This window comes from Eilatimonas milleporae (assembly GCF_003688555.1).
In the GTDB taxonomy this organism is placed as follows: domain Bacteria; phylum Pseudomonadota; class Alphaproteobacteria; order Sphingomonadales; family Kordiimonadaceae; genus Eilatimonas; species Eilatimonas milleporae.
Map to the genome: position 1 here is coordinate 576,716 of NZ_REFR01000011.1, position 57,671 is coordinate 634,386.

General features: G+C 62.0%; 40 protein-coding genes and 2 CRISPR repeat arrays (2 of these 42 running past the window's edge). Of the genes, 17 read left to right on the forward strand and 23 right to left on the reverse strand.

What is annotated here, in order from left to right:
* On the reverse strand, positions 1-141 hold the 5' portion of the coding sequence (locus BXY39_RS19335; RefSeq protein WP_170163764.1) for a helix-turn-helix domain-containing protein. The gene continues 945 nt to the left of window position 1, outside the view; 141 of the gene's 1,086 nt are visible here — the first part of the coding sequence; its start codon is at positions 139-141; its stop codon lies off the left edge, out of view.
* Between the two features lie 346 nt (positions 142-487).
* Here BXY39_RS19335 and BXY39_RS10680 point away from each other — a divergent pair, with 346 nt between their 5' ends.
* The 5 genes from BXY39_RS10680 (at position 488) to BXY39_RS10700 (ending at position 9,038) form a co-directional block, all read left to right on the forward strand.
* On the forward strand, positions 488-3,838 hold the full coding sequence (locus BXY39_RS10680) for a hypothetical protein (protein ID WP_170163765.1): 3,351 nt from the start codon (positions 488-490) through the stop codon (positions 3,836-3,838).
* A gap of 619 nt (positions 3,839-4,457) precedes the next feature.
* A complete protein-coding gene (locus BXY39_RS10685; protein ID WP_121938815.1) occupies positions 4,458-5,438 on the forward strand; it encodes a GAF domain-containing protein in 981 nt (326 codons plus the stop codon).
* Between the two features lie 282 nt (positions 5,439-5,720).
* Positions 5,721-7,259 (forward strand): aldehyde dehydrogenase, encoded by a 1,539-nt coding sequence (gene adh, locus BXY39_RS10690; protein WP_211332198.1) that lies wholly within the window; start codon positions 5,721-5,723, stop codon positions 7,257-7,259.
* A 97-nt stretch (positions 7,260-7,356) separates the two neighbouring features.
* Positions 7,357-8,385, forward strand: a complete 1,029-nt coding sequence (adhP, locus tag BXY39_RS10695; RefSeq protein ID WP_121938816.1) for an alcohol dehydrogenase AdhP — start codon at positions 7,357-7,359, stop codon at positions 8,383-8,385.
* Between the two features lie 257 nt (positions 8,386-8,642).
* Entirely contained in the window at positions 8,643-9,038 is a 396-nt protein-coding gene (locus tag BXY39_RS10700) for a DUF779 domain-containing protein (protein WP_121938817.1), read from the forward strand.
* A 133-nt stretch (positions 9,039-9,171) separates the two neighbouring features.
* Here BXY39_RS10700 and BXY39_RS10705 read toward each other — a convergent pair whose 3' ends face one another.
* The gene (locus tag BXY39_RS10705; RefSeq protein ID WP_121938818.1) at positions 9,172-10,752 is read right to left on the reverse strand and encodes a serine hydrolase domain-containing protein; all 1,581 of its coding nucleotides are present in this window, start codon (positions 10,750-10,752) and stop codon (positions 9,172-9,174) included.
* A 156-nt stretch (positions 10,753-10,908) separates the two neighbouring features.
* Between BXY39_RS10705 and BXY39_RS10710 the strand changes: the two genes are divergently transcribed.
* Positions 10,909-11,454, forward strand: coding sequence for an Lrp/AsnC family transcriptional regulator (locus BXY39_RS10710; protein ID WP_170163766.1), 546 nt, complete (start codon positions 10,909-10,911; stop codon positions 11,452-11,454).
* Between the two features lie 41 nt (positions 11,455-11,495).
* Here BXY39_RS10710 and BXY39_RS10715 read toward each other — a convergent pair whose 3' ends face one another.
* Both BXY39_RS10715 and BXY39_RS10720 read right to left on the reverse strand, forming a co-directional pair.
* Positions 11,496-12,710, reverse strand: coding sequence for a serine hydrolase domain-containing protein (locus BXY39_RS10715; protein ID WP_170163767.1), 1,215 nt, complete (start codon positions 12,708-12,710; stop codon positions 11,496-11,498).
* Positions 12,711-13,127: 417 nt separating this feature from the next.
* Positions 13,128-14,588, reverse strand: a complete 1,461-nt coding sequence (locus tag BXY39_RS10720; RefSeq protein WP_121938821.1) for an MATE family efflux transporter — start codon at positions 14,586-14,588, stop codon at positions 13,128-13,130.
* 84 nt (positions 14,589-14,672) lie between these two features.
* On the opposite strand from BXY39_RS10720, the gene BXY39_RS10725 reads away from it, so the two are divergent.
* The 7 genes from BXY39_RS10725 to BXY39_RS10755 all read left to right on the forward strand — a co-directional run bounded on the left by BXY39_RS10725 (position 14,673) and on the right by BXY39_RS10755 (position 25,303).
* A complete protein-coding gene (locus BXY39_RS10725; RefSeq protein ID WP_211332199.1) occupies positions 14,673-15,530 on the forward strand; it encodes a LysR family transcriptional regulator in 858 nt (285 codons plus the stop codon).
* 101 nt (positions 15,531-15,631) lie between these two features.
* The gene (locus tag BXY39_RS19490; protein WP_121938823.1) at positions 15,632-16,522 is read left to right on the forward strand and encodes an NmrA/HSCARG family protein; all 891 of its coding nucleotides are present in this window, start codon (positions 15,632-15,634) and stop codon (positions 16,520-16,522) included.
* 44 nt (positions 16,523-16,566) lie between these two features.
* Positions 16,567-17,136 carry an SgcJ/EcaC family oxidoreductase gene (locus BXY39_RS10735; protein ID WP_211332200.1) on the forward strand — a complete coding sequence of 190 codons (570 nt, stop codon included), beginning with the start codon at positions 16,567-16,569 and terminating at the stop codon, positions 17,134-17,136.
* 254 nt (positions 17,137-17,390) lie between these two features.
* A complete protein-coding gene (gene zorA, locus BXY39_RS10740) occupies positions 17,391-19,502 on the forward strand; it encodes an anti-phage ZorAB system protein ZorA (protein ID WP_121938825.1) in 2,112 nt (703 codons plus the stop codon).
* Positions 19,499-20,308 (forward strand): OmpA/MotB family protein, encoded by an 810-nt coding sequence (locus BXY39_RS10745; protein WP_121938826.1) that lies wholly within the window; start codon positions 19,499-19,501, stop codon positions 20,306-20,308. The genes zorA and BXY39_RS10745 overlap by 4 nt, the downstream gene beginning before the upstream one ends.
* Positions 20,305-21,711, forward strand: coding sequence for an EH signature domain-containing protein (locus tag BXY39_RS10750; RefSeq protein ID WP_121938827.1), 1,407 nt, complete (start codon positions 20,305-20,307; stop codon positions 21,709-21,711). Before BXY39_RS10745 ends, BXY39_RS10750 begins: the two co-directional genes overlap by 4 nt.
* A gap of 1 nt (position 21,712) precedes the next feature.
* A complete protein-coding gene (locus BXY39_RS10755) occupies positions 21,713-25,303 on the forward strand; it encodes a DEAD/DEAH box helicase (RefSeq protein ID WP_121938828.1) in 3,591 nt (1,196 codons plus the stop codon).
* A 414-nt stretch (positions 25,304-25,717) separates the two neighbouring features.
* Here BXY39_RS10755 and BXY39_RS10760 read toward each other — a convergent pair whose 3' ends face one another.
* From BXY39_RS10760 to BXY39_RS10785, 6 genes are all read right to left on the reverse strand, one after another.
* A complete protein-coding gene (locus BXY39_RS10760; RefSeq protein WP_170163768.1) occupies positions 25,718-27,346 on the reverse strand; it encodes a PepSY-associated TM helix domain-containing protein in 1,629 nt (542 codons plus the stop codon).
* Positions 27,347-27,360: 14 nt separating this feature from the next.
* Positions 27,361-27,693, reverse strand: a complete 333-nt coding sequence (locus BXY39_RS10765) for a hypothetical protein (RefSeq protein WP_121938830.1) — start codon at positions 27,691-27,693, stop codon at positions 27,361-27,363.
* Complete coding sequence (locus BXY39_RS10770; protein WP_147453545.1) at positions 27,693-30,125, reverse strand: TonB-dependent siderophore receptor; 2,433 nt, start codon at positions 30,123-30,125, stop codon at positions 27,693-27,695. Before BXY39_RS10770 ends, BXY39_RS10765 begins: the two co-directional genes overlap by 1 nt.
* Before the next feature lie 91 nt (positions 30,126-30,216).
* Complete coding sequence (locus tag BXY39_RS10775; protein ID WP_121938832.1) at positions 30,217-31,470, reverse strand: FecR family protein; 1,254 nt, start codon at positions 31,468-31,470, stop codon at positions 30,217-30,219.
* The gene (locus BXY39_RS10780) at positions 31,467-32,087 is read right to left on the reverse strand and encodes an RNA polymerase sigma factor (RefSeq protein ID WP_170163769.1); all 621 of its coding nucleotides are present in this window, start codon (positions 32,085-32,087) and stop codon (positions 31,467-31,469) included. Before BXY39_RS10780 ends, BXY39_RS10775 begins: the two co-directional genes overlap by 4 nt.
* A 413-nt stretch (positions 32,088-32,500) precedes the next feature.
* The gene (locus tag BXY39_RS10785; RefSeq protein ID WP_121938834.1) at positions 32,501-32,845 is read right to left on the reverse strand and encodes a DUF3325 domain-containing protein; all 345 of its coding nucleotides are present in this window, start codon (positions 32,843-32,845) and stop codon (positions 32,501-32,503) included.
* 581 nt (positions 32,846-33,426) lie between these two features.
* Between BXY39_RS10785 and BXY39_RS10790 the strand changes: the two genes are divergently transcribed.
* On the forward strand, positions 33,427-34,254 hold the full coding sequence (locus tag BXY39_RS10790) for a hypothetical protein (RefSeq protein WP_121938835.1): 828 nt from the start codon (positions 33,427-33,429) through the stop codon (positions 34,252-34,254).
* A 389-nt stretch (positions 34,255-34,643) separates the two neighbouring features.
* Positions 34,644-35,137: a CRISPR direct-repeat array (repeat unit 31 nt; unit sequence GTTTCAATCCACGCCCCCGTGTGGGGGCGAC).
* Between the two features lie 184 nt (positions 35,138-35,321).
* On the opposite strand, the gene cas2 is transcribed toward BXY39_RS10790, so the two are convergent.
* From cas2 to BXY39_RS10825, 7 genes are all read right to left on the reverse strand, one after another.
* Positions 35,322-35,612, reverse strand: coding sequence for a CRISPR-associated endonuclease Cas2 (gene cas2 / locus BXY39_RS10795; RefSeq protein WP_121938836.1), 291 nt, complete (start codon positions 35,610-35,612; stop codon positions 35,322-35,324).
* 232 nt (positions 35,613-35,844) lie between these two features.
* Positions 35,845-36,885 (reverse strand): type I-C CRISPR-associated endonuclease Cas1c, encoded by a 1,041-nt coding sequence (gene cas1c, locus BXY39_RS10800; protein WP_121938837.1) that lies wholly within the window; start codon positions 36,883-36,885, stop codon positions 35,845-35,847.
* A complete protein-coding gene (gene cas4, locus BXY39_RS10805; RefSeq protein ID WP_121938838.1) occupies positions 36,885-37,511 on the reverse strand; it encodes a CRISPR-associated protein Cas4 in 627 nt (208 codons plus the stop codon). The genes cas1c and cas4 overlap by 1 nt, the downstream gene beginning before the upstream one ends.
* A gap of 9 nt (positions 37,512-37,520) precedes the next feature.
* A complete protein-coding gene (gene cas7c / locus BXY39_RS10810) occupies positions 37,521-38,414 on the reverse strand; it encodes a type I-C CRISPR-associated protein Cas7/Csd2 (RefSeq protein ID WP_121938839.1) in 894 nt (297 codons plus the stop codon).
* Between the two features lie 3 nt (positions 38,415-38,417).
* Positions 38,418-40,229 (reverse strand): type I-C CRISPR-associated protein Cas8c/Csd1, encoded by a 1,812-nt coding sequence (gene cas8c / locus BXY39_RS10815; RefSeq protein ID WP_121938840.1) that lies wholly within the window; start codon positions 40,227-40,229, stop codon positions 38,418-38,420.
* Positions 40,226-40,888, reverse strand: a complete 663-nt coding sequence (gene cas5c, locus BXY39_RS10820; RefSeq protein ID WP_121938841.1) for a type I-C CRISPR-associated protein Cas5c — start codon at positions 40,886-40,888, stop codon at positions 40,226-40,228. Before cas5c ends, cas8c begins: the two co-directional genes overlap by 4 nt.
* Before the next feature lie 186 nt (positions 40,889-41,074).
* The gene (locus BXY39_RS10825) at positions 41,075-43,489 is read right to left on the reverse strand and encodes a CRISPR-associated endonuclease Cas3'' (RefSeq protein WP_211332201.1); all 2,415 of its coding nucleotides are present in this window, start codon (positions 43,487-43,489) and stop codon (positions 41,075-41,077) included.
* A 359-nt stretch (positions 43,490-43,848) separates the two neighbouring features.
* A CRISPR array of direct repeats spans positions 43,849-45,523; the repeat unit is 31 nt; unit sequence GTTTCAATCCACGCCCCCGTGTGGGGGCGAC.
* 315 nt (positions 45,524-45,838) lie between these two features.
* Here BXY39_RS10825 and BXY39_RS10830 point away from each other — a divergent pair.
* Both BXY39_RS10830 and BXY39_RS10835 read left to right on the forward strand, forming a co-directional pair.
* Positions 45,839-46,507, forward strand: coding sequence for a transposase (locus BXY39_RS10830; protein ID WP_121938843.1), 669 nt, complete (start codon positions 45,839-45,841; stop codon positions 46,505-46,507).
* Positions 46,508-46,697: 190 nt separating this feature from the next.
* Positions 46,698-47,096, forward strand: a complete 399-nt coding sequence (locus BXY39_RS10835) for a YbaN family protein (protein ID WP_121938844.1) — start codon at positions 46,698-46,700, stop codon at positions 47,094-47,096.
* A 387-nt stretch (positions 47,097-47,483) separates the two neighbouring features.
* On the opposite strand, the gene BXY39_RS10840 is transcribed toward BXY39_RS10835, so the two are convergent.
* Positions 47,484-49,379, reverse strand: coding sequence for an FAD-dependent oxidoreductase (locus BXY39_RS10840; protein ID WP_121938845.1), 1,896 nt, complete (start codon positions 49,377-49,379; stop codon positions 47,484-47,486).
* Between the two features lie 758 nt (positions 49,380-50,137).
* Here BXY39_RS10840 and BXY39_RS10845 point away from each other — a divergent pair.
* Positions 50,138-52,561 carry a TonB-dependent receptor gene (locus BXY39_RS10845; RefSeq protein WP_170163770.1) on the forward strand — a complete coding sequence of 808 codons (2,424 nt, stop codon included), beginning with the start codon at positions 50,138-50,140 and terminating at the stop codon, positions 52,559-52,561.
* A gap of 276 nt (positions 52,562-52,837) precedes the next feature.
* Here BXY39_RS10845 and BXY39_RS10850 read toward each other — a convergent pair whose 3' ends face one another.
* From BXY39_RS10850 to BXY39_RS10870, 5 genes are all read right to left on the reverse strand, one after another.
* Positions 52,838-54,571, reverse strand: coding sequence for an ATP-binding protein (locus BXY39_RS10850; protein WP_147453546.1), 1,734 nt, complete (start codon positions 54,569-54,571; stop codon positions 52,838-52,840).
* Between the two features lie 44 nt (positions 54,572-54,615).
* The gene (locus BXY39_RS10855; RefSeq protein ID WP_121938848.1) at positions 54,616-55,752 is read right to left on the reverse strand and encodes a DNA cytosine methyltransferase; all 1,137 of its coding nucleotides are present in this window, start codon (positions 55,750-55,752) and stop codon (positions 54,616-54,618) included.
* Positions 55,753-55,888: 136 nt separating this feature from the next.
* The gene (locus BXY39_RS10860) at positions 55,889-56,092 is read right to left on the reverse strand and encodes a DUF6471 domain-containing protein (protein ID WP_121938849.1); all 204 of its coding nucleotides are present in this window, start codon (positions 56,090-56,092) and stop codon (positions 55,889-55,891) included.
* Positions 56,093-56,258: 166 nt separating this feature from the next.
* A complete protein-coding gene (locus BXY39_RS10865) occupies positions 56,259-56,681 on the reverse strand; it encodes a very short patch repair endonuclease (protein WP_121938850.1) in 423 nt (140 codons plus the stop codon).
* Positions 56,682-57,547: 866 nt separating this feature from the next.
* On the reverse strand, positions 57,548-57,671 hold the end of the coding sequence (locus tag BXY39_RS10870; protein WP_121939010.1) for a muconate/chloromuconate family cycloisomerase. It continues 1,136 nt past the right edge of the window; only the last 124 of its 1,260 coding nucleotides appear in the window; its start codon lies beyond the right edge, outside the window; the stop codon is at positions 57,548-57,550.

The following is a 57,671-nucleotide window of genomic DNA, read 5'->3' on the forward strand; positions in this document are numbered from 1 at the left end:
GACGGCGAACTGGTCCTGCGCGGCGAACGTGCGGGTGTCGAACCCGTTCGTCATCACCGGCACGGGCGTATAGGGCTGCTCCAGCAGCTGGATCACATTGTCCGTGTCCGACCAGTCTTCCGCCCTGATAGTGCGCTTCATGCCGCCCAGTCCCCGGTCCCGCGCATGTTTTAGAGACGGAGCATCACATGTTTGAGACCCCACATCACACGCGCCCTCAACTATTACATTAAAGACAATGTCTCTGTAAGTCATTGGCAAAAAAGGGAAAGTTTGGGTGAAAAAGCTCACCCTCCGGTTGCGTTCAGCCATCCCGGCCAAAGGCTCGAACCGACAGGGGCAATGATGATGACCACACCCCATGCCCCAAACCCCATGCCGCGCGCGCTGACAAGGCAGCGCGGCGAACACGATCACACGGCAGGCAGGGCCGGCGCAGGACTGACCTTGAACCGACCCACCTCCAGGGCCAACGGGAGCGCGTATCATGACGACACGGACTGTGATGAACACCAATGATGGCGGGGCCGGATCGCTCAGACAGGTCATTGAAGATGCCTCGGCCGGCGATACGATCACCTTTGACGGCAGCCTTGATGGCGAAACCATCACCCTGGGGGGTAATGTCCTTATCATTAACAAGGACTTGATCATCGATGGCGATCTGGATGACGACAATACGCCGGACATCACCATCAGCGGTGGCAATGCAAACCGTGTCTTCGCCATCCTGGACAGCAATGTTGATGTCACGCTTGACGGTTTGGTGATCACCGACGGAGCCTACGATGTCGGGCCCGGCGGTGGCCTGCTCATCACGCAAGCGACCGTCACGATTACGGACTCCATCATCAGTAATAACGAGACAACCACGGACGGTGGTGGCGTGTACGGCGGCAATGGGGCAAATATCACCATATCCAACAGTACGATCACCGGTAACTCGGGCCAAAATGGCGGTGGCATTAGCATCAACGGCAATAGCACAATCTTGACGATTGATGGTACCACCGTCAGCAACAACGAGGGTAGATTCTCCGGCGGCGGGCTGGAGGTGGACAATGACGCAACAGTGATCATTACCGACAGCAGCTTCACTGGAAACACCGCCTCCAGCGATGTTGTACCACAGTTCGGCGGCGCTGGTATTACGCTGTCCGGGTCCGCCACCCTGGCCAATGTGACCATCAGCGGCAACACCTCGGCCAATGTGGGCGGCGGTCTTATCCTGACCGATGACAGCGCGGCCTCGCTGTATAATGTGACCATCAGCGGCAATGCCGCCGAAAATGGCGGCGGCGGTATCAGTCACCTCAGCACGGGCGCCTTATCCATTCAGAACTCCATCGTGCTCGGCAATGCGTCCACCACCGGCGGTGATGAATTCAGGGACGATAACCTCGGAAACACGACATTCACGGGTACCAATCTTATCGGCGCCGATGCCAGCGCGTTCGATGCCAGTGTCGATGCCGCCGTCATCAATGCCGACCCGACAGCCGTGTTCGCGAACACGGTGGCCAACGGTACGGCGACCGCCGGGGTGCTGGCCGACAATGGCGGACCGGTGCAGACCATCGCGCTGAGCGCCGGCCCGTCCAACCCGGCGCTGGATGTGGGCACCGGGCCGCTGAGCGTGGATTTCGGGGCCGGGCCGGTCGATGTGACCACCGACGCTGTCGGCAATGCCCGCGGTGTCGACCAGACGCTGGTGGACAATGGCGGGCCCGTGGACGCGGGTGCTGTCGAACTACAGACCGTGCTGAACGCCGCGCCGCGCCTGGTCATCGCGGACGGGACCCTGGCCTATACCGAAGGGGACGGTGCGACACAGATCGATGGCAGCGCCACGGTGTCCGACGATAACGGCGATGCGGACTGGGACGGCGGCACGCTGGCCATTCAGATCAGCGGCAACCCGCAAAGCAACGACCGGATCAGCATCGATGACACGGACGGCGACGGCACGGTCATCACCATTTCAGGCACCGACATTCTGGCCAACGGCACCGATGTGGGGGATCTGTCGGCGTCCGGCGGCACGGTCATCGACGGCGCGGTCATGGAGGGCGCGATATTGAGAGTGACCTTTGACGCGGACGCCACCAACGACATTGTGCAGGAGGTGCTGCAATCGGTGCGCTATGACAATGCCTCCGACGCCCCCGGTACCTTTAACCGCACCGTCAGGATCACCGCCACGGACGCAAACAACGGCAGCAGCAGCGACACGCGGACGATTTCCTTTACCGCCGAGAATGACGCACCGGTGTTCACCGGCCTGGACGGCGCCCCCGGCTTTACTCAAGGGCAGACGGCGGTGCAGCTGGACGCCGATGTCACCATTTCCGACGCGGAGCTTGACGCGGCCAACAGGGGCAACGGCAATTATGCCGGTGCCAGCCTGACCATCGCCCGCACCGGCGGCGCGGATGCGGGCGACCGGCTGTCGGTGGTGTCCGGCGGCGATCTGGATGTGACCGGCGGCCCGGCGGGCGGCGGCACCATCGCGGTTGCCGGCAATGTGATTGCCACCATTGCCGACACCGGCAACGGGCAGCTCCGCATCACCTTTACCGATGCCAACGGCACCAACCCGACCACCACCGACCTGGTGAATGAGGTGATGCAGGCGATCCGCTACGCCAATGCCGGCACCAACCCGCCGGCCAGCGTGCGGCTGGACTGGACCTTCAACGACGGCAATTCGGGCGATGCGCAAGGGACGGGCGGTGCCGGTGAGGCCACCGGCGCGGTCACCGTCACGGTGGGCAGCGCCGCTCCGCCACCACCGCCGCCGCCGAACACGCCGCCGACGACGGGCGGCGGGTCGGCCGGCCTGGACGCGGGCGCGGCCTATACCCTGCGGATCGGCGATTTCGGCTTCAGTGACGCCGACGGCGATGCCTTTGTATCCGTCCTCATCGACAGCCTGCCGGAAATCGGCACGCTCACCCTGAACGGCGTCGCCGTCAGCGTCGGCCAGTCGATCCGGGCGTCGGAGATTTCCGCCGGGCGGCTGGTCTATACCTCGGACGGGCGCGGGGCCGATGCCCGCTTCACCTTCCGGGTCAGCGACGGCGAGGACACGTCCGGCGCCGCCCGCTTCGACCTGCTGGTCGCGGATCCCGAGCCGGATGACCCTGGCGATCCCGGCGATCCGGGCAATGGCGGCGGTGAGCCCGGCGACGATCTGGAAGGCACGCCGGCTGCCGACACCCTGATCGGCGGTGACGCGGATGACGTCGTGCGCGGTCAGGAAGGCGACGACAACATTCGCGGTGCCGGCGGTGATGACGAAATCCTCGCCGGGGAACGCGACGACGGCAACGACACCCTGTCGGGCGGCACCGGCAACGATACGCTGGGCGGCGGTGTCGGTGACGACAGTATCGACGGCGGCGATGACGATGACATCCTGTTCGGCCGCGAGGGGCGCGACACGCTGTTGGGCGGCGACGGCAACGACATCATCTTCACCGGTGACGGTGACGATACGGTCAATGGCGGCTTCGGCAACGACACGATCTGGGGCAGCGACGGCGATGACCTGCTGATCGGCGGCGCCGGCAGCGACACCTTCACCTTCGGGCGTTTGGCGGGCAATGACCGGGTGGCCGATTTTGACATCGGCGACGATGCGCTCCATCTGCGCCATGCGGTGCGGGACTTTGAAAGTCTGGACGATGTGGAAGCGGCCGCGCGCCTCAGCGTGGACGGCAACGGCAACCCCAGCCTGGTCATCGATCTGGGGCCGGGCGAGGACGGCACTCCCCAGTCCGTCAGCCTGAGCGGCCTGACCCTCGCCGATCTACAGGATATGACCATCCTGATCTGATACAGACCGACTCAAAGACCATGGGGCAGCGCACAGCGGGTGCCGCTGCCCCTCCCGTATCCGCATTCGCGGGCGGGCGCGCCATCGTATGTGGCAGTCCGCCCCATGACCCGATTGAGGGCAGTGCGCCTGTTGCAACATTGGTGCGCCGCAACGCCTCTCCCCTTGCGGAGGGCCTTCAGGGCCGGCCTTACCTGGTCACTGAGGGGATGGATGCTGTCTCACGCAGGGCACTGCCGCCGATGCACAGGCCGGCGCCGCCGGTCCGTCAACCTGTCCAGCATACGCCAGCGTATCCACCGCCCCGGATCGACTGTCCGCGCACTGGGGATATGTCGCGCCACCGGAAAATTCAGGGACAGTATATGGTTTTTTCTTTCGATTTTTGGTGAAATAAAGTCAATGAAAATAATTGGTTGGAGAGAAAATACGAAAAAAAGAAAACAGGATACTGTCCCCGGTTTTTCTCGTGGGCGATGCCTGTGGGCGATGACTGTGGCCGCCGGCCATGCGGCGTATGATCCGCCGGGGCTGTGCCCCCGGTCCTTTCCCAAAGCCATTGGTTGTGTTTGGCGTGCACGCCCCGGCTGTGCTAGAGTGCCCTTCGGAGGGATTATCAATGAAGTCAAGGCATCCGGTCGACCGTGCCGCCGGCGCGGTGCACGCCGAGCGCGTTCTGCATGCGGCCCGGTCCGCATCCGCCGCCGCCACATCGTCCGTCGCCGCATCCTGGAGCCGGTCGCTGAATTTTCACGGCCTGGCCCCGGACGACCCCCTGCGGCAGGAGCGGATGGACGCGGCCCGCTTCCGCGAGGCGTGCGAGCGTATGGACCGCCTGTTGCCGATTGCCGCCGGTGTCATGGACCGGTTGTTCGCGGCGGTGGGGGACACCGGGTGCAGCGTTGTCTTCAGCGATGCCGACGGCGTCATTCTCGACCGGCGCGGTGCGCCCGGCGATGACGATACCTTTGCCGAATGCGGCCTGTGGACCGGTACGACCTGGAGCGAACGCACTGAGGGCACCAACGGCATCGGCACCTGCCTGATCGAGGAACGCCCCGTCATCGTTTACCGCGACGATCACTTTCACAGCCGCAACACGGCCATGAGCTGCATGGGCGCGCCGGTTTTCGACCATCTGGGGCGTCTGGCGGCGGTGCTGGACATATCCTCGTGCCGCGACGATCTGACCAAGGGCGTCGCCCGGCTGACGGCGCACGCGGTGGCCGACGCCGCGCGGCGCATCGAATCCGACAATTTCCAGGCCGCCTTTCCCGGATGCCGCATCGTCGTCGCCGAAGGCCACGGTCCCGGCGGGGCCATGCTGCTGGCGGTCGACCGTGACGACCTGCTGGTCGGCGCCACGCGCAAGGCGCGCAAAACACTGGGTTTGGACGATGACAGTTTCCGCACGCCGTCGCCGCTCGGCGATGTGATGGACGGGGCGGGGCGCAAAAGCGATCTGGGCGATGCCGAACGGGGGGAAATCCGCCGGGCGCTGGCGCGGGCCGGCGGCAATGCCAGCGCGGCCGCCCGCGACCTGGGCGTCAGCCGCGCGACCCTGTACCGCCACATGGCGCGCCTCGGCGTCAGCCGTTAAAGCCACGACATCCTCCAACCCTGTCAGGCCCTGTGAAATTCCGGCAAGGACCGGGCGGCCGGTGCCGCCCGTGATCGTTTTGGGCGGCGCCTCAACAGCTTTGCGCCAGCCCTTTGTTCCCCCGGCGACAGCGTCCGGCACGAATCCCCGCACCGCCTGTCTCAGAACTGAGACACCCGCCGGAACGACCGCCCGCCACGGCGTTGACGCGGCGGGCGTGTGTTTTCACAAAGAAGGTCTGTTGCCGTCTTGCGGTGGAAAGCCGCGAGGACGCACCCCAAAATGCAGGAGACAACCGCCATGAATGTCGAGACGCTGGAAAAGCCCATGCACCGCGCGCCTTTCAAGGCCCGCTATGACAATTTCATCAACGGCCGGTGGACACCGCCGAAGGCCGGCCGCTATTTCGACAACATATCGCCGGTGATCGGCAAGCCGGTGTGCGAGGTCGCGCGCTCCGACGCCGACGATATCGAGGCCGCGCTGGACGCCGCGCACGCCGCCAAGGATGCCTGGGGCCGGACGACCGCCGCCGAGCGCGCGACCATTCTGGGGCGCATCGCCGACCGGATGGAGGAAAATCTGGAGCGTCTGGCCGTGGCGGAAAGCTGGGACAACGGCAAGCCGATCCGCGAGACCATGGCGGCGGACCTGCCGCTGGCCGTCGACCATTTCCGCTATTTCGCCGGCTGTATCCGCGCCCAGGAAGGCGGCGTCAGCGAAATCGACCACGACACCGTGGCCTATCATTTCCACGAACCGCTCGGCGTTGTCGGGCAGATCATCCCGTGGAATTTCCCGTTGCTGATGGCGGTGTGGAAACTGGCCCCGGCGCTGGCCGCCGGCAATTGCGTGGTGCTGAAGCCGGCGGAACAGACGCCGGCCTCCGTCCTGCTGTTCGCCGAACTGGTCGGCGACCTGCTGCCGCCGGGGGTTCTGAACATCGTCAACGGTTTCGGCATCGAGGCGGGCAAGCCCCTGGCCTCGAGCCCGCGCATCGCCAAGATCGCCTTCACCGGCGAGACGACGACGGGCCGCCTGATCATGCAGTATGCGTCCGAAAACCTGATCCCGGTGACGCTGGAACTGGGCGGCAAATCGCCGAACATCTTTTTCGAGGATGTGGCCCGCGAGGATGACGATTTCCTCGACAAGGCGATCGAGGGCTTTGTCATGTTCGCCCTCAACCAGGGGGAGGTCTGCACCTGTCCGTCCCGCGCCCTGATCCATGAACGCCTGTATGACCGTTTCATGGAACGGGCGCTTGAGCGCGTCGCGGCGATCAAACAGGGGCATCCGCTGTCGCCGACCACCATGCTGGGCGCCCAGTCGTCGGCCGAACAGAAGGAAAAAATCCTTTCCTACATCGATATCGGCCGTCAGGAAGGCGCCGAAATCCTCGCCGGCGGCGCGGCGGCCGATCCGGGCGGCGAGCTGTCGACGGGCTATTACGTTCAGCCGACGGTGCTGAAGGGCCACAACAAAATGCGGGTGTTCCAGGAGGAGATTTTCGGCCCCGTCGTGTCCGTCACCACCTTCCGCGACGATGACGAGGCGCTGTCGATCGCCAATGACACGCTGTACGGTCTCGGCGCCGGGGTGTGGAGCCGCGACGCCAACACCTGTTACCGTTTCGGCCGGGCGATCAAGGCCGGGCGGGTGTGGACCAACTGCTATCACGCCTATCCCGCGCACGCGGCCTTCGGCGGCTACAAACAGTCGGGCATCGGCCGCGAAAACCACAAGATGATGCTGTCCCATTATCAGCAGACCAAGAACATGCTGGTCAGCTACAGCCCGCAACGGCTCGGCTTTTTCTGATCCGGCATCCGGGGGCGGGCCCTGTGTGACAGCGCCCGCCCCCCGGCCCGACCGTTCATACGCACCACCACACCAATCTTTTCAGGAGGGAAATGACATGACCAAGATGATGAAAGCCGCCGTCGTGCGTGCCTTCGGCGACCCGCTGCGCGTCGAGGACGCCCCCATCCCCGAACCGGGCGAAGGGCAGATCCAGGTCAAGATCGAGGCCTGCGGCGTCTGCCACACCGACCTGCACGCGGCCGAAGGCGACTGGCCGGTCAAGCCCGAGCCCCCCTTTATTCCGGGGCATGAGGGTGTCGGTTTCGTCTCGGGTGTCGGCAAGGGCGTCACCCATGTGAAAGAAGGCGACCGGGTCGGCATCCCGTGGCTCTATTCCGCCTGCGGGCACTGCGACCACTGCATGGGCGGCTGGGAAACCCTGTGTGAAAGCCAGCAGAATGCCGGCTATTCCGTCAATGGCGGTTTCGCCGAATACGCCCTGGCCGATCCCGATTATGTCGGCCATCTGCCCGACAATGTCGGCTTTGTCGAGATTGCGCCGGTGCTGTGCGCGGGCGTGACCGTGTACAAGGGGTTGAAGACCACCGACACCAAGCCGGGCGACTGGGTCGTCATTTCGGGCATCGGCGGGCTCGGCCATATGGCGGTGCAATATGCCAAGGCCATGGGGCTGCATGTGGCGGCGGTCGATATTGACGACGACAAGCTGGCGCTGGCCGAACGGCTGGGCGCCACGGTTACCGTCAATGCCAGAAGCACGGACCCGGCCGCCTATCTGCAACAGGAAATCGGCGGCGCCCACGGGGCGCTGGTCACGGCGGTTTCGCCCAAGGCGTTCGAGCAGGCGCTGGGCACGGTGCGCCGGGGCGGCACGATTGCCCTGAACGGCCTGCCGCCGGGCGACTTTCCCCTGCCGATCTTCGAGATGGTGCTGAAAGGGATCACCGTGCGCGGGTCCATCGTCGGCACCCGGCTCGACCTGGCCGAGGCGCTTGCCTTCGCCGGCGAGGGGATGGTCCATGCCACCACCGCGACGGCGAAACTGGACGATATCAACGATATCTTCGCCCGCATGCACAAGGGCGATATCGAGGGCCGCATCGTCCTCGACATGGCGTCCTGACTGGGCATGCTGACTTGGCACGCTGAATGGACATCCTGAACCGGGTGTCCTGAAAACAATGCCCGCGCGGGGACGGACGCGGGTGCGGTGCGGGCACCACGCCCCCACATCCCGCCTCTGCCTCACTTTACCCTTGCGGTTTCGGTTGTTCGGGGCAGAGGCGGGTATCACCGGGGGCGCAGGGCCGTGATGGGGCGATACCCGTGAGGCCGGCGGTTGCGCGCGCATGGCAGACTGACGGACGAGGGAGGACAGTGATGACCGATCAGCCCCCACCCAGGGTGACGGCGACCGACGCGGCGCGGGCGCTGCTCGATGAAATCCGGCGGGATCATCCGGACATTCTGTTTCACCAGTCGGGCGGCTGCTGCGACGGCTCGGCGCCCATGTGCTATCCGGTGGCGGATTTCCGCGTCGGCGCCCATGACGTGCATCTGGGTGCCGTCGCCGGCGTGCCGGTCTATATCTCGGCGCCGCAGTTCGAGGCGTGGCGCCATACCCAGCTGATCATTGACGCCATACCGGGGCGCGGGGGGATGTTTTCCCTCGACAACGGGCGGGAGCGGCGTTTCCTTGCCCGTGCCCGCGTCTTCACCGAGGCCGAGCGCGCTACCCTCGACGCCGCGGAGCCGCCGCCCCGGCCCGAGACCTAGGCCCCGTGGCCGGGCGCGGCCCGCACACGGCGGGCCATGGCGGATTGCGCGGGCCGGCAGGGCGGGCCGGTCGGTTGTACGTTGGGACGGTTCGCGCCTTGGTGCCGCCGGTGTTCCGGTTTCCGTCCCGGCCTTATGGGGCCGTCCGGCCGCCCGGCGCCCCCGCGTGTCCCAGGGTCCTTTCCTGTCTCTGTGCCTTTTCTTGCTCCACAGCCCTTTCAAGCCGGACGGGGAATGAGAAATTGCCGCTGTCGCGCAGGCGCGCGGCGATCCGGTTGGCGGCGACATAGCCCGTCAGGCTGTCCCCGTCCGGGCGGACGATAAAGCCCAGTTCATAATTCTGACGTTTGACGTCGGCGACCGGCAGGGGCACGCCCGTGGCGGTGATGCTGATGAAGCCGTCCGCGATGGTGCGCACCGCCGTCACCGCCGCCGCTGTGCCGCCGACGGTGACACGGGGCCGCGCCGGGTTTTGAAACTCCACGGTCACGGGCAGCCGGCCGTCCTCGCCCAGGTCGGCCGTGCCCGTCCAGCGGGCCCGCATATCCCCGGCGATATGGATGCCGGGATAGGGGATGAAGGCGATCTCCGGCAGAATGGCGGCCACCACCGCTTCGCGCGCCCGTTTCAGCGGCCGCCAGGACATCTCGTTGACCAGGGTCGCCACGACCAGGTCCGCGTCGGGATACAGCCACAGTTCCGCCCGCACGCCGGGGGTGGAGCCGAGATGGTAAATGGTGTCGTGCTCGCGGTTTTCCCCGCGCAGTTCATGGACCCAGCCGAGGGTGTACCATTCCAGATCGTCCGGCTCCGTGGGGGACTGCATCTCCATCATGGTCCGGGCGGCCGATTGCGACAGCAGGTCCGATTTCCCGTCGAGGGCATCGTTGAAAAACCGCCCGAAGGCGACCAGATCGCGCGCCGTCATGAACACCCCGCCGGCGCCGCGCGTGTCCATGTCATAGGCCGGGTAGCGCTCGCCGGCGCGGGTATAGGGGATCGCCGCCCCTTTGGGATGCACCGGCGCGGTGACGACGCCGGCGCTCGTCATGCCGAGGGGGGTGAAAAACGCCGTGCGGAGAAAGGCGTCGTAGGACTGTCCCGACTGGATTTCGATGATCCGTTCCAGTACGGCGTAGCCGACATTGGAATAGCGGTGGGTCGCACCGGGCGGCAGCATCGCCTTGCCGTAGCGGGCGATGGTCTCATCCAGGCTGCGGCGGGTATGGGCCTCGCCCGCGTGGATCAGATTGTAATGCAGGGGCAGGCCGCCGCGATGGGACATCAGCCGGCGCACCGTCACATCGTCGGCCCTGCCGGCATGGGCGACGATTTTCCGCGCGCCCAGATACGCGTTGGCGGGCGCGTCGATATCGATGACGCCGCGGTCGGCCAGCAGCATGGCGGCGACGGCGGTGATCGGTTTCGACACCGACGCCAGCCGGTAGGGCGTGGCCGGTGTCGCCGCGCGGCCGGTTTCCTTGTCGGCGAGGCCGGTGGCGTGCACCCATATGGGGGCGTCCCCCTTTACCGCCGCCACCGAGATCGACGGCACGCCCTCATCGATGACGATGCGGTCGATCCGGTCGCGCACCCGGTCCTCGGCGATGCGGAACGGCATGTCGGCGGCTTGGGCACCGCGCGGGGCGTCGGGTGCGCCGCCGGTCAGGCACAGGGTCCACAGGACGGTGGCGGCAAGGTGACGTGACGGCATACGCAACTCCTCATAAATCCGATCATGGCGACGGCCCGGCCGATGGGGCCGGCGGTTGTAAGAATAGCCGCGTTTTTCGACCGATGGCGCTGAAGTCGCTCGTATTTGCGACGGATTCCGTCATAATAAATGCTTTTATGACGGAATATGCCAAACATGTCTGAGCGTGACCATCCGGGACGTGATCCCCGTGCCGCCGATAACCGTGACCTCGATAACCGTGCCCCCGACAACAGTGACCGCGATAACCGGGGGCTCGACCCTCATGACCGCCGCCTTCTGGCGCTGGTGCAGCGGAACAATCGCCGCAGCCATGACGCCCTGGCGGCGGAGCTGAACCTGTCGGCCAGCGCGGTGCGGCGCCGGTTGAAACGCCTGCGCGACGAAGGGGTGATCGTCGGCGATGTGTCGATTGTCGAGCCGGGCCGGCGGATGGTGACGGTCATCACCTCCATCCGTCTGTTGCGGGAAACCCACGCCGTTTATGAGGCGTTCAAGCGCCGGATGCGGGATTCCAATGCGGTCGCCCAGTGCTACACCGTCTCGGGCGAGGCCGATTTCATCGTCATCGCCCATTTTGACGACCTGAAACGCTATGAGGAGTGGATCGACCGCTACATCCTGACCGACGACGCCGTCCAGCGCTCGGAGACCAACATCGTCTATTCCCGGGTGAAGTATGAGACCGCCGTGTCGGTCTGAGCGGGGTTCATATGTGGGCGGTGCGCGGGCGCGCGCGCCGCTCAGCCGGGGCCGCCCCCCGCCTGCTGCCGGGACCGCAGCAGCGCTTCCTCATAGCGCAGCCAGCCGCGATACTGCCCGGCCAGCGGCGTGCCGGGGGCCAGGGCTTCCAGAATATCGGGCATGGCGCGCAGCGCCGGCAGTTTCGCCGCGTTGAGCAGCACGATCAGCCCGTCGCGCGTGCCGGTGTGAAACGCCGCCTGGCTCAGGGACGAGACATCGGACCCGCCGTGGCTGAGCAGCGCGGCATCGCCGTAGTCCAGGACCTCCCAGCCGAGGCCGTAGCCCTGCGCGGTGGGGCAGCCGTCCGCGCCCGGCGGATCGCAGGCGACGAGGGCGCGGTCCTTCACCGACTGGACCCGGTTCCGGTCCGCCGCGAGGGCGGCGCCGTAGCCGTCCCCGTTCATGACCGAGATCAGGATGGCGGCCAGTCCCTCCACCGTTATCGCCATGTCGCGCGCGGCGCTGTAGGCGCCGTCCTCCGGGCACATGTTGAAAGCGATCAGGCAGTGATAGCGCCAGCGCGTGTCGAAGGCGCCGGTGGTCTCGTCGACGCTGCGTGCCACAGTGTCCAGATTGTCGGCGCGGAAGGCGAAGGCGTCGTTTTCAAGGCCCAAGGGGGCGAAAACCTCCGCCCGCACCAGATCGGGAAAGGGGCGGTCCAGCTTTGCCGCGACGAACCGCGCCAGATAGTCGAACCCCTCGCCGGAATAGCCGTACGCTGTCCCCGGATCGTTCAGGAAGCGCAGGCGCCCGTCGGCGGTCTGGTTGCGCCAGTTGGGAAAGCCGGTGGTGTGGGTCAGCGCCATGCGCGGCGTCAGCGCCATGACGCGCGGGTTGCCGCGCAGGTCCGGGTCGACCCAGTGGGCGCCCATGGGTTCGTCCAGCGACAGGGCGCCCCTGTCCGCCAGCCGCAGGACGGTTTCCGCCGCGACCACCTTGGTGATCGAGCCGATATCGAACTGGGTCGTGCGCGACGCCGCCACGTCCGGCGCCTGAAGGCCGTAATAGCCGGCCCAGACCAGCGCGCCGTCCTCGATCAGGCCGACGCCGGCGGTCATGATGCCATGCTCGGCCACAAGGGCGCCGACCGCCCGGTCCAGGGCCGCGTGGCGTGGGTCCGGCGGTGGCGCGGGTGCCGGGTCGCAGGCCGCGAGCGCAAGGGCAACAAGGGCCGGCGGACAGATCGACAGACAGGGATGTCCAAAATACCGCATCGGATGTCGCATCTGTGTTGAGAGGGCTGTATGGCCGCCGACAGTATCCCACATCCGCCCGGATTCTCCTATCCGGGACACGCATGCCGCGCCCGTGATGCCGCTGCCGACACGGGCGGACCGGACACGCGCCGCACACAGTGTCGCCGCCACCCCCCGCTGGGCACCGTATACGGCAACAGCCGGCCCGAATTAAATCAGGGACAGTATATAGTTTTTTCTGCGCGGAAAATTTCATTCAACATACTGAAATATATAAGATATTTTAAAAGTATGAGAGATGGAAAAACCATATACTGTCCCCGATTTTTACCGGGCAGGTCATTCAGCATTGCCGGGCCGGCGATGCCTGAGCAACATCCTCCGGCTGACATCCTCTGGCCAACATCCTCAGGCAAACGCATGGGGCCAGTCGCATCAGGGTATGGCCCGTGTCCCGGACCAGAAGCGATGTTGCAGGATCAGGGCCGCCGTCAGCACGCCGAGGGCATAGCCCGCCAGCACACCACCGGGTCCGAGGTTGAGGGCAAACCCGGCGAGCGCCGCCAGCGGCAGGGCGAACAGCCAGTAAACGCCGAGCGAGATCAGATTGGGGGTGCGGTTGTCGGTTCGCCCGCGCAGCGCGCCGAGGGCGATGGACTGAAGGCCGTCGGCGAACTGGACGCAAGCCATGGTGACGAACAGGGTCGCCGCCAGCGCCGCGACCGCCGGCTCGGTGCTGAGCGCGCCGGCAAGCGGGCCCCGCAGCATCAGAAGCGGCGCGAACACCAGCGCCGCCCAGGCCAGCATCACCCCGTTGGCCGCCGCCCAGATCGGGCGGTAGCGGTGGCTGTCGCCGGCGCCGACCGCCTGGCCCATGCGCACGGCCACCGCCGCCGTCATGCCCATGGGCACCATATAGAGAACGGCGCCGATGGCATGCACCGCCTGATGGGCCGCCAGCGCCGCCGTGCCGAAGCCCGCCATCATCAGGCCCGTCACGGCATAGGCCCCGCCCTCGCCGAGACTGCCGAGCGCGACGGCCCAGCCCTGGCGCACATGGTGGGCGGCACCGCGCCATGAGCCCGCGACCGCGAAAAGTCCGGCGGCCCCTGTGTCAGCGCGGCGGTAGCGCGCCATCATCGGCGCGCGCCGCCAGTGCCGCACCAGCAGCGTCAAGGCCAGCGTCTTGGCGATCAGGCTGGCGAGCCCCGCACCCGCCAGGCCCAGCCCGGCACCGTGGATCAACAGGCCGTTCAGCGGAATGTTGAGGGCCACGCCCGCCAGCGCCGCCCAGACCCCGGCCCAGGGGCGGCCGACGGCGTTGTACAGCCCGCGCAAAACCCCGAACAGCGCATAGGGCACGGTCATCGCCGCCATGGCCGCCCAGTAGGGCAGCAGCAGGTCGCGCACGGCGGCATCCCCGCTCAACAGCGAAAAGGCCGGAAAGGCCAGCAGCATCAGTGCCGCCACGCCCAGGGACGCGGCGGCCGCCAGACGCAGGCCCGTGCCCACCGCGCCCGCCAGCCGGGTCAGGTCGCCGGCGCCGTGGGCCTGTGCCACGGCGACCATGGTCACGGACAGCAGCCCGAACAGCCCGGAATGAACAAGGATCAGCGCACTGGTGGCCAGTCCGGCGGCGGCCAGTGCATCGGTGCCGAGAGGCGCGATCATCAGCGTATCGACCACCCCCATCAGCGTGCCCGACACCAGGCCGACAATGACCGGCACGGCCAGCCGCAAAATGGCCGGCACCTCGGCGAGAAGGTCGCGGCGGAATCCTGTCCGGTTTTGGCGCCCTGTCCGGTGTTGCCCTCCTGTATGGTTTTGCCCTCCTGTATGGTTTCGATGGGGCGTGTGGTCTGGACTGACGGCGCGGCTTTGATGTGTGGCGGGCATGGCGGCTCTCCGGATCGGGGGTGGTACCGTTTGCGGTTTGAAATCCCGTGACCGGTTATCTATTGTTGTGAAATTGCTTTCCAGATGAGGAAACGCGCAGTTTGTGCGCATTATTGCGACATGCAGAATTGGGATGAGATCAGAACCGCCGCTTTTGTCGCCCGACTGGGCACCATCAGCGCGGCGGCAGACGCCCTGGGCGTGCACCGGGCGACGGTGACCCGTCATATCGACGCGCTGGAAGGGGCGCTGGGCGCCAAGCTGTTCCAGCGACACGCCCGCGGCTTTTCCCCGACCGAGCTGGGCGGCGCGCTTCTGCGCATCGCGGATGCGACCGACGCGCAGTTCGGCGAACTGGTGCGTCTGGCGCGCGGCGGCATGGCGGATATGACCGGGGTGCTGACGGTGACGTCTGTCGATGTGCTGGTGCCGCTGATCCTGCCGGTGGTGGCGGCGTTTCAGGCGCGTCATCCGCGCGTCAAAGTCCATCTGGTCAGCAGCGACCGGGTGCTGAAACTGGAATATGGCGAGGCCGACGTGGCCTTCCGCATCGGGCCGAAACCCCGGCATCCCGACAATGTGGTTCTGCCGGCGGGGCGTATTCCGGTGGGGCTGTACGGGCCGGGGCCGGATGCGGACCGCTTTGCCGGGCCCGGCGCCCACACCCCGCCCACGCCCTATTTCGCCTGGGCGGCTGAAAACATCCCGGCGGACCGGGTGTGTCTGACCAGCGACAGCATCGCGGCGCTGTGGCAGGCGGTGCGGTCCGGCACGGTGGCGGGGTTCATGCCCGCCGCCATGGCCGCCGGCACCGGCCTTGTCGAACTTGCGCCGCCCCGCGACGACTGGGATGAGCCGGTCTGGGCGGTGACCCATGTGGACCTGCACCGGTCGGCCCGGGTGCAGGCGTTCATCCGGGCGGTGAAGGACCATCCTGTCTGACAAGATGCTGCAAAAATGCGCATACAGTGCGCGAAACGCGGCCTTCTTTGCGAATTTGAGACGTCTATTTTCTGCCTGTCACCCAAGCAGGAGATACGATCATGTCCGAACCGAAAATTTACGACCGTCCCGTCGCCGTCACCGGCGCCACTGGCAAACAGGGCGGCGCCGTCGCCCGCCGCCTTCTGGCCCGTGGCCACCGGGTCCGCGCCCTGACACGCCGTCCCGACAGCCCCGCGGCACAAGCCCTGGCGGACCGGGGCGCCGAGATCGCCGAGGCCGATCTGGAAAACCCCGCATCGCTGAAACCGGCACTGGCCGGGGCGGCCGCGCTTTTTTCCGTGCAGGATTTTCTGGAAGCCGGCGTCGCGGCGGAGGAACGCCAGGGCCTTGCCCTGACGGACGCCGCTGCCGCCGCCGCTGACATCGGCCACATCGTCTACAGCGGTGCCTCGACCATGGACCGCAACACCGGGGTGCCGCACCTGGACAGCAAATGGCGGGTTGAGACCCGCCTGCGCGCCGCCGACACGCCGTGGACGGTGTTCCGCCCGGCGGCCTTCATGGACAACTGGGAATGGGACCGCGCCGCCATTCTGGAAAGCGGGATCGTGCGCTACCCCATCCGGCCCGACACGCTGTACCGGCAGGTTGCCGTCAGCGATATCGCCGTCATGGCGGTGACGGCCCTGGAACATCCCGAAACCTGGGCGGGTCAGATCATGCCGCTGACCGGCGATGCCGCGACCATGACGGAGATCACAACTACCCTGGCCCGTGTCATTGGCCGTCCGCTCAGCTTCGTGCGGATGACCTGGGACGAATGCGTCGCCGAACAGGGCGAGGAACTGATGCTGATGTACAAATATTTCGACACTTTCGGCATGGACGGGGTGCCGGACTATATGCGCCGCTTTCACCCCGGCGCGATGACGTTCGAGGCCTATCTGCGTGCCGCCGGGTGGGGCGATGCGCGCCAGAGCGCGGCCTAGCGCGGCCTAGCGCGGCCTGGCCGCCCCGATTGCCGGACAGACTGGTGAGCAGACCGGTGGACAGACCGACAGACCGAGCGACAGGCGGGCCGGCCGACAGACTGGCCGGCACACAGGCAGGCCGGCCGGCCGTGTTTGAGAGCGCGGAGGCCGTCGCCCGTGCCTTTTTCGCGCGCTGGAATGACGGCGACGCGGACGGACTGGCCGTCCTGTTCGCCAAAGACGCCGATTTCGTCAATGTCGTCGGCCTGTGGTGGCGCGGCCGCGCCGCCATCCGCCGGGCGCATGCCTATGGCTTTCGCCATATTTTCCATGCCTCGCGGATCGAGATCACCGAATTGAGTGTCCGCAGCCTCGGCCCCGGGGTGTATATGGTCCACACCGTCTCGACCCTGGACGGCCAGATCGCCCAGGCCGTCCCGACCAATCAGATTGACCAGACCGGCCCGGACGGCGAACCGGCGGCGCGGCGGGTGGCGGTGATGTCCATGTTGATACGCCGCCGCGCCGCGGGCTTTGAAATCGTCAGCTGCCACGTCACCGACCGGGTGGAAGGCGCCGACACATATATCCGGACCGGCGCAGGGCTCGCGCCGGTCCGCTACCGCCCATGACGGAATGGGCGAGAACGGATGGGCGCTTTTTGTTCCAACCTACGTCCCTATGTAAGGGTATTTTCAAATTCCGTGCTTCTTAGAGTTGGAAGCATGCCCCGCCAATACCTTCAGTGCTGAGATCTTTCCTGACTGATATTTCCTTTAGACATACGGGATTGTTTATGTAGCATGACCGAGCAACGCAACTAAGTAGCGAAAATATCTTCGGCCTATATTCAGCAAATGTTGAATCTGGGGGTTGTGGGTGGAGCATGGATGATATGGCAATCTTGGGGGTAATGCTCGAAGGCTTAGGGTTAATGCTGGAAGGTGCTCTTGAAGTCCTTTTCATTCAATTCGTAAGAAATGAACACTTCGCGTCAGGAGTCGCCTTCACACTTATTATCGCTGCTTTCATATTGGCAATCATTGAATTGATTAGGTCGGTTATACCTGCTTGGTTTGTCATCAATACCAGGACAAAAACCCTTGATCGTTTGTTCATGCATAATGAAACATTTGAAGGTCGCCGCCAGAGTTTTGCTGAAAACTATATAACGGATATCGATCCCGCTTTGTCGGGTACTACTCAAAACAGGTTTTTTCATGTGGTGCTACGGGAGCCCGAAAGACGACTTCAACTGGCATGGTCGGAATTCAAGGAAACCTTTGTTGATGAAAAAAATACCCCGATACAGAACACTGTGCGCCCGCAGGAGTTTTTCCTTGGGATCATCAAGCCGCCCAGCCTTGTTAAATCTCTGGGCGGCTTATTTGTCAGTATCGGGCTCCTTTTTACATTCATTGGTATTGTTGCCGTCTTGACGGCAGCCAGTTGCAGTTTGTCGGCAGCAGAGGGTGACGCTGTGTCGGGCATATGCATGCGTCTCGCCGGGTCCTCGCTTCATGACGCCGATGCGATGGGCGGTGGTCTGGCGATGCAAAACGAATTGCAGGGCGTTCTGACCGGTGCCGCATCAAAGTTTTATACATCCATCGGTGGTCTTTTGGGGTCAATACTGCTGCGTATTGCTGCAAGTTCTTATGGCTGGCTGCTCAATCGCGGCTTGACACGTTTGGCATCGCGTCTTGAGGAAGGCGTTGTCTATGCACCGGATCAAAAGCTCCTTGTAGATCAGTTGAGTGAATTGCAGGAGCAATCAACGCAATTAAAGAAATTCAACACTGATCTGGCTGTCGCTGTGGGTGAACGTTTTGAGCGTGCCGTACAGCCCATGGCTACTGAGCTAGGGGCAATCAAGGCATCACTGGATACGGCTAATGACCGGCAGTTGAAAGCGTTGCAAGAAGGTATGGGCGACGCGATCGACACAATGGCCGGTGGAGAGATCAACAAGCTTGGCGCTACGCTGAATACCCTGAGCCAGGAGCTCGCCGGGCTTTCAGGGAAACTTCAGGAAGGGGGGAACAGGGCAGCGGAACAAATGGCCAAGGCGGCCGAAAGGCTTGATGGCGTCGCAGCTGAGATGGATGAGCGTTTTGCCGGTATTGCCAAGCGACTGGACGGTGCCGGTTCTTCGGTTCAGGAACATTTGGATACGGCTGCCAACGCTTTGTCCACTTCGACAGCTGGCGCCATTGCCCAAATGGAAGCGTCCTCTTCGCGAAGTTCGCAAGCATTGACCAATGCTGCCCAGACCATGGAAAAGCTATCGGCCACGGTGTCCGATGACGCAGCCAGCGCTATGCGCGATGCTATGAAAATGGCAACAGATGAGACCAGAATGGTTGCGCAGAGTATAGGCGAGGATATGGCACAAACGCTGAAAACCGCAGGGGGGGCCTGGCGCGATACGCTCGGCGATACTGTCGAGCAAATTACCGCTCTTAATCATTCTGTCGCCCAGTCCGTATCATCGGTCAGCGGTTTCAATGACTCTCTGGATCAGATCAGCCAGAAAAGCCAGCAATCCGTCACATCATTGACTGGCGTGGCCGACAGTATTCGTGCGGCGGTCGACCCATTGTCCAGCGTGATCGATGCTTTGCAAGGCGTTGTAAGCCAGGTGAGGCTCGGTCTTGCTGATTTTTCGTCAACAGTTGAAAAGGCAATGGAACAAGGCCGGGCACTCGCGGAAGCGATGGCCGAAACGCAAGAAGCCTCGACCGAAGCTTGGGAAGACTATGCAAAGCGTTTCGGTGAGGTTGACGAAAGCCTGGGCAAAGTATTGGAGGACTTGGCTGCGGCCTACCAGTCCAGCGCAGAGCGTATGCAACGCTTCGTTGGAGAAATAGACCAGGGGCTTGCCACTGGTGTGAGAGACCTGAGCGGGGCACTAGGGCCATTATCCAACCTTGCAGAACAGCTTGAAGACCTGACCAGTGACCTCAAACAAAACAGATCAGAGGCCGTCAACGCATGAGACGGACAACTTCCCACTTCGATGAACACGCCGAGGATGAATCCGACTTCATCTCAATGACGGATATGATGGTCGGCCTTTTGTTGATTTTCATCATTTTGCTTATGTATTACGCTCTGCAGGCTGTTGCCGTCATCGGCAGCGCCGATGCGGAAAACGATGCGCGCAGCCAATTGCTGACCATCATACAGGAACGCCTGCAGGAGCGGGGTGTCACGGTTTTTATAAGTGAAGACGGCAGTGTCGTCCGTTTGCCGGAAGGCCAACTGCGTTTTGATACAAACGATCACCGGATCAAACCGCAGTTCGAGCCGGGATTGGTGACGATTGCATCGGTTTTTGCCGATTTTGTACCCTGTTTTGGCTATGTGAAAGGGTTTGATCGACAAACATGCGAAGACTTTGATAATCCTTACAATGTTTGGATCGAATCCATCTTCATAGAAGGTCACACGGATTGTGAGGGTTTGCCTCAAAGAAACTGGTCTTTGTCATCCTTGCGCGCCACTGCGGTGTTTGATTTTTTATCCTTGCACCAACCATCCCTTGGAGAGGTGCGCTCGCGCCCGCCTGAGAAAGGCGGTCAAAAAACCCTTGGCATTGTTGGCTTTGCCGACCGCCGGCCAGCACAGGATTTCGGAGCACGGGACCCAAGATGCGATGAGTTTAGCGAGGCACAAAAAACACAGAACCGACGGATCGACTTTCGTTTCGTGATGGGCTCACCCTTGCGCGAGCGCAAGCGGAATATCGATTTGGTAGTACGTGAACCAGCGCAAAAATTGCGGGAGGCTCTGTATCCATGATGCCTCCAAATGGTCTAAATGTAGTCATTGATCGCCTGAAGACTGTTGGTGCTGCTTTATCCCGGTTTGATCTGCAGACCTGTGCGGTCAAAGACGCTGTTGCGGATTTGGGTACAGTGATCGCGGAAGGCGGCACGCCACAGCCGGAAGACCTGGAGGCCAGGGCAACACGGCTCATTGCTGCCTTCAAAACGGACAAAGGTTTTTCTGTTCTGTCTCGGCCAGATATTCGTAACGCCTTTAGTGCTCTCTTTAACGGTACGCCAAACCCCGCCGAGATCTCCGGATTGACAGACGACCTGATCGAAAGGGCTCGCGTCCTTTTATCAGCCTCTATCGTACGAGCGATGGTATCGACATATTTGCAGAATTTCAGTCACCGTAGCCCTGCAATTCAGAGCCTTCGGTCTGCCTTGGCGGATATTCCGGAACGATACCGACCCCATGGTCTGGACCCGTTGTTTGATTCAAGGTTTTTTGCGCAGGACGGACCGGAGCGGGCCGCGCGGATGCTGAGAGAATCTCATATATCCCCGCAGGACAGACTCCGCGAATTGGGGTTGAACAGTGTTTTCCAGTCATCGCCTTTTACCGGCGCTGTATTCGAAAGCTACTGTCGGGACATTTCCATCACCGGCGGGCGTGCTGAATTGGCGCTTGATCGCTTATTGAACTGGGCTTGGGTGGATGGCCAAGAGGCTTTTCCAAGACAAAGGCCTGCTTTGGCGGGGGCTTTGTTTGCTCCGTATACCGATGTGCCAGCGGATCCATCCATCAAGCGAAAACTTCTGGATTTTGTCTTGAAGGCCTGGGGCGATCCACGTTTCAGGTCAGCCCGGGGCGCCTGGCACTTCATTGATCCTGTAATCATAAACACTGTTCAGCGATGGTTGACAGAAGCGTCGGTAGATCAGTTTCTGGACATTGTCGACCAGGATGCACAAGAGCATATGTGGCAATATAGACGGGTCTTCTGGACCGCGTATCTGCGGAAAGGATACATATCTGGAGCCTGGGTGGTTTTCGGTAGGGACGGGGTGAGCAGAGCACACAAATCCTTCACGGAAACCAATGATAAAAGCTTTAAAAATCACGCCCGGTTTCATCCGCGCAGCCAGCCGCAAGACAGGCGCCAGTCCGTACTGCTGATGGACTTTGGCAGTTTGGTCGTCGCTGAATGGAGCCACAATGGATCCCTGCGTGTCTGGCGTAAGTCCGATCAGGCCGCACCGGAATTATATAAACCCGAATACCAAGCAAGTTTGCTGCGCCAGGCACAATGGCAGAAACCGCATCAGGGTGCTGATCGCTATAGATGGCAGCAATGGGCAGCCAATCTGATCCGGGAAGAAACCGGAATCAGACTTACCCAAATTGAGTATACATTGGGTCAGTACAAATAATATGGCACTGAAGATCAGCCACGCTCTGCTGGAGGATACGGTCCGGATAACAGCCAGATCCGGTATTGTCCGACTGCGTACGGTCCCCTTTTCAGATTGGCGAAAACCCGCGACCGTTCCGCAGAGAGCGGCCATTGAAACCCTGTCGGTCTGGCTTGACGACGAAACCGAGGGGCCGGATGGCCGCCTTCTGGCAACCCTGAGTGAAAATCGATGTGAAATATGTCTTGCCCCTTTTGCGGTGGCGGCCCTTGATGAACAAACGGCGCGTATCCTCACATTGCCCCCGTCGACCCCGCTTGGTCTGCAATTGAAGACAGTCGGTTCTCTGCCGGATATACACTTTCACATCGACCATGCCTGGATCGGCAGTGGACGGGGTAGTGTGCGTGCCATACGGCAGGGCGCCATTATACGTACAGGGCAAGGGGCCGGCCGGCTGCCAGCGGACCTGTTTGGTCTGATAAGCGCGGCTGAAACCTTGGCCGACCCCGTCAAAGACAGGGATGAGCGGTACCGTCTTTACGCTCAGCTTCAGAATGCGTTGCCTGCTGATATCCGCGCCAATATAGCCACCGATGGATATCTGTCTGATGTTTGCGTTTATCATGCTGCCGCCTTTTCCCTGCGTGTGGGGGTTCATCGTGATGACCTGTATTTCGCGCCCGTGCTGTTCGGACGTGAAATACAGGATGCCCAGGCTGAGGGCATCCCGATCCATGAGGGTGAAGATGCCTTACTCACACCGGTTTTATCCGACATTTTTGAAGAGCGTTTTATGGCCACATCGGCGGCGCGATCCGCCTATCCGTTACAGGATGGATCCTTTGTGATAATCGACAAGGCTCTTCGGCCCGTTCTCGACATCGTTCACCAAACGCTGGAGGAAAGCCGGGAGATCAAGCGGCGCTTTCTCAGTAAACCCAGGCAGTTTTTGCGCGAGAGGTTGCCCGAAGGTGCAGAGGCGGTTGTTGAGTCCCTATTTATCGAGACCGAGCAGTTTTCTGATCGGGTAACGGGCGTGGATATCTGGTGCCAGCCGGTCATGGCCTGGATCAAGACGGAGCCGAATTCGTGGATTCCTGAAGCGTTTGGGGTTCAGATTGGCGATAAAAGGCTGCAGTTGACCCCGGAGGAAGCCGCAGACGCTCTCAAAAAGCTGCAGTCAGCAAAAAGGGACGGCCTGGAAACGATCGAGGTCGGTGGTACGCCCCTGCCAGTAACCGAGCAAGCCATTGACGAGCTTGAGAAGCTGGCTGCGTTAAATGAAGCGGTAGCGGCGGTGCAGCCGGCTGAACAGAATTCGTCATCGGAAGCAGCGCGTACACCGCCCGCCCACCTGGCGGATAAACTGTTTCTGACAGTTCGCGAAAATCTCGAAGATGTTGCTTATGCGCCCCTTTTCAATCGGCAGAAATCCTTGCCGGATCGTGACAGCATCAAGCCGATCGCCGGACTGCGATCGAAGCTGAAACGGCATCAGCTCGATGGTCTCCAATGGTTGGTCGCCAACAAGCATTTAGGGGTGCCGGGCGTTCTGCTGGCTGACGATATGGGGTTGGGCAAAACCCTGCAGGCACTGGCATTCATAGCCTGTCTTCGGGGGGCGCCAAGTTTTGAACGACCTGTGCTGATTGTGGCGCCCACCGGGTTACTGCGAAACTGGCAACAGGAAATGGAACGGCATTTCCTGCCGGGACAGTTCGGCGATATTGTTACCGCTTATGGACAGGGGCTACAGGCCCTGAGGCGTCATGTCGGTAGGGGCAGCGATATTGCGACCGGGGAAGACCAGCTTAATGCTGATGAATGGGCACGGCATTGTGTACTGCTCACGACTTATGAAACCATGCGTGACTATCACTTCAGCTTCGCGCGCACCCGCTTTGCGGCCATTGTTTTCGATGAAGTCCAAAAACTGAAAAATCCCAAGAGCCAAGTCACCCGCGCCGCGCGTAGTCTCCATGCCGACTTCAAGATCGGTATGACAGGTACGCCCATTGAAAATCATTTGCAGGACTTGTGGTCGATTATGGATGTACTCTGGCCTGGGTTGCTCGGTGCCAGCAAGTCATTTGCAAAAGACTATCCTGTAGAAGATGAACAGAAGCTCAAGGCATTACATGCCAAGTTGTTTCGGGCTGATACCGGCATGGTGCCGCCTGCGTTGCGGCGGTTGAAGTGTGACGAACTCGATGGGCTGCCGGAGAAAATAGAACACCGCCAGCGTGTGCCAATGCCCCTTGGTCAAGGGGCCCGTTACATGTCGATTCTTAGGCGCGCAAGGGCTCTGAAAAACAGCCTTTCTCCCGGTGATGGTATGCTGAGTATTCTACACGATCTCCGCATGGCCTCTCTGCATCCGAGGTCTCCGCTGGAGGCCGGTGATGATCTTTCCGCCTATGCCGCCGAGAGTGCCCGCTTCTCCAAAACCCTCGACATACTCGACACCATTCGCGCTGCCGGTGAAAAGGTACTGATTTTTCTTGAAAGCCGCGAGATGCAGCCCATTCTGGCGCGGCTCATACGTGACCGTTATGGATTTGAGGCGCTACCGCCGCGAATTCATGGTGACATCAAAGGTCCAAAACGGCAGGAGATTGTTGATCAGTTTCAGCAGCAGGCATCAGGTTTCGCCGTGTTGATTCTGTCACCAAAAGCGGGGGGGGTGGGGCTGACATTGACCGCTGCGAACCATGTTATCCACCTGTCGCGCTGGTGGAACCCGGCCATTGAAGATCAGAGCACGGACCGTGTTTACAGGATCGGGCAAACCAAACCGGTCCATGTCTACTATCCACTTGCCGTACACCCACTGCCAGACATCGCTCCGAGTAGCTTTGATATAAAGCTGGACGCCCTGTTGACACGCAAACGCATACTTTCCAATGCGATGCTTATACCGCCCGAACGACGGCAGCAGGATGCCAGGACCCTTTTTGAAGATATCACCACGATCGACGAAACAGACGTCCCGCAGATCTATGATCAAGACGTTTCCGCAAAATCCGGTCCTCGGCAAAAGCAGAATTCTGCCGCAGCTTCAGAAACACCAATCCCGCCCGTTTCTACACCCTTTTCACCGTCAACACATGGTGCAGACGGTGTTCTTGGTCAAAAAACCTTTACGGAAGGGACAAAGCCGGATTTCGGCTGGATGTTCGACCGTCTGAACGGATGGCGTGTCCAGCATGCTTATCTGGAAGACCCTTATTGCCTAAGTAGGGATAGAAATATAGATTATACTATTAAATTTTTTGTTGAGTTAATGAGGCGCTGTAATGGAATCGAAAATATATTGATACAATTTAATGATAATAAATTAGATAATAAAAAAACACCGCAGTCTGTAATTAATTACACAAAAAATGCTCTAAAAAAACAAACGATCGATCTCGGGTGTCAAGCAGAGATTTTTATATATAAAAGAAGACCAACATATAAAAAAGATTTTCATGATAGGTATTTGACATTAAAATTTTCTGAAAAAGAAAAGAGGTCAATACAGTATTCATTATCAGGAGGGGTTGATCGGCTTCTTGCAGAAAGATTTAAATGTCAGATTACAATTTCTGAAATGGCAAATATATAACAATAAATATAATATATTTTTATAAATAAGGATGGTATACGAAATTAGAATTCGTGATTTTTACTTTTGATAATATTGGATCAAACTATTCTGCTAAGGTGGCTCTGATCATTCTCCCGTGCAGTAGCGAAAGTCTTATTTCCTCGGGAATTGTGTTGTAGGGGGCTGATCACTCCGCCTTACCCGCGCCATACCAGCAGCGACAAGGTGTGTAGGACAGAAGACCAGTCCTACTTTAATCAGGGACAGTATATGGTTTTTTGACGCGCTGATATTGAGAATTATCCCATATTTTTCATGGAGTTGCCGGAGAAAATATATTTCTGAAAAACAGGATACTGTCCCCGGTTTTTGTGCTCCGGGCTGTTCCAGCCAGCCACAGGTTTTTTCATCAGACCATACGGTTGGTCAGAGCTATTCGGCCGGTGCGGTACCGGGGGACTGTGCCGTGGTGACCTTTGGTGCCGGCAGAGGGGCCGGTGCGCGCCCCAGACGCCGGGCGGCGGCCAGGGCAACAGCGGCAACGGTCAGCAGCATCAGGTCCAGCCCCGCCACCGGCCAGTATCCGCGCGCGATGGTGGCCGCGAGATGGTCGCCCGTGGTGATCCCGTTGAGCAGGGCGGCGCTGAACGCCAGCCCGGCCAGCAGACAGGTCTGTTCGCGCCACGCCGCTTGACCGCGCAGGACGGCATGGACGAAGGTCCCGGCCCAGACCAGGAAAAACACCCAGATTTCCAACTCGGACCTGTCCTGACCCAGAAGGGCGGCCCCTTTCGGCAACAGGCGGTTGGCGACCAGAAAAGCGCCTGTCGCCGCCATAAGGCCGGTGACCGCGCCGACGGCCACGGCCCGGACCGCGCGGACCTTCACCGGCGCGCCGACGCCCTTGCGCACGCGCGCCCGGATCCAGAACAGAAGCCCGGTGGCGATCATGACACAGCCGGACAGACCCGCCGCGAAATAGAGCCAGCGCAGCGGCCAGTGGCCGAACTGCACGAAATGCGCCCCCTCGATCCAGGCGAACACCCGTTTGACCGGCGGTGCCGAATAGTCGCTCAAAACCCTGCCGGTGGCGCCGTCCATGACCATGATGTGTTCGCTCAGCGTTACCCGCCGCCTGGGAAACGTGTTGCGCAGATACACGCTGGCCCCGGCGTCGCCGTAATTCAGGATGCGGATCACATCGGCCTGCACCGGGGTACCGGCGCGGGCCGACCATGTGCGCTCGGCATGGCCGATCATGGCATCGACCGAGCCGAGCGTGCCCGGTTCCCCCGTCACCGCGACCGGATAGGCGCCGAACAGCTCACGCGCCATCAGCGTGTCATCGCCGCCGAACGGCTGCTGGATGGCCCAGGGAAAATAGATGGTGAAGAAAATCAGCAGGCCGGAAAAGCTGATCAAAATATAAAAGGGCAGACCGATCAGCGAGGTCAGATTGTGCAGGTCGAGCGTGGACCGGCGCGGATTTTTACGCGGCCGGAAGATGAAAAATTCAGCGATGATCTTCCGGTGTATGAACAGGCCGGACACCAGCAGCACAAGCATGGACATGCCGGCGAAACCGACGATCCAGTAGCCGAGATCGTACCATGTGATGTGCAGCCCGTAGTGAAAGGGAAAGATGAACCCGGTGCCTGCAAGGCTGTCCGTTAAATCCAGGGGGGCGCCGGTGCGCGGGTCCAGATGGGCCGCGTGGAATGTGCCGTCTGTGTCCTGATAATAGAATTTGACCGTCGGTTCCCGTTCATCGGGCGCCAGGAAGTTGAGGTAAGCCGCCGCGCCGCCGGCGACGGAAAGGGCCGGCCGGATCAACGCGTCATAGGACACCGGTGTCCCGGTCGGCACGATGCGGGTTTCCGGTATCATCCACCGGTCGATTTCCTTGTCGAAGACGGACAGAGACCCCATCCAGAAGATGGCGAACAGAAGGGCGCCGACCAGCACGCCGGCCCATGTGTGCAGCCACCCCATGCGGTCCCGGAAGCCTGGCCCGATTGCCAGTGGTACTGTCGCCCGTGGTCCCATGGTCCGTGGTCCCATGGTCCGTGGTCCCGTCATAACAGCACACTCCCCAGGGTTGTCGCGGCGGCCAGAAGGATAACCCCGGCACAGGCGCGCCGCCAGCGGGCGCTGCCGAACACCCAGATGACCAGACCGGTATAGAGTGGCAGGCCCAGCAGCACCGCGGCCGAAACCGCCTCCGCCGCCGGCATGCCGAGCCGGGCGGCACCCTCGCCCGTGAGGGCGATGCAGCCGTTTGTCGCCGCATATCCGACGAAGATGGCGGTGATGCAGCGGCACACGGTTTCAAGACCGCGCCGGCCGGATACGGACGCCGGTGTGGATGCACGCGACCGGGCGGTCCCGTTGTCCCCTGCGGACGGCATCAGAACTCCGTCGCCAGCGAGAAAAAGGCGGCGCGCGGCGATCCGAACAGGAACTGGCCGAAGGCCGTGCCCTCGATGAAATTCTCATCGGCCACGTTGCGCACATTGAGACGCGCGGTCAGGCGCTGGCCGCCGGCCTCGAAAGCATAGCGCAGGCCCAGATCGATGCGGACATAGTCGTCGACGACAAAGGTGTTGGCCTCGTCGGCGAAGCGTTCACCGGTGTAGAACACACCGCCATTGAGCGCGAGCCCCTCGATAAAGGGCGTCCGGTAATCGACGAACAGGCTGTACTGATGTTCCGGCACGCCGCCCGGACGGTTGCCGTCAATGGCGGCATTGTTCGGATTGCGGATGACGGGGTCGAGATACAGGCCGCCGGCGATGATCCGCAGAGTGTCCGTCAGGTCGCCGGACAGCGAAACCTCGACCCCCCTGTGGTCCTGATCGCCGATATAGTCGAAGACATTGTTTTCGTCGAAGGTGGCCAGCGGCTGGCTGATATCGAAATAGGCCGCCGTCAGAATGGCGCCTTCGAACAGTTCCGCCTTGAGGCCGATTTCAAATTGTTCGGTTTCGGCCGGATCGAGAAAGGAGTCGCTGTCGAGGCCGAAATTCGCCGCGGTGCCCGGAATCTGGACACCGGTGGTGATCCCCTGCGAGTAGCTGGCATACAGCGTCACCTGCTCGACCGGATTGTAGAGGATGCCGAAATTGGGGACGATGATGCTGTCTTCATAGGTGGTCTCCAGCGTCTGGTCGGCGTTGAAGCGGTCGCGGTTTTCCTGGCGCGACCAGCGGGCGGCGGCCAGAATCCTCAGGCTGTCGGTCAGGGTGATCAGGTCGGAAATGAAAATGGCTTCCTGATTGAAATAGAGCGCATCGACGGTCGGGCCCGCCGTCACGTCCGGAAGCGGCAGATCGACGGGGGTGAAGATATTCGATGTGCCCGCCGCCAGACAGCAGTCGCCGGCGAGCGAGAAGCGCAAGGGGTTGCGGCTGAGCGCGCCGCCGAAGGCGATGTCATGGGTGATGCCGGCGGTGTCCAGGGTGCCGGTGACGAACGCCTCCGCCGACAGCGGATCGCGCACCTGGGAGGGGTCGAAAAAGGTGCGCAGGTCCATGCTGCCGTCGGCCTGCAACGACCCCTCGAGGATGTTGACCGCCTGCTGGTCGCGGACCAGCCGCATTTTCTGGATGCGCCCGGTGAAGGTCCAGGTGTCGGACAGGTCATAGCGGACGCCGAAGGAGCCGACGAAATTCGATGTCGGATAGGTCCCCCAGTCCTGACCGATGAAGGTGGACGGGTCGAACCGCTCCAGAAGGTCGCGGCGCTGTTCCGGGCTCAGCGACGGGTCGAAGGAATTGGCGGTGATGGCCGGCTGCTGTTCCAGTTCGCGGTACTGGTATTCGCCCTCAAGGTCGATGCGCAGGCGCTCGGTCGGCGTCCATTCGAAAAAGGCGCTGAACATGTGGCGGGGACCGTCGACACCCTCGACAAAGGCGGACTCGCGCGCGGTCACCGCATTCAGCCGGAAGCCGATCTCGTCATTGACCTTGCCGCCCAGATCCACATGGATGCCGTAGGAGCCGTTGCTGTCGCCGAAGGCCTGGGCGAAGCGATATGTCTCCTCCGTCGGGCGTTTCAGGGCATAGTTGACGACACCGCCCGGCGGGGTGAAGCCGTAGCGCACCGAGGTCGGCCCCTTGACGATTTCGACCGCCGCCTTGTTTTCAAACGGGCTTTGCACCTGATTTTGGAAAATCAGGTTTTCCCGGCGATAGCTTGACGAATTGTTCAGATTGTATCCGCGGATGTTGACCGTGTCGTTGAAACCGGGCGGCGTGCTGACGATCGTCGACGGATCGTTGCGGGCGATATCGCCAAGCCCGCGAACCTGCTGGTCGATCAGCACTTCCTGTGGGATCACGGTGACGGAAAACGGCGTGTCGAAAATGCTCTGCTCGCCGAAGGTGCCGCCCGACTGCACGGTCGAGGTATAGCCGCTTTCGCGGGTGCCGACCACGACGATCAGCTCGATATCGCGGGTGTTCTTCGGGGCATCGTCACCGCCCCGGCCGGGCGCCGGTGCCGCGGTGCCGCCCCCGGTGACGACGAAGACCCCGCTTTGCGACCGCCGGGCGACAAGGCCGGTGCCGGCCAGCAGCCGGCCGAGCGCCTGATCCACCGTCATCCGCCCCGACAGGGCGGGGGCGTCTTTGCCGGCGGTCAGCGTTTCCGAGGCGATGACGGTGACGCCGAACCGGCGGCCGACCCTGACCAGCGCCGTGTCAAGCGGTTGCGCCGCGATTTCCAGCGGCTGCGTTTCAGGCGATTGCGCCGCAAGGGCCCCGGACGGCAGGGTGAGCGCGGCCATCCATGCGGCGCAGGCCATACTTCGGACGAATGCGGATGTGGAAACGGATTTCATGATCAGGCTGCCCTTTTTGCTGTGAACGAGAATGCTTATCACTAGCACTCATGGAAAGGACGCCTGTGTGTGCGGAACTGACACATTTAATTTATTTTTTCGGATGGTCCGGCGTTTTCGAGGCCGCCGCCGGCCGGGTCGGGGACGGAGTCGATGACTGGCCCGATGACTGGCCCGATGACTGGCCCGATGACTGGCCCGATGATTGGCCCGGTGATTGGCCCGGTGATTGGGCGCTTACAATCATCCGGGTTCCGTCACGTTCTTCCACCCTGACCGGCAGGGCGGTTTCCAGCCCGGACAGCAGGCCGTCGATATTGTCCACCCGGAAGGTACCGGACAGTTTGAGGTGGCGCACGGACGGGTCGACGGCCACCGGCCGGGCCGCATAGCGGTTTATGTCGGCGGTGATTTCGGACAGGGTCGCGCGGATATAGACAAGCTCGCCGCGCCGCCACGCACCCATATCCTCCGCCGCGACAGTATGCGCGCTGCCGAGGCCGTCGCGCTGCGAGGCGCGCACGGCCTGTCCGGCCGTCAGGCGGGCGCGGGCGATCAGGTCCGTCGTGCCGCGCCGCCATGCGTCCCCGTGGGGCCGTTCCGTCCCCATGGCGGCGACGAGGGGGTGCGACACCTCGACCATGCCTTCCTCAACCGCGACATGAAGGGTGTTGCCCTTGCGTTGCAGGTCGAAGGCCGTGCCGATCACCCGCACCTCGGCGGCGCCGGCGCCGATGACGAACGGCCGTGCCGGGTCGGTGACGACGCTGAGAAAGGCGGCGCCTGCGACCAGCCGGGCCCTGCGGTCCGTCGCCGTCACGGTGGCCTCGAATATCGATCCGGCGCCCAGTGTCACCTGTGTGCCGTCGGCCAGAACCACGGTATCGGTGACACCGCGCGGGGTCTCGAAGACGACCGGCGCGGCATCGCGGTAAGGCGCCGGCGCGGAAGGCCCGCGCAGCAGCGGGACGGACATGATCGCGGCGACCAGCAGCAGCGACACCGCAACCGCCGCACGGCGGCCGCGCGCCAGCCGCCCCACAACTCCGGTCGTCAGGCCGGTGGTCAGGCCAGTCTTCAGCCTGGCGGTCAATCCCGCAACAAGCCCCGATGCCAGGTCCTGCGCCCGTTCAATACCCATGGGGCGGTCCAGCTCAGCCCCGTAGTCGATATGGCCCAGCGTGTCCCACAGGGCTTCGGCCTCGGCGAAGGCGTCGCCATGGCGCGGGTCCGCCGTGAGCCAGCGGTCGAATTCGGCCTGTTCGCGGGGGCTGAGGCCGCCGTCGTCGATGCGCACGCGCCAATTGTGCGCGGTGTGGCGGATGCTGTCGATGGCGGCCGTCATGGCGATGGCTCCGCGCCCGGAGCGGTCCGGCCCCGCGCGGCGAGGGCGGCGGCGATGGTGGTCGTGGCGATGGTGATATGACGCACGGCCGATGTGCGGCTGACCCCGCACCGCCGGCCGGCTTCCCTGGGCGACAGGCCGTGGACGCGGTTCAGGATGAAAATGCGGCGGCGGCGTTCCGGCATCTGTTTCAGCGTCTCCACGATCAGGGACAGCTGCTGTTTCGCATTGAAGACGCGCTCGGGATCGGCTGTGTCGCAGGGCGTGGCGGCCATGCGCCGTTCAACCTCGGCGCGGTTGCGGGCGCGCATGCCTTCGGCCCGCTTTTCCGTCACGGCGATGTTGCGGGCGCACACCCAGACATATTTTTCCGGATCGCGGATATCCCCCAGATTGCCCCGCTGGCCGAGTTTTTCAAAGGCGCGCTGCGCGATCTCTTCCGGGTCCGGCGGCCCGGCGCCGTAGGCGGCGCGCAGGTCCGCCGCGAGTTTGGCGAAACAGCGGCGGTACAGGCGTGTCAGAAGCCGCCGGTCATCCCCCACACCCTTTTGTCCAGTGCCCTTTTGTCCCGCGTCCTTGTCCCCGGCCTCCTGATCCGCCCTGTCGGGGCTCTCCATGCTCCGCCCATGCCCCGGCGCGGGAAAACCGTCCGCCCCGTGGAGGCCGGCGTCCGGAGTGAAGGCCTCAGACATCGGCACCGCGCGTGAGTGGGAAAACAGGCATATGACTAACGGAATGGTCCGTGGAGACAGTGTTTTTGAGAATGGTTTGCAAAATCTTTCCTATCGGAAAGCACTCAGCGTGGCAATGTTTAATCACAGTGGCTGTAAGTGCCCCGACCCCGAAGCACCCTGACTGCTAAGCACCATGACCCCGAAGCACCATGCCCCCGCCGGTTGCCCTAAGGCACGGCCCGCTTGTGACCTGCGGGACATATGGCAGGGCCCGCAGCGCCCGCGTCATCCGGCGCTTTCGGGCACCGCCACGCGGTGGGCTCAGGGCATGGTGGCGCCCGGACCGGTCTTTGGTATCAAAGGGCCCGGCGGGCAGGGTGGTCGGGAGCGGCGGCGAAGGCGCGGGCAAGGCTGGCAAGCCACAGGGGGCGATAGGTCAGGACCATGGCGATGGTCCCGGCGGCGGCAAACAGAACAAGCGGCCACAGAAGAAGGCCGAAGGACACCCCGTCCCGCAACAGCGTCAAAACCGCCGATGCCCCAAGGCACAGCCACCCGAGACGCCGCAGCGGCCGCACCCTTGGCGCGGCACTGTCCCGGCCGGCGACGATGCTCCATGGCTTCGCCTGGCTGAGCGCCAGACAGGCCAGACCGGCGGCGGCAAGGCCAAGGCTGGCAAGAAGCAGCAGCATCTGTGTCATGATAATCCCCCGTTTGCGGCCGTAAGAGACCGGACATGCGCGCCGCCGGATCCGCTACCGGCAGACCCGGCGCCCCCAGCAGCGTCCCCACCAGTGCCCCCGGTTGCAGCGGCGGCCCCAGTCAGACAAGGACGCTGAACCGAACAGGACGTCCGTGACATGGCCCATGCCATAGCACAGGCCGCGCCACGGCGATACATGCGACCTGCCACAGACGCGTCAGGCCCCGGCGGCACCCAGACGGGCAGAGCGTATTTATCAGGGACAGTATATGGTTTTTCAACAGTCGAATATTGAGAACTATCTAATATTTTTCAAATACTTAAGACACAGGCTGTGCATCTGAAAAACAGGATACTGTCCCCGGTTTTTATCGCTGACGGGCGCGGGGTGCGGGGGCCTGACCGGCCGGGATGCATGAGGCAGTGTCTCTGCCGAACGGCCCCCCTTTTCCCTGCGGCTGTTGAAAAAGAGGGTCCGCTAAAACTTTAAACTGTTTTAAGGCACCTTAATCGTGTGTATTCTCCCCGCCCTGATTTTTGGTGCGCCCGTATCGGTGCCGTGGCGATGGATGATCGACAATGACGAGTGTGGTGACGCGCGGACACGCCGGCGGACTTTTGGCCGGCCTCAAGACCTGGTGGACCGGGCGCCGGACACGCCCGTCTTCTCCTGCCTGCCGGACGGCGGCAGCGGGGCAACCCGCCGCTCTGCCCGTGGCCACGGGACCGTTTGTCGTGCGCCCCGAGATACAGGCACCGTGCGACTTTGAGCCGGTCAGGAAAGTGGAGCTGGTTTTCGAGCAGTTTATCGGCTGCTATTTGAATTTGCGTCTGTTACGGGGCAATCGGCGTTGGGTGCCGATTCAACTGGATGAATGCGAAGATAAAATCGAAACCCTGATCGCCTTTGCGAATGCTTTAAGCGCGGGGCGGTCTGTTTTGTACGGCGTCGATGGAAACTCTAACCCCAGTGGTGTTGAGGTGACCTTCGACAAGACGCGGGAAAATTGCCGGATCGGCGCTTATGCCAAATGCTTCGAATGGGATGAGGAGGCTGAGTGCTACTATAGGGATAACTTCATATACGTGTGGACCGATGCACCCCGGTTCGTGCGGTCCGTCCGGCAGAGTGTCGAGACGCTTCTGGCCGACACCCGCCTGATCCCCAGTTTTGTCGGGGCGTTTTCCGGTGATTTCGATGCAGATGAGTTGGCGTGTCAAAAGGCCGATGAACTGGCCCCGGTGGAATGGGCCCGGCGCTTCCCCGGCGGCCCGGCCTGGGACGCGCTGCCGTATGGCGATCAACGCGGCTTCGAAGAACTGGTTTATGCGGAAATCCGCACCCCCCTGCCGTGGGAGGAGGAGGAAAGGGCGCGCCTGCGGGCCCTGTGTGACTGGACCCGGTAACACCCGGTGACGGGAACAGGCAGGCCGGGTGCGGTGTTGTCATCGCGCCCGGCCGGTCTGCGCGCGCCCCCATTGCTGCGGGCTGATCCCCTGATGACAAGGCTGGATACACAGGGAAAGGGGCCCGGCGGACCGGGCTAGGATCATCCGGTTCCGCGCCCACCCTTGCGCCCACCCCCAATTTAATCGGGGACAGTATATGGTTTTTCAATACTCGGATATTGAAAATTATTTCATATTTTTCAAGTATTTAGTGCACAGACTGTGCATCTGAAAAACAGGATACTGTCCCCAGTTTTCGCGCTCCGGGGCGCGTACGGCGTAGGCGTGGCCGGTCGGCGTACGTTGGGCCGCCCGCACCCGCTTGGAGGACGGCGCCCAGCGTACTTGTTTCAACCCACGCCCCCGTGTGGGGGCGACGGCTGGCCGGCCACTCATGGACCAGAAACACCTCGTTTCAATCCACGCCCCCGTGTGGGGGCGACCCCCGATCACCTGAATCGGCTTGGTGGTCGGATCGGTTTCAATCCACGCCCCCGTGTGGGGGCGACGGGTCAAAAGGCCCGCCCATCCGGGCCGCTTGGTATGTTTCAATCCACGCCCCCGTGTGGGGGCGACCAGGGCGTAGGAATCAAAACCGTGCAGCCAGGTCAGGTTTCAATCCACGCCCCCGTGTGGGGGCGACGTGGCGGTGATCGCCCAGATGCCGGCGCGCCAGGTCGTTTCAATCCACGCCCCCGTGTGGGGGCGACGCGGCGTCGAAAGCATGAGCCGCGTGCCCATGGGGTTTCAATCCACGCCCCCGTGTGGGGGCGACTCGACGATTTGCAGAGGCGCGACCAACTGACGGAAGTTTCAATCCACGCCCCCGTGTGGGGGCGACTGTGGTTTTATAAGACATTGTCAAAGAACGGGAAATACCGAGTGTAGCGCGAACCCCGTGTCAGGGCGACCGGTTTGTGCGGGCGGTGCCCGGTGGTCGCGGTCGCATGGCAGGCTGGGCGCGGCGTTCCGCCGTGCGCGAACCCCCCTGGGATTTGCCGGCAGCTTGGGGATCGCGCGGGGTGTCAGAAAATCAGCGGGGCGTCCGGGTCGCGGGCGGCTTTGGCGCCGACATGTTCGACCCGGCGGCGCCAGTTCTTGCCCAGATAATAGAAGCGCAGGCTGTCTTCCGCCGGGTTCATTTCGTCCATCAGGCTGGCTTTCAGCGCGGTCCACTGAGCCGGTGTCACGTCGCACTCGAAGACGGAAAACTGCACCCGCTGGCCGTAATCCAGGCAGGCCTTGGCAATGCGGCGCAGGCGCCGTCGGCCGGCACCGTCGGCGGTGCGGACGTCATAGCTGATCAAAACCATCATGGCCGGTGTCCCCCGTTATCCGCCGATGTCCCCCAGTGTCTGGCGATGTTCCCCAGTATCTGGCGATGTTCCCCAGTGTTCCCATCATCTGCCGATTTGCCCCGTCCGGTGTCATTGGCATGCGTCCTGTCTCTGGGGCGTCCTGTCCCCAGGATGCGCTGTTTCTGGGGCGCGTTGTCTCTGGGGCGCTCTGTCTCTGGGGCGTGCCGTCCGTGAGACGCCGGGCAGGGCGCTAGCGCCAGACGAACGGCGGATAGGCGTCCAGATCGCCGCGCAGGTGGCGGGCCAGCAATTGCGCCTGAATGTGCCACAACAGGCCGACGGTGACCTTTTCCTCGAGAAAGGGGTGTGTCAGTTCGTCCCGCTTGCGGTCCTGATAGGCGACCAGCACGGTCTTGCGCGTGGCGTCATCCATGCGGCAGGCGCCGTTGTCCATACGGGTGAAGCCGCGCGGCGTCACCTGGCCGCGATTGATCAGGGACAGCGCCAGCCGGTCGGCGAAAAAGGGGCGAAATTCCTCCATCAGGTCGAGGGCGAGGCTCGGCCGGCCGGGCCGGTCGCGGTGCAGAAAGCCGACCGCCGGGTCGAGGCCGACGGCCTCCGCCGCCGCGCGGGCATCCTGCACCAGCAGGGCATAGACAAAGGACAGCAGGGCGTTGACCGGGTCCAGCGGCGGCCGCCGGCTGCGGCCGGAAAAGACGAAATCGTCGCTGTCGCCGCGCACCAGATGATTGAACACACCGAAATAGGTGCGCGCGGCCTCGCCCTCCAGCCCGCGCAGGGTGTCGGCGGATTGCGGCTTTTCCGCCCGGCGGGCGATATCGGCCAGGCGGCCGGCCGCCGTTTTGAGGGCGTCGGTGGCGGCCGCCGGCAGGGTGGCGCGGTGGTCGCGCAAGGTCCGGGCGATCACGGTCCGCTGATTGAGCGTCTTGCCGATGACGATGGACCGCACAAGGCCGGCGCACGCCGCCGCGTCATCCGCCCGGCGATACTGTTCGCGCCGCAACAGGACATTGCCCGAGGCCGGCCCGACCACGCGGGCCAGATAGCGCCCGTGTTCGTTCAGGAAGGACAGGGCCACGCCCTCCTCGCCGCACTGCCCCATGAGGAAAGGGCTGACGCCGACACGGCCGAAACAGACGATGCCGCCCACCGTATGGATGGGCACGCGGCCGGTTTCCCGGCCATCGACCGAGACGACGATGTTGGCCCGATCCTTGCCGAGATAGGCCCCTTGCGTGGTGATATAAAGGGTGTTCAGGTGGCGGCGCATCAGCCGGCCTCGCGCACGCGGTTGGACAGCCAGCGCGCGGCCGACGATCCGCGCGACAGCCGCTGCGGACGGCAGGGGCCGATCAGCGAACAGCTTTTGCAGCGCCCGGCCTTGTACACCGGCGGCGGGGTGCGCCCGGCGGCGACAAGCGTCCGGGTTTCACCGGCAATGCGCCGTGTCAGCGCGCGCAGGGCGTCGTCAAAGGCGATTTCGCTGCGGCGCCGCGTCTTGCCGTAGAACAGCGCGCCCCGTTCCACCGTGGTTTCCAGCATTTCCTCGAGGCACAGGGCCTGGGCGCACAATTGCACCTCATCCGCGCGGTGGGTCTTGGGCCGCCCGCGCTTGTATTCCACCGGATAGGGGGTGTCCCCATGAAACTCCACGCAGTCGGCGATGCCGGCGACGCCGAGGGCGAGGGAGCGCAGCGGCATGGCATGGACGGTGCGCACACCGGCCCGGCGCACCGTGCCGGGCGTGTCGACGCGGTCATGCAGAACCCGGCCCTCGGCGGTGAACAGATTTTCCTCCCACGCCTGTTCCACATGGATCAGCGCGCACTGGCGCGGACAGAAAAGATAATGCTGCAAGGCCGACAGCGGGATCAGGTCGGCTTCGGCATGGGTCATGGCGCCCCCTTAAAGCATCCGGTGCAGTGTGACCCCCTTCGGCACGGCGGCCTCGTCGACGGCGATGACGTAATCGTCGAAGGCGCGCGCGGCGTGGCCGCTGCCGCCGTTCGCTTCGTCTCCATCGGGGCGGCGGGTGACGGTGACGGTGTCGAACAGGCGGTGGGCGGGCGCGTTGCCGAGGGCGCTGTCATGCTCGAACACATAAAGGCCGCGGGCCGCCATTTCGCCGCGCGCGGCCGAGCGGTCATGTTCGAACATATTGATCAGCGCGGCCCAGAACAGGTCCAGGTCGTCGCGGGTGAAGCCGGTTTTTTCCGCCAGCTTGGCGGAGATGAAGCCGTGTGCCCGGTACAGGCCGTAGGGCACGATATGCTTGCGCCCCATGGTGCGGTTGTCGCCCTGCTGTTTTTCCGCCTCCGCCGGGGTGGCCACCGCCATGCGCGTGATCGACAGTTCCACCGGCAGGATCGGCTCGACACTGCGGGCAAACGCCATCTGGACCGGCCCGCGCACCTGGCCGCAATTATATTCCTTCAGTGACATGACCGCGCCGAAGGTGCGGATGTCGAAATAATTGGCGCACATCCAGTCGCGGGCGCGCAGCACGGCGTCTTCCTTGTCCTTTTTGTCCGTGGGCAGGGCCAGGGCGTCATAGGCCTTGCGCTGCTGATGGGTCAAAATGGCCTTTTCCCGCACGTAAATTTCATGGGGCGGGGCGTTGTCATGGGCCATGTCGACGAAATTGCGCACCTTGCGTTTCAGGCAGACGTCCGTGACCAGGCCGTGTCCGGTCTGCGGGTCGGTGCGGGGCAGGTTGCCGGCGTCCGGGTCGCCGTTCGGGTTGCCGTTGGTGACATCGAAGAAATAGACGAATTCATAGCGGTTCGCGATGGCGGACATGGTTTATTCCTCCCCCCGGTCCTTGTCGGCGCTGTCCGCGCCGGCCGGCTTTGACCGGAATTTTTCGTGATAATATCCGATGACGAAACGCCCCTGATCCTCGATGGCCAGCTGGCCGGGAAAGCGGGGCGGCAGACCGTTGAGAATGTCGCCGATTTCCTTTTCGAAATGGACGGCGAGCCCGGTGGTGGTCTTGTCCTTGCGGATGGTGGACAGGTGATGGCCGGCGCCGCGCAGCAGAACCGGGAAAACACCGGCCGGCGTGGCCGAGGCCGCGCCGTAATAGCGGTCGCGGATGGTGGCGTTGATGCCGGGCAGGGCTTTCTGCTGGATCGATTCCAGCACGGCGAACAGCCGGCCCAGACGGTAGCCGGCATTGGTGTTTTCTCGGTCGAGCGCCACGGCGATTTCCTCCCCCCGCCCGGACAGGCGGCTTTCGCGGTTGAGATAGGCCTTGCACAGTCCGGCGCGCAGGCCGTTGATTTTATGATCGGCGCGGATGCGCATGAGAACCGCGCCGATCAGCCCGGCCGGATAGGGCCCGCCCGACAGGATGGCCTGCATGATTTGCCCGGCCACAAGGGGCGGGATGTTTTCCGATTTGCCCTGCGCGGCCAGTTCCCACGCCAGCCGGTGCGGCGCGGGAAAGGCGGTGGCGGGCTCGGGGTGGATCATCAGGTCCCGGTAATGCCGGACGAACCGCCGGGCCAGATCGCCCAGCGTGCTGACATGCCAGAAGCGGAGGGACACGCGCGCCGCGTTGGGCGCCAGCCCCAATATGTAAAACCGCGTGTCCGGATGGGTCAGCTTCAGCCCGGCCATGGCGGCATCGAGCGGGCGGCCCTGTTCGATCCGGGTCAGCACCGCCTCCAGACGTTTTGGCAGGTCGGCGTCGTCTGGCGTATTCGCGTCCCCGTCGCCGCCGGTGCGCGCGGTGTCCGTATCGGGCGATGCCTCGCCCATCAGGGCCCGCAGGGTCGCTTCCTCGTCCGCGCGCGGCATGTCGGCCCAGAAAACGGTGGAGGCATCGCCGACCTGAAAACACTGGCGGCCACGCTGGCGCAGCAGATGGTTCAGCGCGGTGGTATAGGCAAAGGCGGCCCGTTCCGACACCGGCGCATTGTCGCCCTGGCGTTTGCCGTAGGAGGTAAAGGCCTCCAGATTGAACGAGACGATCGAGCCGCCGCTGGACTGGCCGCCGCGCAGATTCTTGATGGCCGGGTGCAGCGTGGCGATGGGCGCGGTCTCGCCCGTGATCAGGCAGGGGGCGGATGCGCCGCCGGTCTGTCGCAGGCGCCGTGTCCAGATGTCCCGCGCCGCCGGGCGGTCGTGCAACAGACAGGCGTCGCCGTCCAGACGGAAGACCATATTGGCGTCCAGCACATCGTCCCGATTGGCGAAGGCATCGCCGTCCCCCGGCGTCCAGCGGTCAAGAAAATGCAACAAGGCCGTCAGCCCGGCATCGTCCGTCTCGCCGATTTCGTCGCGGTGAAAGGTCTTGAAGGCGGCGTGTTCCTCGCCGGTGCGCGGCGACGCCCTGGCCGACAGGCCGAGGACATAGGATGTCTTGTCCCACAGGAAATTGGGCGCGATGCCCGAGGTCCGCTTGACCGGTCGCGGCACGTTGACGGGTCGGAAACGCGGTTTTTTCGCCGGTTCGCTGCGCAGGTCGACGGGGTCGCCCGCAAGGGTGCCGTCCGGCCGCAGTATCAGGCAAAAGCCGATCTTTTCGGTGCTGTAGCCAAAGGACGGCACGCCTGGCGCGCCGTCCGCGACCAGCCGGTCATAATGGCGGGCCAGCGCGGTCAGGATCATGCCTTGACCTCCCGCGCGGCCAGGGGCGGCACGGCGATGACGCCGTCGCGCATGACGGCGCGGAAAAAACGGGGCGTCCGGTCGTCGGCGAAATCGATGTCATGCAGCATCCAGCCCAGATCGCGCTCGCCCGTCAGGCCGGGGTCGGGGGACGGTATGGGACCGTCCAGCGGCGCGAAGCCGGCGGGAAACTCCCGGCAGCCGAAATAGGGCTGGTGGTGGCACTGGCCCCTGGCGACGCGGCGGTTGAAAATGTCCAGATGCTTGCCCGGCGTGTCGCCCGCGCCGGCCTTGTCCGTCAGGGTGAAATGCGCCTCGATCACATAGTCGACGGTGCGCAGCACGGTGGCGGCGCGCTGCTGGCGATCCTCCTCGATATAGGTGAACAGGCGGCTGGAATCATTGGCCTTCGCCGCACTTTTCAACGATGCGGACGAAATTTTCGCGCCCAGTTCGTTGCGGCGCACGGTGTCGAACCGGATGGGGTTCAGCACATGAATGCGGTCGATCACCCAGGCGATGGCCGGTTTCCAGTGAATGGCCTCGATCAGGCCGCGCGCGGCCGACGGGGTCATCACGTCATAGCTGACACGCTCCACCTTCATCTCGGGCCGGGTGAAACAGGCATAGTCCCCGAAAACCCGGACTGCGACCCCCATAACGCATGCCTCCCCGATCCGCTTTCAGTTCTGAAGACGCAATCACGCCATGAAAGCGTGTTTGCGACTTAAGTGTGCATATTTTTATGAAAATTCTAAAATTGCAAGAAGGTTTTCGAGTAAAAATCGCTCTGCTTTTCACGCACTGCGTGTCACCCGCAGGGTGCGGGCATTCAGCCGGCAGACTTAAAAAATCTGCCGTTCCGCCGCCCGGTATGTGGGGTCGCGCCAGTCCAGGCCATACCGGGGGCTGTACAGGTTGGCGAAACTGTCCGCGCCCAGCGCCCAGAACTGGTCGCCCAGCCGGTGTTCGTCCACCGTGGCGATGACCCCGGCCCGTTTCAGCGCGTCAAAGGCGGCGGGCGGCACCTGCACGGTGTAGCGTTGCAGCCGCCGGGCCAGCGGGCCGATTTTCTCCGACCCGTCGGCAAGTGCCGCGATCAGCGCCCGCGCCCTGTCGTCATAGGGGATCAGCACCGGGCGCTGATCGCTGTCGATCATGCGGAAGGCGCGCGCCACGGTGGCGAAGTTGAAATCGAGCCGGTTGTCCCGCAGCGCGAAACTGTCCGGGCCCAGAATACGCCGGGTGTCCAGCCCGTCCTCGGCGCCGACGGTTTCAAGCCAGTAAATCTCGCGGAAATAGTCGCCGATGGCCGTCAGCGACAGCGGGTCGTCGCCGTGGCGCTCCAGCACCCGCCGTCCGGCGTCGGCCTGGCGCTGCAACAGGGGCGGCGGGTTGACCCCGGCGGGGGTGAAGACATGAACCGGACTGTCCCCGGCGGGCCGGCGCCCCTCGCGGTTGCAGCGGCCCGCCGCCTGGGCGATGGAATCCAGCCCGGCCACCGCCCGGTAGACCTGCGGGAAATCCACATCCACGCCCGCCTCGATCAAGGAGGTGGAAATCAGCCGGCACGGCGCCCTCGATGCCAGGCGGGCCTTTATGGCCGCCAGTTTTTCGCTGCGGTGCGCGGCGCACATGCTGGCGCTCAGATGGAAGACGCCGTCCCGGTCTCCATCCGCCCCATCCCGGCTCTCATCCTGGTCTCCATCGTGGTCCCGGTCCCGGTTTCCATCGTGGTCCTGAACCAGTCGCATGGCCAGATCGCGGGCGTGCGCGCGCGTGTTGACGATACACAGCACCTGCCGTGCGCGGACCAGCCGTTCGGCCAGCGCGTCATCGTCCAGGCGGCCGGCCTGTTGCACCGTGACACGCTTGAAATCCCGGTACAGGCGCGGCGGGTCCGGCGCGATTTCGCGGACAGCGGTCAGGGCCGCTTTTTGAAACCCGCTGTCCGCCGTCAGGGCCGGCTGCGTCGCCGTGCACAGCACGACGCTGGCGCCGTAGGCGCGGCTCAATTCCGAAATTGCCGCCAGGCAGGGCCGCAGCAGGGGCAGGGGCAGCATCTGCGCCTCGTCCAGGATGATGACGGACCGGGCCAGATTGTGCAGCTTACGGCAGCGCGACGGACGGTCGGCGAACAGCGATTCAAACAGCTGGACATTGGATGTCACCACGATGGGGGCATCCCAGTTTTCCATCGCCTTGTTCAGTTTGCGCCGGGCCTCGGCCCCGTCATTGCGGCTTTCGGTGAAGGCGCTGTGATGTTCGACAATGGCGTCGCCGAACCCGCCCAGCGCGGCGCGGAAGGTGGCGGCGGTCTGTTCGATGATGCTGGTATAGGGAATGGCGACGATCACCCGGTCCAGCCCGTGGCACCTGGCGTGCGCCAGCGCGAACAGCAGCGAGGCCAGCGTCTTGCCGCCGCCCGTCGGCACGGTCAGGGAAAATAGGCCCGGCCTGTCCCCGGCCGCCGCCCGCGCGGCGTCCTGAATGGCGGCGCGCCGGTCGTTGACCGCGCTGTCCGGCGTGCTGGCCCGCGTTCCAGCCGTCAGCGCGGCCAGATGGACCTCCAGCGCGTCGTGCAGGTCGGCGATGGCGGGAAAGGCGCGGTCGCGCGGCGGCCGCCCCTCGGCCCGGTCGTAGAACGCTTCGGTGTCGAGGAAATCGGCGTCCACCAGACAGGAAAAAATCATCCGCGTGAACAGGGCCAGGGCAAAGGCCGGCCCATTGCCGGCCCCCTGGGCCACGGCCGCCGGCGGCGCCGGCAGGCTGTCCGGCAGGGTGATCTCGTCGCCGTGGGCGCCATAGGGCGCCACCGCCTTGGTCAGGCGGCGGTCCAGCCCGCTGTCCGGCGCCGTGGCCGAGATCCAGTCGGCCAGCCCGGCATGGTGGCCGGCGATGGCATAGGCCGGGATCATCCCCCTCAACCGTCCGTAGGCATGGGTGCAAAGCTGCGCCCCGGCGCTGGAATGGTCGACGCGCGCGCCGCCCTTCAGCCTGTCCTGAAAGGCCCCGGCGTATTTTCCCACATCGTGCAGCAGCCCGGCCACATGGCCATAGTCGGCGGCGCCGAATTTGGCGGCATTCTCCGCCGCCCGCCGCGCCGTGCCGCGCAGATGCGGCGCCAGGCCGTGCCAGTCCGTTTCCGGCCGGCCGTCAAGGGAATGGGCGTAATAGGGCATGGGGGCAAAATCGTCCTCAACCGGGGTGGCGTCGCGGGCGGTGCAACCATACCTACAGCAGCCGGACGTCTTTTCCAACCGCCCCGCGCCCGGCCACCGGGGCGGGAAAACGCGCGGCGCACGCACAAAAAGCCCAAGGAGACAAAAGCCGAAGGAGACAAAAGCCAAGAGGGATAAAAGGCACAGGAGCAAAACGACAGGGGGGGACAAATCCGTCGCCGCACCGCCCCGTTTTATCCAGGGACAGTATCCTATTTTTCAATCGCCGGTATGTTGGAAATAATCTATATATTTTAATAAGATATATCGTTCGGCGAGAGAGTGAAAAACAGGATACTGTCCCCGGTTTTATTGTGGCGGCCGGGGGGTGTCGCGGCGACCCGCGTGCAAAAGCGGACACGCACCCCCGCGACACCAGTCCCATCGGCCATGTCGATCTGTCCAGCCACGCCCCCGTGTGGGGGCGACTTGGGGTGCGCGTCGCCTCGCGGGGGATGGGAGGTTTCAATCCACGCCCCCGTGTGGGGGCGACCGTGCCCGGTACCCGCAAGGGCGCGGGTGCTGTGTTTCAATCCACGCCCCCGTGTGGGGGCGACCGGCGGCGGACCGGGCCGGGGCACGCTGGACGACTGGTTTCAATCCACGCCCCCGTGTGGGGGCGACTTTCAATTTCCTGGGTTTCGCGGCGCATTTCTCCGGTTTCAATCCACGCCCCCGTGTGGGGGCGACCTGAAACGCCGGGGCGAGGCCAGGCGGGTATTCTACCGGTTTCAATCCACGCCCCCGTGTGGGGGCGACCCCCTTCACCGCGCGCATGCGGCGGCTTGGATTTGTTTCAATCCACGCCCCCGTGTGGGGGCGACACGTTTGCAAACCGTGGGTCTTTCAAGGTGATGCCGGTTTCAATCCACGCCCCCGTGTGGGGGCGACTCCAGCAGGCAATTGCGCTCTTTCGATTTATAAAGGTTTCAATCCACGCCCCCGTGTGGGGGCGACCAGAGGGACCGGTCCAGCGCCCTTGCAGCCCAGGTTTCAATCCACGCCCCCGTGTGGGGGCGACGTCAAAAATCCGCTTGGGTCCGACAAGCCGACGGCGTTTCAATCCACGCCCCCGTGTGGGGGCGACACGCGGCCTTTGAGGCTGGCGACCAAAGGTTCTGGTTTCAATCCACGCCCCCGTGTGGGGGCGACGCCTGCGCGCGCTGGATGCGGCGTGGCTAGGGATGTTTCAATCCACGCCCCCGTGTGGGGGCGACCGTCTCGGTGTATGGCGTGCTGGTCGATGGAAAGGGTTTCAATCCACGCCCCCGTGTGGGGGCGACTGTGACCGTACAGCTATCGGCCGGCACGGACGGCGTTTCAATCCACGCCCCCGTGTGGGGGCGACGCGCGTGGCAGTTCCAGTTTTTCGCCGCCGAAATGTTTCAATCCACGCCCCCGTGTGGGGGCGACCCTTGACGACGCCGTGTTGCGCGACATTGGCGAGGTTTCAATCCACGCCCCCGTGTGGGGGCGACGGCAGTGAAATTGACCGGCGCCGGCGCGGTATCGTCGTTTCAATCCACGCCCCCGTGTGGGGGCGACCCCCATGGGAGGGATGGGAGGAGGCGGCTATCTGGTTTCAATCCACGCCCCCGTGTGGGGGCGACCGTGACAGCCGCCACCGCAAGGTGCCGACACCGTCAGTTTCAATCCACGCCCCCGTGTGGGGGCGACCAGATTCAGAACGCCCAAGCTGTGGAGATAATCAAGTTTCAATCCACGCCCCCGTGTGGGGGCGACGTTGCCGCATTTCTCGACTTTCTGCGTCTTGGTGTTTCAATCCACGCCCCCGTGTGGGGGCGACGCGCGCATCGACAAAGACAGCCGGGTCCGTGGACTGGATGTTTCAATCCACGCCCCCGTGTGGGGGCGACAAGGTTTTGAGCGGCAAAGGTGCTGCGTCAATCTGTTTCAATCCACGCCCCCGTGTGGGGGCGACGGCAACTAACAGGGGGCAAAAATGCCAAATCTATGTTTCAATCCACGCCCCCGTGTGGGGGCGACCCGTTCTCGGCAGCTATGCCGTTCACGTTCCGATTGTTTCAATCCACGCCCCCGTGTGGGGGCGACTGTGGTTTTATAAGACATTGTCAAAGAACGGGAAATATCGAGTGTAGCGCGAACCCGGTGTCAGGGCGACCGGTTTGTGCGGGCGGTGCCCGGTGGTCGCGGCCGCACGGCAGGCTGGGCGCGGTGTTGCGGCCTGCGCGAACCCCCCTGGGATTTGCCGACAGCTTGGGGATCGCGCGCAACTCTGTGCCTGCCCTTGTGCCCGGCCCTTTGCGCATCCTGACGCCTGCTCCGACGTCTGCTCCGACGTCTGCTCTTGGGCCCACCCCGAATTTAATCGGGGACAGTATATGGTTTTCCTGCTAGGATTGTGTCATGGCAAGGTTGGCGCGACTGGTGGTGCCGGGGCACCCGCATTATGTCACCCAGCGGGGCAACCGCTGGCAGAAGGTGTTTTTTTCCGAGCAGGATTATGCCGATTATCTGACCCAGCTGACCTTCTGGGCCGGGCGGGCCGGGACGGAGATCTGGTCCTATTGCCTGATGCCCAATCAGGTGCATCTGATCCTGGTGCCGGCGCATCCCGACGGCCTGCGCGCCGCGCTCGGCGAAGCGCATCGCCGCTACACCCGCCTTATCAATGAGCGCGAGGGCTGGCGCGGCCATTTGTGGCAGCAGCGCTTTCGCAGCTTTGTCATGGACGGTGATTATCTGCCGCACGCGGCGCGCCATGTGGCGCTGGCCCCGGTGACGGCGGGCATGGTGCGCCGGGCCGATCATTGGGGCTGGTCGTCGGCGCGGGCGCATCTGGACGGCAAGGATGACGGCATCGTGCGGGTGGCGCCGCTGCTGGAGCGCATCGGCGACTGGCCGGCCTTTCTGCGCGGGCCCATGGACGCGGCGGTCTCCCGCCGGCTGGAAACCCATATGAGCACGGGGCGGCCGCTGGGCTCCGACGCCTTTGTCACCGCGCTGGAGGCACGGTTCCACCGCCCCTTGCGCCCGCGCCCGCCGGGCCGGCCGCGCGCGGTCGCCGTGCCCTGACGGGTGGCGGGGCCTTTCATGACCGCCTTCAGGCCCGACTGTTCGGACTGTTCGGGGTATGCGGGGCCTTGATTTCCCGGCGGTGTCGTTTTGGCGGGCAGCGCCCTTTTGCAATGCCTGATGCAATGTCTGGGGTGGGTATGGGTGAAATCGCTGCGGACGCGGCGATCCATCGTGCTATGTCACGGGTATGAGCGGCAGACCCCCCTTTTCGCCGGCGCGGCCGGTGTGGTTTCTCCTCGGCCTGATGGCGCTGGGCGCGGGCATGGCCGGCGTCGTCCTGCCGCTGGTGCCGACGACGCCCTTCATACTGCTGGCGGCGTTCGCCTTTGCCCGCTCGTCGCCGCGCCTGCATGACTGGCTGCTGGCGCACCGGGTGTTCGGCCCGCTGATCGCCGACTGGCGCGCCCACGGGGCGATCCGCCGGCCGGCCAAGGTGGTGTCGATGGTTTCCATCGTCATCGTCGCCGCCCTGTCGCTGATCATGGGGGTGCCGCTGACGGTGTTCGCCATACAGCTGGTGGCGCTGGGGCTGGTGGCGGCCTTTATCCTGTCGCGGCCAAGCCCGCCGGCGGACGGCGCGGGCTGAGGGCGCACCCCGATCCGGAGGCGACCGGATTAATATGGGGACAGTATCCTGTTTTTTCCGCGCGGCTTCGTTCTGAAAATACCATTGAAAGCAATGGCTTGAGGGGCAATTTCCTGGCACGGAAAACCGTATACTGTCCCCATATTAATCCCTTTTGATGAACGCCCACCGGCATGACCCCTTTTTTACCGGAGACCCGCCCGGCGTACTGGCCTGGTCTGGCGTACTGGCCTGGTCTGGCGCACTGGCCTGGTCCGGTACGCCGGGCGGGGTGGGGGATATCTGGCGGGCCGGGCTGCCCACCCGGCCCGCCCGGCCCACACTGTTTTGGCGGCCGGTGCCGCCCATCGGGAATCGCGGGGGCCCCTGTGTTGGGGCCGATGCGCCTCAGGCGGTGGCGGCTTCGCGGCTGGGCTCGGCCGCCGGCCGGGGGGCGGCGGGGCCAGTTGTGTTTTGCGTATCGGCCTTTTGCGTGCCGGTGGCGGCCTGTTCGTGTCCGAGAATGTGTCCCATGGCCGCCGTCAGGTCGGCGGCGGCGCTGTCGCTGACCGCGTTCGCCCGCCAGGCGACATAGACGTCGGGGCGGACGAGCAGGGCGCCGGTTTCCGAAATTTCGCGCACGCGGGCGAAATCGCCGTGCGGATCCTCGATCCGCTGGCCGGGGCCGATGACATGCACGTCGATGGGCACGCCATGCTTTTGCGTCGCGGCCTTGGCGGCCTCAACCCAGGCGTCGCCGCCGGTGCCGGTCAACAGGGTGAAGCGGCCGCCGCCGCACAGATGCAGCAGCGACACCCGCCGGCCGTCCCGTGCCACCCAGCCATGGGGCAGGCGGGCGCCGGGGCGGCTGCTGGACTGCTGATACAGTTCGGCGTCGCGGGCGAAGCCGGGGTCGTGGGACCCGTCGGCGATGACGGCGGTGGAGGCGTAGCGCTGGTTCATCTCGACCCCGTGGCAGTTATAGACATAGTCGGAGGCGTCAATGGCGTCGCGCAGAGCCGTGCGGCGGGCGGCGGCCTCGGCCGTGGGTTCTTCCAGCGCGTCCATGTTGCGTTTCATCTGGTCCGGGTCCTGGGTATCGAGCAGGCCCAGCGCCTGCAGGATCGGCGGGAAACTGCCCAGGCTTTTGTTGGCGCGCTTGACCGTCTGGGCGGCCACCGGCGCGCGCTCGGCGTCATAGGTGTCGAGCAGGGACGGGTCGGCCTTGCCCTTCAGCACCAGCGCCAGTTTCCAGGCCAGATTGTACGCGTCCTGGATCGACACGTTGGAGCCCAGGCCGTTGGTGGGCGGATGGCGGTGCACCGCGTCGCCCGAGCAGAAAACCCGCCCGTTCGACAGCCGGGTGGCATACATGTCGTTCACCGTCCAGGTCGAGGTGCTGTCGATGGATATGTCGATACTGTCATCGCCGATCAGCTTGTGGACGATGTCGGTGGCCATGGCGTCGGTCAGTTCCGGCGGGCCGGTCTCGATATCGTATCCCCAGATGGCGAGCCAGCGCGTCCACGGCCGCACCATGCGCACCACGCCGATGCCAAGACCCCCGACGCTGGAGCCCGGCTGGATGACCCAGTACAGGACGCTGGGGCGGTGGGCGACATATTTGGACAGGTCGGCGTCGAAGACGATGTTCATCGAGCCGGACACCCCCATCCGCCCTTCCAGCGGCAGGCCGGCATCGTCGACCACCCTGGAATTGGCGCCGTCGGCGCCGACCAGATATTTCGCCCGCACGCTGTAGACGGCGCCCGTCAGCCGGTCGCGCAGACGCACGGTGACGCCGTCCGCGTCCTGGGTGAAGGACAGATATTCGGTGTTGAACCGTACGGAGGCGCCGCGATGCGCGGCCTCGCCCGTCAGGATGGGTTCCAGCAGGTTCTGCGGCAGGTCGCAAATGGTCTCGGGGCTGGCGGTGGCATAGTCCGACAGCCGGTGCGGCTGGGTGCCCCAGGCGCGCAGACGGCCCAGTTCCTTGCCCGCCAGGCTGGTGCAATAGGTGTTTTCGCCCATATAGTCATTGGGCACGGCCAGTTTCAGGGCCTGATCGGCGATGCCGAGGTCGCGCAGAACCTCCAGCGTGCGCTGGTTGGTGATGTGGGCGCGCGGGGTGCGGGCCGTCCAGCCGTATTTGTTGATGACCATGCAGCGCACGCCATGGGTGGCCAGCGCCAGGGCACAGGCGCCGCCGGACGGGCCGGTGCCGACGATCAGCACGTCTGTTTCCGTTACGGGCGTATCACTGCCGGCCGGCGCGGCGTGTGCCTTGGACGTTTTTTCGGACATGGTCACTTTCCCTCATTTCCCTTTCGCACGCGGTGCGATTTTTGGTCCCTTTCGCACGCGGTGCGATTTTTGGTCCCTTTCGCACACGATGCGATTTTTGGTCCCCTCTCGCGGCGCGGTTCTGGTCCCTCGCACGCGGTGCGATTTTTGGCCGCGCACGCGGTGCGGCCCCGACCCCCGGTTTGGGCCGCCGTGCCGTCTCAAGCATTGGTCAACTTTGGTCAACACGGGTCAACTCTGGTCAATTCCAGTCGATATTGGCCATGCTAATGCGCGGTGCCATTGCGGCGCCAATACCTTTTGCGGTATTTGCGATACCGTTCCGGTATTGATGCCGGGTATCGCCGCCCATTATGATGCATGGAATCCCATGGCGAAAGCCCCCCTGCGGTCCCGGTATGGCCCCCATATGGCCCCCCCGTATAGCCCCGCGTATAGCCCCCCGTATGACGCAGGGGTTTTCACCCCATGTGCCACGGCGCTCACCGCCGCTCCCTAACTCCAGGCACGATTTCAGGCACGATTTCAGCAACGGGCCCGCCCAATCGGGCCTGCATCGACGCATGCCTGATTGGTAATACCTGATCCGTATGAAAGAGCCTTGAAAAAGGTATTAGACGGTATTAATGCGAATCCATAGCCTTCTGTACTGCGGCACGAGCAGGCTGAGGGGCCGCCCCGTCACCGCCCACACCGTTACGGATCGCCCGTACCGGTCGTCCGGCGGCCGGGGGGACATGCCGCGAGGGGAGGGAAGCGTGAACACATACAGCACACAGCGGGCCGTCTCGCGCCCAATCGGTTTGCAGGCAGGTGGATTTCGGGCAGGCGAATTTCGGGCAGGTGGATTGCACCCGGCGGAATCGCGGGCGCCCGGTGTCTCTGGTATCTCCGGTATCTCTGGCATTTCCAGCATTGCTCTGGCGGTCGCCCTTGCGGCGGCGGCGCCGTCGGTCCAGGCGCAAACAGACGGGCAGGCTGGTAATCAGGCGGATGCGCAAAGCGGCGACGACTATGTGATCGAACAGATCACCGTCAGCGCCACGCGGCGGGTGGAAAGCATTCAGGACGTGCCGGTCTCGGTGTCCAGCATCAGCGCCGACACCATCCGCGCCACCGGCGTCATCGATCTGGCGGAACTGTCGCGCTATATCCCCAATTTCGAACTGTCGGATGCCAGCATCCTGCCCAATCTCTATGTGCGCGGTATCGGCTCCGGCACCACCCATTCCATCGAACAGTCGGTCGGCCGCTTTATCGACGATGTCTATATCGGCCGCGCGGTGATCAATCTGCACCCCCTGATGGATGTGGCCAATGTCGAGGTGCTGCGCGGGCCGCAGGGCACACTGTTCGGCAAGAACACGCTGGCCGGCGCCATGATCATCAACACCGGCAACCCGACGCGGGACTTTGACGCCGGCATCACCGCCAGCTACAGCGATTTCAGCACCACCGGCGGCATTCTCGGCTTTGAGGGCTTTGTCTCCGGGCCGTTGAGCGACAACCTCAGCGCCCGCGCCGCCTTTATCTACAAGGACCGCGACGGCTATGTGGAAAACCGCGCGCCGGGCCCCGACGGCGGCACGCGCGAGGATTTCGGCGGACGCGTCAAGCTGCGCTGGGACGCGTCCGACTTCACCACCGTCGATGTCAAGGCGGAATACATGACCTATACCGAGGACGGCCAGACCCCGTCCGAGGTGGTCGCCGGCCCGCCGGAGGCGGTGTTCCAGCAGTTCGTGCCCGATTTCACCTTTGACCAGGACTGGGTCAGCCATATCGACTGTACCGCTGAAATCGAGGGCACCACCTTCTGCCCCGACCGCGACCAGGACAGCCTGAACCTGACCCTGAACATCGCCCATCAGTTCGAGGGCGTGGGCGAATTGCGGTCCATCACCGCCTTTCAGGCCTATGACTATGTGCACCGCTTCGTCGCCATTGACGGCGGCGTGGCCGGCGGCGCCTTCCGCGCCACCCGGGACGAGGATTTCGAGGGCTGGACGCAGGAACTGCGCTTCACCTCGGAAGAGTTCGACACGTTCGACTATATCGTCGGCGCTTTTTACGAAAACAGCAGCCTCGTGCGCCTGCAGAATGACGACACCAATGTGCCCGCCTTTCTCGGCGGCGGGCCGCCGGCCAACACGCTGAACGAGGACTGGTCGCAGGACACCGAGACCATCGCCGTGTTCGGCCAGGCGCGCTGGCGTTTCGCCGAGCGCTGGTCCGCCATCATCGGCGGCCGCTGGTCCTATGAGGAAAAGGATTTCGGCTTTTTCAGCCGCACGGTCGCCTATAACGGCGATCCCAATGTGGACCCGATCCTGCCGGGCACGGAAGAGCTGGACTTCACCGCGACCCGCGACGAGGACCGCTTCACCCCGTCCCTGACCCTGCGGTTCGAGGCGACCGACGACCTGATGCTGTTCGCCACCGTGTCGCAAGGGCACAAGACCGGCGGCTTCAGCGACCGCCCGCAGGAGGACCAGGATTTCGACGAGGAAATCAACACATCCTATGAACTGGGCGTCAAGGGCACCTTCCTCGACGGGCGCCTGCAGGCCAATCTGGCGTTTTTCCGCATGGAGCTGGAGGACCTTCAGGTCGCGCGTGCCCTGCCGGGGCCGACCGTGACGTTCGAGGTGCAGAACGCGGCCGAGGCGGTCAGCCAGGGGCTGGAGTTTGACGCCGTCCTGTCGCTGGAGGACGGCTGGACCATCGGCGGCAGCTTCGCCTATACCGACGCGACGTATGAGGATTTCCCGGGGGCTGCCGCCGTCTGCCCCGAGGTCGGCGGCTTTATCGAGGACGGCCTGTGCAATTTCGAGGGCATTCCCCTGATCTTCGCGCCCGAATACAAGGGCACGCTGTTCGTCGAATACAGCACCGGCCCCATCCTTGGCGGGTGGAGTTTGAACACACGCGGCGACGCCAATTATTCCAGCGACTATTATACCGAACTGGCCTATTTCGAGACGTTGCGCCAGGACGATTATTTTCTGTTCAACGCCAGCGCCCGCTTCGTGTCGCCGGATGAACGCTTCGTCATCTCCCTGATCGGCAAGAATTTGACCGAGGAATATGTACTGGCCTGGGGGCTGGAGGCCGGACCCAGCCAGTTCGTCACCCCCAACCCGCCGCGCGAACTGGCGATCCAGCTCAGCTACCGCTACTGACGGCGGTCCCGCCGCGTGTGCGGAAAGGGCCGGTGCGGGAATATGACAACTGAAAGTTGATGATTTGGATTTTCAGGCGAACACAGCACGGAAGACCATACCTTATGGTATTTTTCCTTATCGTGCAGTTTGTTTAGCCTGTAGGTCCGCAATTTCCGCAGTCGAAACTATGTTGACTTCCGATTCCTTCGCGCCGATTGGCTTCTATCCACGCTGGGTCTGTTCTGTTACACTTACCCTTAATCCTGTAATAAAACTTAGTGTGTAAGTCTATTGCTATCGCTCATCAGCGTCGCTCTCATCCAAGTCAACGTCGTCGGGCCGTTCGATTAGGTGCTTAAGGATAGGAAGTATTTCGTCTCGAATCTCTTCCACATTTGGCACACCAATCTTGTGTCGGGGATTGTGGATTGCAGAATCCATACGTCCTTTATGCCCAGCAAAGTCCTGAACGGATCGATCTAAGTGGGTTCCGATATTTTCCCCAAAAATACCACGTGTCTTTAGCAGGTATCCCAAAATGTCTGATAGTTTTGGTTCAAGCTCTCTCCTTTCTTGGGGTGTCATCTTGGGACGCCCGGCAGCGATGCGGTCTTTGTTACGAGCAGCAATAATCGCCTTCTTTAGGACCTTAAGCTGCTTAATTTCAATCAAGTAGTCTTGCGCGGCAATTTCAAAAAGCATGCGCATTAGCGCAAGAGAAGTATAGCGTTTTTTGTTTATAGGGGTTGTTTGCGCTTCGAAAACAAGTGTTCTTAGCTTGGGTTGGCATCTTGATACGTCGATATCAGGGGGCAATACCATCCAGTCTTTTGGAGGCCTTTTAGGTTTTTCTGGCTTTTCGAATTGTTTTTGCTGCTGGTTACGTCGCTCTTTGGCCAAAATATCATCAGTAACAGTTTTATTTTCGAGAGTTTTACCCTCACGCCGGTAACTGTCTGCAATGTTCGCAAAACTCACCCACTTTCGTACCGCGTCTTGCATCATATCAAGAGCAATCTCATAAGTTTCGTGTGTTAATACTAGATCTGTTTTGCTAGTATTAAATGGTAATTCTTCTGTGTCCTCTGAATAAAAGAATACTGAGCCCACAAAACCATTGTACTCATTGTGCCATACATGATCCCAACCAGTTTTTTCTTCCTTATTTCTAAGCGCGATAGCGCGGTCGTTGCAATAAACGCTCCACCCGTATTCACGAGTTAAGCCTTTATTGCTGTGGCCTTTTTTCTTGGGTTCCGCTGAAAATCTGTGATCAGAATGCTGGCCAGCCTTAATGAGTATTTTTGCACCGTTCGTCAGCGTGTCACTATCCTCAATTTTCGGAAATGGCGAATCTGCGCGAACATGTATGAATTTAGCAGTCAATACATCACCATTGATCGATAATAAAAGACCACGATCAAGGAAGTATGCATAAACCTCGGCGGCGACCTCTGCCAAACGATCAACTTTGCTTTTTCTGCTTAAGAATCGGATGGCGTGTTCATTGGGTTGGGTTATCTCCACACGTGTACCAGTTGGGCCATCGTATTTATGTGACGTAGCGGAAATTGTCCAATGGTCTTGATCTTCGACGTATTTGGCTACATCGAGTTCTACAAGACACTCTTCACCTAAGGTCCGTGAATCTACAAGACCTACTCCTCCAATTTTGAAAATCGTTCGATTCAAGCCGACACCGAATAGGCCAATACCACTCGACTTTACGGAAGGCGCGCCGAACTTTAGTGCTCCCTCTTCAATAGTTGCTGATGTCATTCCAGGTCCATTGTCGGCGACGGAAACCATGCGAGCATTGATTATGACTTCAATTTCAAGCCCGCTAAAATCAGTTAGTACTCCATGCTCGCTCTTTGTGGCATCTGGGTCAGCTAATCTCCCAGTATGCCATGCATCGATAGCGTTATCGATTAAGTCGAAGATGCAGGCTTGGACTGAGCTGTCGCGTGTAAAGCTTTTTACTACGCCTGCTTTGGTCGGTTCAGTATCTGGGTATAATTCAGCCATGGCCCCCTCTGATCGCCAATCAATCTTTGAGGGAACTATGGCCACTATGCCGCTTTTTTCAAAGAAAATTTCTGGTTTATTACTTTCAGAATTTTTTGTGAGACAATTGGGGAAACGCTATTTCCAATCATCCTGAAACTATGCCATTTCGCCGGGTGAAAAACGAACCAATCAGGGAAACCCTGCAGACGCGCCGCTTCGCGTACCGTTATTACACGAGGGGCTCTATAGTGAATTGGACGCATTGCTTGGAAGCTACCTTTGTCACTCCCTGTACCCGCCCTGAGAGTAGGGCAGAATTCTAAAGGATGAAGTTTGGGATATCGGCTGACCTTCTCTGTCGTACCGGGGCTTGTAGCTTGAAATCGTTGAGCGACGGCCTCAGAATGTGACGTATCAGAAAATCCACTAACAAGGCCGTTTGCGAGCTGTTTCAACGCTGTAGCCCATCCCAGCCCTTTTTTTGGGGAGCGGCGCATTCTTTTTGCGTATTGTGATAATCGAAAACTCTTATCGCTGCGATAGCCACCCCACACAAATTGCTGCTGATACGGCGAGATTGCAATCGGACTTGATAGGTCTTCAATTGCTTGACCAGCCTTAACTTTCCGGCATGATTTTGGCGGCGCAAAATCCCCAATAGTTAAAGTATCTAGCTCATCTGGTCGGTACCCGACAACAACTACGCGCGTTCTAGTCGTTGGCGCTCCATAATCCGACGCTTTAATGATCATTGGGTCTAGTACAGTATATCGGCGGGCAATTGGCTCTAGCGATGAATACAGGATGTCTACGGTTCGTTCATCTAGTAGACCTTCCACATTTTCCATGATAAAGAATTTCGGATCTAAGTACCCAACCTGTTCGAAAAATTTGGAAATTAGTGTATTTCGAGGGTCTTCATTATCTCTTTTGCCAATTCGGCTAAAACCCTGACATGGGGGGCCGCCAATGACACCGTCTGGGCGTCGATCTTTTAAGAGGAAGCGCCATGCGGATTGCGTTAGCTGACCTACATCGGCCTGGATTGCATGTGTATTTGGGAAATTCAAACGATACGCAGATTGCAGCGTTTCGTCGATGTCGATCGCAGCCAGACTATGAAAGCCCGCGAGTTCTGCACCTAGTCCGAAGCCGCCTGCACCGCAATATAGGTCCACCACAGTAGGTCCACTCGACATAACGCACGCCTCAAGCCATTAAGAGTTAAGGAGATTCTAACGAATCTCGCTAAAATAGAAATATCAAATTGTCAGTTGGTGATGGTCTTTTTCGATCGAAGAGGCAAAACTTTTACGATTAAGCTGATTGAAGGTATCAAAATTGCAATTGCTTGCACTCGATAGCTTCCAGTGCCTTCAGTAGGAATGCAGCACTGAATGTGCCTCTTGCAAGATTTTGAGGGGTTTCGTTAATGTCAATGTCCTCCAAGCGTTCAGCCAGCTCCACATTGTTGATATCGTGGCAAGCAAGCGCTTCTTTTGGCAGGGTCTTAGCCTTAACTTTCCAGTCGGCACGCATTGTAAGGACTCTAAAATTATCTAAATAATTTCAACATATATGATGTTTTGCTATTGATAATGCAGAAATAACAGAAGTTGATCATTATGTATGATGAATTACTTACAAAATAGGAAAAATTATTTACTTTTTCTGTAAATTCATTGTTGCTGAAGTGATCTGAAACCTAAATATAGTTTGAATTTGAAAAAATCTTCTGAAGGTGCAAACGCGCTTTATCAATTGTTTTTGCTTGGCATTGCCATATTACTGCGACTCGCCATCCTGCAGCCTCAAGTGCTTTGGTAATCTGCTCATCACGGGCTACGTTCCTCTCAAACTTATCGCGCCAGAATTCTACATTCGTTTTGGGCATAGTTGCTTTTGAGCAACCTTTATGACGATGCCAATAACAGCCATGAACAAAGATTACTGTACGTCGCTTCGGAAATACCAAATCAGGGGTGCCTGGAAGATCTTTGCGATGAAGCCGGAACCTTAGTCCTAGCCCATGTGCAGCGCGACGCACTATTAGCTCAGGACCAGTGTTTTTAGATCTAACGGCTTGCATTATTGCTCTACGTTTTGCTCTCGTTACGTGATCCGTCAATATTTATACTCACCTTTGTTTGCGTTATAATAACTCTCTATTATAAATGTCATCATCTGTCGAAATTTTTGATTTTGCTTATTTTATAAAGGTTTGAGTCATCCGAAAGACGGCAGTAATTCCACCATAATATATCCGAGTTATTGCAACATGTTTTCGATTTCACTGTACTTCAATAAAAAAATTTTTGACATTCTCTGCTATAAGCGTGCCCAGTGCCGATCTGCTACAATAATCGAAAAAACATAAAATTCTTTATATTTTAATTTAGAGTTTATTATTTATTTTGCTCTCGTATATGAGATAGATATCGATCTATGACCCAGATTAATTAGATCGGTGTTTCATTATAAGCATGATTTTCTTCAAGCTCGCTCTTCAAGTCTAGAATGTCCAATTTAGTTCAATCCACTGGTTCACCAACTCACTTAATAGCGGATATATCCCCATAATGCTCTCTTTTGAGCACATTATGAGGCAAGAGAGCTCGATGATCGTGCTTGTTTAGATAATGCCTGTCTGCTCTGTGTAACCTTGGTTAGCCTTCCAATCGACCTGATAAAATACAGGGACAGTATATGGTTTTTCCAGAGCGTCAAAGCAGACGATAAATCTTTTTAAACAAAGGGTTGTCGGAAAATTCGGAGCTGGAAAAAACAGGATACTGTCCCCATATTTTCTCTCGTATTTTCCAATGGCCGTTGCGGGGGGGGGCTGTCTCTGATCGCGGTGCCTGTGGCCGATCACGCCCCGTGTTGAACGCGTTTCCGGGGGACCGTGTTTTGGCCGCGTGGCTTCTTGCCGGCCTGTTGCGGGGGGATCGCTTTTGGGGCGGGGCTGTCGTCCGGCCCCGGCGCCGGCTTAGGCTAGCCGGCGGTGCCTGTCTGATCGGGGATGCCTGCCTGATCGGGGATGTCTGTCTGATCGGGGATATCTGGCTGGTCGGATGGGCCCGTTTGCCCGGACGGTTCCGGCTGTCCGGGCACGCTG

What these genes read in the sequence shown, in the direction of transcription:
- BXY39_RS10680 (WP_170163765.1), top strand. Translation starts at nt 488, where the DNA reads ATGACGACACGGACTGTGATGAACACCAATGATGGCGGGGCCGGATCG.
- BXY39_RS10685 (WP_121938815.1), top strand. Translation starts at nt 4,458, where the DNA reads ATGAAGTCAAGGCATCCGGTCGACCGTGCCGCCGGCGCGGTGCACGCC.
- adh (WP_211332198.1), top strand. Translation starts at nt 5,721, where the DNA reads ATGCAGGAGACAACCGCCATGAATGTCGAGACGCTGGAAAAGCCCATG.
- adhP (WP_121938816.1), top strand. Translation starts at nt 7,357, where the DNA reads ATGACCAAGATGATGAAAGCCGCCGTCGTGCGTGCCTTCGGCGACCCG.
- BXY39_RS10700 (WP_121938817.1), top strand. Translation starts at nt 8,643, where the DNA reads ATGACCGATCAGCCCCCACCCAGGGTGACGGCGACCGACGCGGCGCGG.
- BXY39_RS10705 (WP_121938818.1), bottom strand. Translation starts at nt 10,752, where the DNA reads ATGCCGTCACGTCACCTTGCCGCCACCGTCCTGTGGACCCTGTGCCTG.
- BXY39_RS10710 (WP_170163766.1), top strand. Translation starts at nt 10,909, where the DNA reads ATGTCTGAGCGTGACCATCCGGGACGTGATCCCCGTGCCGCCGATAAC.
- BXY39_RS10715 (WP_170163767.1), bottom strand. Translation starts at nt 12,710, where the DNA reads ATGCGGTATTTTGGACATCCCTGTCTGTCGATCTGTCCGCCGGCCCTT.
- BXY39_RS10720 (WP_121938821.1), bottom strand. Translation starts at nt 14,588, where the DNA reads ATGCCCGCCACACATCAAAGCCGCGCCGTCAGTCCAGACCACACGCCC.
- BXY39_RS10725 (WP_211332199.1), top strand. Translation starts at nt 14,673, where the DNA reads ATGAGGAAACGCGCAGTTTGTGCGCATTATTGCGACATGCAGAATTGG.
- BXY39_RS19490 (WP_121938823.1), top strand. Translation starts at nt 15,632, where the DNA reads ATGTCCGAACCGAAAATTTACGACCGTCCCGTCGCCGTCACCGGCGCC.
- zorA (WP_121938825.1), top strand. Translation starts at nt 17,391, where the DNA reads ATGGATGATATGGCAATCTTGGGGGTAATGCTCGAAGGCTTAGGGTTA.
- BXY39_RS10745 (WP_121938826.1), top strand. Translation starts at nt 19,499, where the DNA reads ATGAGACGGACAACTTCCCACTTCGATGAACACGCCGAGGATGAATCC.
- BXY39_RS10750 (WP_121938827.1), top strand. Translation starts at nt 20,305, where the DNA reads ATGATGCCTCCAAATGGTCTAAATGTAGTCATTGATCGCCTGAAGACT.
- BXY39_RS10755 (WP_121938828.1), top strand. Translation starts at nt 21,713, where the DNA reads ATGGCACTGAAGATCAGCCACGCTCTGCTGGAGGATACGGTCCGGATA.
- BXY39_RS10760 (WP_170163768.1), bottom strand. Translation starts at nt 27,346, where the DNA reads ATGGGACCACGGACCATGGGACCACGGGCGACAGTACCACTGGCAATC.
- BXY39_RS10765 (WP_121938830.1), bottom strand. Translation starts at nt 27,693, where the DNA reads ATGCCGTCCGCAGGGGACAACGGGACCGCCCGGTCGCGTGCATCCACA.
- BXY39_RS10770 (WP_147453545.1), bottom strand. Translation starts at nt 30,125, where the DNA reads ATGAAATCCGTTTCCACATCCGCATTCGTCCGAAGTATGGCCTGCGCC.
- BXY39_RS10775 (WP_121938832.1), bottom strand. Translation starts at nt 31,470, where the DNA reads ATGACGGCCGCCATCGACAGCATCCGCCACACCGCGCACAATTGGCGC.
- BXY39_RS10780 (WP_170163769.1), bottom strand. Translation starts at nt 32,087, where the DNA reads ATGGAGAGCCCCGACAGGGCGGATCAGGAGGCCGGGGACAAGGACGCG.
- BXY39_RS10785 (WP_121938834.1), bottom strand. Translation starts at nt 32,845, where the DNA reads ATGACACAGATGCTGCTGCTTCTTGCCAGCCTTGGCCTTGCCGCCGCC.
- BXY39_RS10790 (WP_121938835.1), top strand. Translation starts at nt 33,427, where the DNA reads ATGACGAGTGTGGTGACGCGCGGACACGCCGGCGGACTTTTGGCCGGC.
- cas2 (WP_121938836.1), bottom strand. Translation starts at nt 35,612, where the DNA reads ATGATGGTTTTGATCAGCTATGACGTCCGCACCGCCGACGGTGCCGGC.
- cas1c (WP_121938837.1), bottom strand. Translation starts at nt 36,885, where the DNA reads ATGCGCCGCCACCTGAACACCCTTTATATCACCACGCAAGGGGCCTAT.
- cas4 (WP_121938838.1), bottom strand. Translation starts at nt 37,511, where the DNA reads ATGACCCATGCCGAAGCCGACCTGATCCCGCTGTCGGCCTTGCAGCAT.
- cas7c (WP_121938839.1), bottom strand. Translation starts at nt 38,414, where the DNA reads ATGTCCGCCATCGCGAACCGCTATGAATTCGTCTATTTCTTCGATGTC.
- cas8c (WP_121938840.1), bottom strand. Translation starts at nt 40,229, where the DNA reads ATGATCCTGACCGCGCTGGCCCGCCATTATGACCGGCTGGTCGCGGAC.
- cas5c (WP_121938841.1), bottom strand. Translation starts at nt 40,888, where the DNA reads ATGGGGGTCGCAGTCCGGGTTTTCGGGGACTATGCCTGTTTCACCCGG.
- BXY39_RS10830 (WP_121938843.1), top strand. Translation starts at nt 45,839, where the DNA reads ATGGCAAGGTTGGCGCGACTGGTGGTGCCGGGGCACCCGCATTATGTC.
- BXY39_RS10835 (WP_121938844.1), top strand. Translation starts at nt 46,698, where the DNA reads ATGAGCGGCAGACCCCCCTTTTCGCCGGCGCGGCCGGTGTGGTTTCTC.
- BXY39_RS10840 (WP_121938845.1), bottom strand. Translation starts at nt 49,379, where the DNA reads ATGTCCGAAAAAACGTCCAAGGCACACGCCGCGCCGGCCGGCAGTGAT.
- BXY39_RS10850 (WP_147453546.1), bottom strand. Translation starts at nt 54,571, where the DNA reads ATGGCTGAATTATACCCAGATACTGAACCGACCAAAGCAGGCGTAGTA.
- BXY39_RS10855 (WP_121938848.1), bottom strand. Translation starts at nt 55,752, where the DNA reads ATGTCGAGTGGACCTACTGTGGTGGACCTATATTGCGGTGCAGGCGGC.
- BXY39_RS10860 (WP_121938849.1), bottom strand. Translation starts at nt 56,092, where the DNA reads ATGCGTGCCGACTGGAAAGTTAAGGCTAAGACCCTGCCAAAAGAAGCG.